Source organism: Deinococcus betulae (assembly GCF_020166395.1).
Classification (GTDB): Bacteria; Deinococcota; Deinococci; order Deinococcales; family Deinococcaceae; genus Deinococcus; species Deinococcus betulae.
In genome coordinates this window covers 1-56,664 of record NZ_JAIQXU010000025.1, presented here as the reverse complement: position 1 = coordinate 56,664, position 56,664 = coordinate 1, and the positions used below count along the sequence as shown (strand labels likewise).

At 65.8% G+C, this 56,664-nt stretch carries 48 protein-coding genes (1 of these 48 only partly in view); 18 read left to right on the top strand and 30 right to left on the bottom strand.

The features are described 5' to 3' along the window. On the top strand, positions 1–629 hold the 3' portion of the coding sequence (locus tag K7W42_RS16985; protein ID WP_224576055.1) for an amidohydrolase family protein. The gene continues 547 nt to the left of window position 1, outside the view; 629 of the gene's 1,176 nt are visible here — the last part of the coding sequence; its start codon lies beyond the left edge, outside the window; its stop codon occupies positions 627–629. Here K7W42_RS16985 and K7W42_RS16980 read toward each other — a convergent pair. Further along, positions 616–1,074, bottom strand: a complete 459-nt coding sequence (locus tag K7W42_RS16980; RefSeq protein ID WP_224576054.1) for a hypothetical protein — start codon at positions 1,072–1,074, stop codon at positions 616–618. The two genes, K7W42_RS16985 and K7W42_RS16980, sit on opposite strands and share 14 nt — an antisense overlap. 162 nt (positions 1,075–1,236) lie before the next feature. On the opposite strand from K7W42_RS16980, the gene secA reads away from it, so the two are divergent. Together secA and K7W42_RS16970 are read left to right on the top strand one after the other, a co-directional pair. Beyond that, positions 1,237–3,846: a preprotein translocase subunit SecA gene (secA, locus tag K7W42_RS16975; RefSeq protein WP_224576053.1), complete on the top strand. Its 2,610-nt coding sequence runs from the start codon at positions 1,237–1,239 to the stop codon at positions 3,844–3,846. A 280-nt stretch (positions 3,847–4,126) separates the two neighbouring features. Beyond that, positions 4,127–5,047: a DUF389 domain-containing protein gene (locus tag K7W42_RS16970; RefSeq protein ID WP_224576052.1), complete on the top strand. Its 921-nt coding sequence runs from the start codon at positions 4,127–4,129 to the stop codon at positions 5,045–5,047. Positions 5,048–5,346: 299 nt separating this feature from the next. Here K7W42_RS16970 and K7W42_RS16965 read toward each other — a convergent pair whose 3' ends face one another. The 3 genes from K7W42_RS16965 to K7W42_RS16955 all read right to left on the bottom strand — a co-directional run bounded on the left by K7W42_RS16965 (position 5,347) and on the right by K7W42_RS16955 (position 7,006). Beyond that, the gene (locus tag K7W42_RS16965) at positions 5,347–6,360 is read right to left on the bottom strand and encodes an SDR family oxidoreductase (protein WP_224576051.1); all 1,014 of its coding nucleotides are present in this window, start codon (positions 6,358–6,360) and stop codon (positions 5,347–5,349) included. A 262-nt stretch (positions 6,361–6,622) separates the two neighbouring features. Beyond that, positions 6,623–6,841, bottom strand: a complete 219-nt coding sequence (locus K7W42_RS16960) for a hypothetical protein (protein WP_224576050.1) — start codon at positions 6,839–6,841, stop codon at positions 6,623–6,625. A gap of 18 nt (positions 6,842–6,859) precedes the next feature. Continuing rightward, a complete protein-coding gene (locus K7W42_RS16955) occupies positions 6,860–7,006 on the bottom strand; it encodes a hypothetical protein (protein ID WP_224576049.1) in 147 nt (48 codons plus the stop codon). A 498-nt stretch (positions 7,007–7,504) separates the two neighbouring features. Here K7W42_RS16955 and K7W42_RS16950 point away from each other — a divergent pair, with 498 nt between their 5' ends. Both K7W42_RS16950 and polA read left to right on the top strand, forming a co-directional pair. Next, positions 7,505–7,642, top strand: a complete 138-nt coding sequence (locus K7W42_RS16950) for a hypothetical protein (RefSeq protein ID WP_157459290.1) — start codon at positions 7,505–7,507, stop codon at positions 7,640–7,642. A gap of 247 nt (positions 7,643–7,889) precedes the next feature. Beyond that, on the top strand, positions 7,890–10,661 hold the full coding sequence (polA, locus tag K7W42_RS16945; RefSeq protein ID WP_224576047.1) for a DNA polymerase I: 2,772 nt from the start codon (positions 7,890–7,892) through the stop codon (positions 10,659–10,661). A gap of 195 nt (positions 10,662–10,856) precedes the next feature. On the opposite strand, the gene K7W42_RS16940 is transcribed toward polA, so the two are convergent. From K7W42_RS16940 to K7W42_RS16910, 7 genes are all read right to left on the bottom strand, one after another. After that, positions 10,857–11,126, bottom strand: coding sequence for a thioredoxin (locus tag K7W42_RS16940; RefSeq protein WP_224576045.1), 270 nt, complete (start codon positions 11,124–11,126; stop codon positions 10,857–10,859). Continuing rightward, complete coding sequence (locus K7W42_RS16935; protein WP_224576043.1) at positions 11,116–12,111, bottom strand: ribonucleotide-diphosphate reductase subunit beta; 996 nt, start codon at positions 12,109–12,111, stop codon at positions 11,116–11,118. Before K7W42_RS16935 ends, K7W42_RS16940 begins: the two co-directional genes overlap by 11 nt. 69 nt (positions 12,112–12,180) lie before the next feature. Next, entirely contained in the window at positions 12,181–14,268 is a 2,088-nt protein-coding gene (gene nrdE, locus K7W42_RS16930; RefSeq protein ID WP_224576040.1) for a class 1b ribonucleoside-diphosphate reductase subunit alpha, read from the bottom strand. Next, on the bottom strand, positions 14,247–14,663 hold the full coding sequence (nrdI, locus tag K7W42_RS16925) for a class Ib ribonucleoside-diphosphate reductase assembly flavoprotein NrdI (protein ID WP_224576038.1): 417 nt from the start codon (positions 14,661–14,663) through the stop codon (positions 14,247–14,249). Before nrdI ends, nrdE begins: the two co-directional genes overlap by 22 nt. After that, entirely contained in the window at positions 14,647–15,096 is a 450-nt protein-coding gene (locus tag K7W42_RS16920) for an acyl-CoA thioesterase (RefSeq protein WP_224576035.1), read from the bottom strand. Before K7W42_RS16920 ends, nrdI begins: the two co-directional genes overlap by 17 nt. Before the next feature lie 389 nt (positions 15,097–15,485). After that, on the bottom strand, positions 15,486–15,815 hold the full coding sequence (locus tag K7W42_RS16915; RefSeq protein WP_224576032.1) for a cyclic-di-AMP receptor: 330 nt from the start codon (positions 15,813–15,815) through the stop codon (positions 15,486–15,488). A gap of 330 nt (positions 15,816–16,145) precedes the next feature. Then, positions 16,146–16,658: a transcription initiation factor IIE subunit alpha family protein gene (locus K7W42_RS16910; RefSeq protein WP_157459283.1), complete on the bottom strand. Its 513-nt coding sequence runs from the start codon at positions 16,656–16,658 to the stop codon at positions 16,146–16,148. A gap of 416 nt (positions 16,659–17,074) precedes the next feature. Here K7W42_RS16910 and K7W42_RS16905 point away from each other — a divergent pair, with 416 nt between their 5' ends. The 3 genes from K7W42_RS16905 (at position 17,075) to K7W42_RS16895 (ending at position 20,260) form a co-directional block, all read left to right on the top strand. Next, positions 17,075–17,809 (top strand): ABC transporter ATP-binding protein, encoded by a 735-nt coding sequence (locus K7W42_RS16905; RefSeq protein ID WP_224576029.1) that lies wholly within the window; start codon positions 17,075–17,077, stop codon positions 17,807–17,809. Then, entirely contained in the window at positions 17,799–19,079 is a 1,281-nt protein-coding gene (locus tag K7W42_RS16900) for an ABC transporter permease subunit (RefSeq protein ID WP_224576027.1), read from the top strand. The genes K7W42_RS16905 and K7W42_RS16900 overlap by 11 nt, the downstream gene beginning before the upstream one ends. Before the next feature lie 323 nt (positions 19,080–19,402). Further along, on the top strand, positions 19,403–20,260 hold the full coding sequence (locus K7W42_RS16895) for a metallophosphoesterase family protein (protein ID WP_224576024.1): 858 nt from the start codon (positions 19,403–19,405) through the stop codon (positions 20,258–20,260). A 28-nt stretch (positions 20,261–20,288) separates the two neighbouring features. Here the strand turns inward: K7W42_RS16895 and K7W42_RS16890 are convergent, their stop codons facing one another. Together K7W42_RS16890 and K7W42_RS16885 are read right to left on the bottom strand one after the other, a co-directional pair. After that, positions 20,289–22,058, bottom strand: coding sequence for a fasciclin domain-containing protein (locus tag K7W42_RS16890; protein WP_224576023.1), 1,770 nt, complete (start codon positions 22,056–22,058; stop codon positions 20,289–20,291). Between the two features lie 188 nt (positions 22,059–22,246). Then, positions 22,247–25,480, bottom strand: a complete 3,234-nt coding sequence (locus tag K7W42_RS16885) for an FtsK/SpoIIIE family DNA translocase (protein WP_224576021.1) — start codon at positions 25,478–25,480, stop codon at positions 22,247–22,249. A gap of 83 nt (positions 25,481–25,563) precedes the next feature. On the opposite strand from K7W42_RS16885, the gene K7W42_RS16880 reads away from it, so the two are divergent. Further along, the gene (locus K7W42_RS16880; RefSeq protein ID WP_224576020.1) at positions 25,564–25,956 is read left to right on the top strand and encodes a M67 family metallopeptidase; all 393 of its coding nucleotides are present in this window, start codon (positions 25,564–25,566) and stop codon (positions 25,954–25,956) included. 48 nt (positions 25,957–26,004) lie between these two features. On the opposite strand, the gene K7W42_RS16875 is transcribed toward K7W42_RS16880, so the two are convergent. The 3 genes from K7W42_RS16875 to pulA all read right to left on the bottom strand — a co-directional run bounded on the left by K7W42_RS16875 (position 26,005) and on the right by pulA (position 31,478). Then, the gene (locus K7W42_RS16875; protein ID WP_224576019.1) at positions 26,005–26,955 is read right to left on the bottom strand and encodes a nucleoside hydrolase; all 951 of its coding nucleotides are present in this window, start codon (positions 26,953–26,955) and stop codon (positions 26,005–26,007) included. A 210-nt stretch (positions 26,956–27,165) separates the two neighbouring features. Beyond that, positions 27,166–27,693, bottom strand: a complete 528-nt coding sequence (locus tag K7W42_RS16870; RefSeq protein ID WP_224576017.1) for a dihydrofolate reductase family protein — start codon at positions 27,691–27,693, stop codon at positions 27,166–27,168. 83 nt (positions 27,694–27,776) lie between these two features. Then, on the bottom strand, positions 27,777–31,478 hold the full coding sequence (pulA, locus tag K7W42_RS16865) for a pullulanase-type alpha-1,6-glucosidase (RefSeq protein ID WP_224576016.1): 3,702 nt from the start codon (positions 31,476–31,478) through the stop codon (positions 27,777–27,779). Between the two features lie 708 nt (positions 31,479–32,186). On the opposite strand from pulA, the gene K7W42_RS16860 reads away from it, so the two are divergent. Then, entirely contained in the window at positions 32,187–32,390 is a 204-nt protein-coding gene (locus K7W42_RS16860) for a hypothetical protein (protein WP_157459275.1), read from the top strand. A gap of 66 nt (positions 32,391–32,456) precedes the next feature. On the opposite strand, the gene galK is transcribed toward K7W42_RS16860, so the two are convergent. The 9 genes from galK to K7W42_RS16815 all read right to left on the bottom strand — a co-directional run bounded on the left by galK (position 32,457) and on the right by K7W42_RS16815 (position 42,925). Beyond that, positions 32,457–33,500: a galactokinase gene (gene galK / locus K7W42_RS16855; RefSeq protein WP_224576014.1), complete on the bottom strand. Its 1,044-nt coding sequence runs from the start codon at positions 33,498–33,500 to the stop codon at positions 32,457–32,459. Between the two features lie 127 nt (positions 33,501–33,627). Next, positions 33,628–34,746: a galactose-1-phosphate uridylyltransferase gene (gene galT / locus K7W42_RS16850; RefSeq protein ID WP_224576013.1), complete on the bottom strand. Its 1,119-nt coding sequence runs from the start codon at positions 34,744–34,746 to the stop codon at positions 33,628–33,630. Continuing rightward, a complete protein-coding gene (locus K7W42_RS16845) occupies positions 34,739–36,226 on the bottom strand; it encodes a glycoside hydrolase family 36 protein (protein WP_224576012.1) in 1,488 nt (495 codons plus the stop codon). Before K7W42_RS16845 ends, galT begins: the two co-directional genes overlap by 8 nt. Further along, positions 36,219–38,246, bottom strand: coding sequence for a beta-galactosidase (locus K7W42_RS16840; RefSeq protein ID WP_224576010.1), 2,028 nt, complete (start codon positions 38,244–38,246; stop codon positions 36,219–36,221). The genes K7W42_RS16845 and K7W42_RS16840 overlap by 8 nt, the downstream gene beginning before the upstream one ends. A gap of 82 nt (positions 38,247–38,328) precedes the next feature. After that, positions 38,329–39,177 carry a carbohydrate ABC transporter permease gene (locus K7W42_RS16835; protein ID WP_224576008.1) on the bottom strand — a complete coding sequence of 283 codons (849 nt, stop codon included), beginning with the start codon at positions 39,175–39,177 and terminating at the stop codon, positions 38,329–38,331. Beyond that, positions 39,174–40,037, bottom strand: coding sequence for a carbohydrate ABC transporter permease (locus K7W42_RS16830; protein ID WP_224576007.1), 864 nt, complete (start codon positions 40,035–40,037; stop codon positions 39,174–39,176). Before K7W42_RS16830 ends, K7W42_RS16835 begins: the two co-directional genes overlap by 4 nt. A 105-nt stretch (positions 40,038–40,142) precedes the next feature. Further along, a complete protein-coding gene (locus tag K7W42_RS16825) occupies positions 40,143–41,450 on the bottom strand; it encodes an extracellular solute-binding protein (RefSeq protein ID WP_224576005.1) in 1,308 nt (435 codons plus the stop codon). 47 nt (positions 41,451–41,497) lie between these two features. After that, positions 41,498–42,256: a DeoR/GlpR family DNA-binding transcription regulator gene (locus tag K7W42_RS16820; protein ID WP_157459268.1), complete on the bottom strand. Its 759-nt coding sequence runs from the start codon at positions 42,254–42,256 to the stop codon at positions 41,498–41,500. Between the two features lie 327 nt (positions 42,257–42,583). Next, positions 42,584–42,925, bottom strand: coding sequence for an FKBP-type peptidyl-prolyl cis-trans isomerase (locus K7W42_RS16815; RefSeq protein ID WP_157459267.1), 342 nt, complete (start codon positions 42,923–42,925; stop codon positions 42,584–42,586). A 114-nt stretch (positions 42,926–43,039) separates the two neighbouring features. On the opposite strand from K7W42_RS16815, the gene lepB reads away from it, so the two are divergent. The 3 genes from lepB to K7W42_RS16800 all read left to right on the top strand — a co-directional run bounded on the left by lepB (position 43,040) and on the right by K7W42_RS16800 (position 45,053). Continuing rightward, positions 43,040–43,612, top strand: coding sequence for a signal peptidase I (gene lepB, locus K7W42_RS16810; protein ID WP_224576003.1), 573 nt, complete (start codon positions 43,040–43,042; stop codon positions 43,610–43,612). A 43-nt stretch (positions 43,613–43,655) separates the two neighbouring features. Beyond that, a complete protein-coding gene (locus tag K7W42_RS16805) occupies positions 43,656–44,174 on the top strand; it encodes a hypothetical protein (RefSeq protein WP_224576000.1) in 519 nt (172 codons plus the stop codon). A 168-nt stretch (positions 44,175–44,342) separates the two neighbouring features. Next, the gene (locus tag K7W42_RS16800; protein ID WP_224575999.1) at positions 44,343–45,053 is read left to right on the top strand and encodes a DUF2259 domain-containing protein; all 711 of its coding nucleotides are present in this window, start codon (positions 44,343–44,345) and stop codon (positions 45,051–45,053) included. 293 nt (positions 45,054–45,346) lie between these two features. On the opposite strand, the gene K7W42_RS16795 is transcribed toward K7W42_RS16800, so the two are convergent. The 3 genes from K7W42_RS16795 to K7W42_RS16785 all read right to left on the bottom strand — a co-directional run bounded on the left by K7W42_RS16795 (position 45,347) and on the right by K7W42_RS16785 (position 48,934). Continuing rightward, positions 45,347–46,981 (bottom strand): VOC family protein, encoded by a 1,635-nt coding sequence (locus tag K7W42_RS16795; protein WP_224575998.1) that lies wholly within the window; start codon positions 46,979–46,981, stop codon positions 45,347–45,349. Positions 46,982–47,047: 66 nt separating this feature from the next. Continuing rightward, complete coding sequence (locus tag K7W42_RS16790; protein WP_224575997.1) at positions 47,048–47,539, bottom strand: MarR family winged helix-turn-helix transcriptional regulator; 492 nt, start codon at positions 47,537–47,539, stop codon at positions 47,048–47,050. A gap of 117 nt (positions 47,540–47,656) precedes the next feature. Next, the gene (locus K7W42_RS16785) at positions 47,657–48,934 is read right to left on the bottom strand and encodes an aspartate aminotransferase type Ic (protein WP_224575996.1); all 1,278 of its coding nucleotides are present in this window, start codon (positions 48,932–48,934) and stop codon (positions 47,657–47,659) included. A 176-nt stretch (positions 48,935–49,110) separates the two neighbouring features. On the opposite strand from K7W42_RS16785, the gene K7W42_RS16780 reads away from it, so the two are divergent. Next, the gene (locus K7W42_RS16780; protein ID WP_157459263.1) at positions 49,111–49,659 is read left to right on the top strand and encodes a LabA-like NYN domain-containing protein; all 549 of its coding nucleotides are present in this window, start codon (positions 49,111–49,113) and stop codon (positions 49,657–49,659) included. 5 nt (positions 49,660–49,664) lie between these two features. Then, positions 49,665–50,741 (top strand): tRNA preQ1(34) S-adenosylmethionine ribosyltransferase-isomerase QueA, encoded by a 1,077-nt coding sequence (queA, locus tag K7W42_RS16775; protein ID WP_224575995.1) that lies wholly within the window; start codon positions 49,665–49,667, stop codon positions 50,739–50,741. A 52-nt stretch (positions 50,742–50,793) separates the two neighbouring features. Here the strand turns inward: queA and K7W42_RS16770 are convergent, their stop codons facing one another. Then, on the bottom strand, positions 50,794–51,759 hold the full coding sequence (locus K7W42_RS16770; protein WP_224575994.1) for a GNAT family N-acetyltransferase: 966 nt from the start codon (positions 51,757–51,759) through the stop codon (positions 50,794–50,796). Positions 51,760–52,084: 325 nt separating this feature from the next. Between K7W42_RS16770 and K7W42_RS16765 the strand changes: the two genes are divergently transcribed. From K7W42_RS16765 to K7W42_RS16755, 3 genes are all read left to right on the top strand, one after another. Beyond that, positions 52,085–54,148, top strand: coding sequence for a M3 family metallopeptidase (locus K7W42_RS16765; protein ID WP_224575993.1), 2,064 nt, complete (start codon positions 52,085–52,087; stop codon positions 54,146–54,148). A gap of 107 nt (positions 54,149–54,255) precedes the next feature. After that, positions 54,256–54,753 (top strand): CAP domain-containing protein, encoded by a 498-nt coding sequence (locus K7W42_RS16760; protein WP_224575992.1) that lies wholly within the window; start codon positions 54,256–54,258, stop codon positions 54,751–54,753. A gap of 472 nt (positions 54,754–55,225) precedes the next feature. After that, entirely contained in the window at positions 55,226–55,924 is a 699-nt protein-coding gene (locus K7W42_RS16755; protein ID WP_157459260.1) for a CoA transferase subunit A, read from the top strand. A gap of 513 nt (positions 55,925–56,437) precedes the next feature. Here K7W42_RS16755 and K7W42_RS16750 read toward each other — a convergent pair. After that, the coding region (locus K7W42_RS16750) for a hypothetical protein (protein WP_224575991.1) at positions 56,438–56,664 on the bottom strand (227 nt) is incomplete at its 5' end.

The following is a 56,664-nucleotide window of genomic DNA, read 5'->3' as shown; positions in this document are numbered from 1 at the left end:
CGCCTCACACGCCCTTTACGGTCAGTCACCGCCTGATGCGCCTGGTGACCGACTACGCGGCGGGCGAGGGCCTGCCCCTACAAATCCACGTTGCCGAACATCCTGCCGAAGGAGAACTCTTTGAAACCGGCGGCGGCCCACTCTGGGAACACCGCCTCCCGGCTTACTACCCCGCCGACTTTGCCGAGATCATCGGCCGTGCCCCCGAACTAGGCCTGACGCCAGTGCGGTATCTGGACGAACTGGGCGTGCTGGCCGCCCGGCCGACCCTGGTGCACATGGTCAACGTCACGTCAGACGATATTGCCCGTGTGGCCCGCGCGGGCAGCCCAGTCGTGACCTGCCCGCGCAGCAACTATCACCTGGGCTGCGGCACCTTTCCCTGGACCGCGTTTGCCGTCGCCGGGGTCGAGGTGGCCCTGGGCACCGATTCTGTGGCCAGCGGCGAAACGCTGGATGTCCGTGATGAGGTCCAGTTTGCCCAGACTATTTACCCCACCCTTGATCCTCGCCTGATAGTGCGGGCAGCGGTCAAGGGTGGGCACCGGGTGCTGGGCACCTCCACCCCCGTCCTGCGGCGAGGAGAAGCCTGGCACGAAAGCTCTATCTGGTCGGTCAGGGCTGGCTGAGGGTGGCCTGGCAGCTGCCAGTGGCCGTGTTGCCTCCCTGCTTCAGCGTTAGGCGGCCCGCGTAGGGCAGGCTCAGCAGCGTGTCGATGGTACAGACGTAGCGCTCGCCCTGCTCGCCAATCCATTCAAAGTTCAGGGTGCGGCGGTCATTGTTGTAGGTGGCCACGCCAAAGCCCGCTTGAGCCCGCGCAAAGGCGTCGGCCTGGTCGCGCCCACCCACGCTGGCGGTGCTGCCCGCCACCTCCACGAGGTCGCGCACATTGATGGTGGTCGTCACGGTCCGGCCGCTGACAGGGCCGCTGACCGTCCACGTCTGGCCCACCGTCAGCGGGCCGGCGCTGCGGGGCACTGGGCCGTCCTGACTCGCCAGCATGGACGTTAAGGGCGCGCAGGACGCGAGCAGGGGCAATAGGGCAAGAGAAAACAGCAGGCCGGGCTTGATCATGGGCGCAGCATAGGGTGACTCTATGAGCGTGATACCCATCACCTTCACCGGGGCCAGAGCGGCTGTTCATGGTCCCTGAGCCCTGGCGGCTCAAGTTGCTTATGCGCCCCTCACTGAAATCGCAGCCGCGTGGCCAGGCCAGGCGCGTTATACTCGCTTGTCATGTTCCGTGTCCTGAACAAAATGTTTGATAACAACCAGCGCGACGTGGCGCAGATCGTCAAGGCGATTGTGCAGCCCGTGAGTGCCCTGGAAGAAGAGACCATGAAAGTGGACGACCTCGCCGCAGCGTTTATGGACCTGCGCCGCCGTGTTCAGGAAGGCGGCGAGTCCCTGGACGACGTGGTGGTGCCGGCCTTCGCGCTGATCCGCGAGGCGGGGCGCCGCTCGATTGGCAAGCGCCACTACGACGTGCAGCTGATTGGGGGCTACGCGCTGCACAAGGGCCGCATCGCCGAGATGCGCACCGGCGAGGGCAAGACGTTGGTGGCCACCCTGGCGCTGGCGCTGAACGCCCTGGAAGGCCGGGGCTGCCACCTCGTGACCGTCAACGATTACCTGGCGCGCGTGGGCATGGAAGAAATGGGCCTGCTGTACCGCACCCTGGGCCTGACGGTGGGCCTGGCCAGCCGCGAACTACAGCCCGCTCAGAAGCAGGCCGCCTACGCTTGCGACATCACCTACGTCACCAACAGCGAACTGGGCTTCGATTACCTGCGCGACAACATGGCCCAGAGCCGCGAGGCGCTGTCACTGCGCGCCGACCATCCCCTGAACTTCGCCATCGTGGACGAGGTGGACTCGATTCTGATTGATGAGGCCCGCACGCCGCTGATCATCTCGGGCGCCGCCGAGAAGGCCACCGACCTGTATTACGTCTACGCCAAGCTGATTCGCCGCCTGCAAAAAGGAGAGCCTGCCGAGCCCGGCGTGCGCCCCGAACCTACGGGCGACTACACCATTGACGAGAAGGGCAAGCAGGTGCACCTCACGGAAGGCGGCATCGGCAAAATCGAGCGCCTGCTGTCTCTGAGTGACCTCTACAGCCCCGAGAACATGGACAAGGCCCACATGATTACCCAGGCCATCCGCGCCCGCGAGCTGTACCAGCGCGAGAAGGACTACATCGTGAACGCCGAGGGCGAGGTCATCATTATCGACGAGTTCACGGGCCGCTCGATGCCGGGGCGCCGCTACGGTGAGGGGCTGCACCAGGCCATCGAAGCCAAAGAGGGCGTCAAGATCGAGAACGAGAACCAGACGCTCGCCACGATTACCTACCAGAACTTCTTCCGCCTGTACAACAAGTTTTCGGGCATGACCGGCACCGCCAAGACCGAGGAAAAAGAGTTCCTGGATATCTACGGCAGCGACGTGCTGGTGATTCCCACCAACAAGAACATCCTGCGGAAGGACTCTGACGACCTGGTGTACCGCAGCCGCCTGGGCAAGTACAACGCGGTGGTGCAGGAAGTGATCGAGATGCACGCCACTGGCCGCCCGGTCCTGATTGGCACCGCCAGCATCGTGACCAGCGAGCAGCTGAGCGACCTGCTGAAAGCAGCCGGGGTGCAGCACAGCGTGCTGAACGCCAAATTTGAGGCTCAGGAAGCCAGCATTGTGGCGCAGGCCGGCCGCAGCACCACCGTGACTATCGCCACCAACATGGCCGGGCGCGGCACCGACATCATGCTGGGGGGCAACGCCGAATTTATCATTGGCGAGGCCATCGAGCAGAACTTTGGGATCAGCCGCTTTGCGCCCGAGGCCGAGAACTTCATCAAGGCTGTCAGCCGCCAGGACGAGGGCGCCGTGGCGCTTGCCATGCAGATTCCCGAAATGACCGAGGACTTTGCCCGCCAGGCTGTGCAGCTTCAGGCCGACATCCTGACCGACCGGCAGAAGGTGCGCGACCTCGGTGGCTTGCACATCATCGGCACCGAGCGCCACGAGTCGCGCCGCATTGACAACCAGTTGCGCGGGCGCGCTGGGCGTCAGGGCGACCCAGGCAGCAGCCGCTTTTACGTGTCGTTTGAAGACGACCTGATGCGCCTCTTTGCCAACGACCGCGTGGTGGCCATGATGGACCGCCTGGGCATGGATGACAGCGCGCCCATTGAGGCCAAGATGGTCACGGGGGCCATCGAAAAAGCGCAGGCCCGCGTGGAAGACCGGAACTTCAGCACCCGCAAGCAACTGCTGGAGTTTGACAACGTGATGAGCAAGCAGCGCGACACGGTCTACGCCCAGCGCCGCGAGGTGCTGCTGGGGCCAGACGCCGACGTGGAAGAGAGCACCGAGGGCATGATTGCCGACTTCGTGGACATGCAGCTGGCCACGCATCTGCCGGTGGAGCAGGCCGCTGAGACCTGGGATATCGAGGGCCTCCGCTCGGGCGTGGTGGACGCGGTGCCGCCCCTGGAAGACTTTGACTTTGAAGCCTTGCGGGCCCTGAGTCCCGCCGAAGCCCAGGACACCCTGCTGCAGGCTGTGGCCGACGCCTTTGACACCCGGAAAGAAGAACTCAGCCCCACGATGCTTAACAGCCTCAGCCGCTACGTGCTGCTGCAGGTTGTGGACCAGCACTGGAAAGAGCACCTGCACGGCATGGACGTCCTGCGCCAGGGGATTGGGCTGCGCGGCTACGGCCAGCGCGACCCCTTCACCGAATACAAGTTTGAAGCCACCAATATGTTCAATGAGATGATTGACAGCCTGAAGGCAGACGTGACGAAGTTTGTCTTTAGAATGCAGTTTGGCCAGACCGGCTAAGACGCTTTCGCTTTTCAACACTCTGAGGGCGCTCACTGAGTTGTGGGCGCCTTTTTTGCTTGGCGTCGCGGGGTCTTTCACTGTTGAAGGCTCACGTCAAAGGCTTAATAAGAGTGCCGGTCAGCTAAAGGACAGAACGAGATCTGGGGAGGCCATTACCAGGTGAATGCCATCTTCTGTAGCTGCTGGTCTGGCATACAGCCCCTCAATATCGAAACATAAAAGGCGCTTCAGGTGAGCAGAGGCTGGCTGGCCAGAGGGGTGCGTAGCGTGACGACACATGCACCGCACCATGACCATCACGGTTCCGGCTGACCGGACCCACGAACTGAGCCGCCGCCTGGCCGAGATGGACGCGGTGGTGAGCCTGACCCTGAGCCGGGGCGCCTCTCTCAAGCCGCCGGGTGACGTGTTTACCGCGCATGTGCTGAACCGCGGCGCCGACGCCGTTCTGAAACAGGTTGAGGAACTGTGTCCCCATTTTTCCGCCACCACCAGTGAACTCAGTGCAATTCTTGACCCTCAGGCGCATGACGAGGTGCTGGCCGATGTCGATGAAGCCCTGTGGGAAGAGATTGCCGCCGGCCTGCGGCATCAGATTCGCGTGACCTCCAACTTTATGGCGTTGATGGCGCTGGGCGGTCTGCTCTCGACCATTGGCATGGTGTCTGGCGGCACGCCGCAGGTGCTGGCCTTTGTGGCTGCCTCGATTGTCGCGCCAGGGTTTGAACCCTTCGCCAAGGTGGCGCTGGGCCTCGTGGTGCGCCAGCCCAAAGCACTGACCATGAGCCTGTGGTCAGCGGCTGTGGGGTACGCCGTATTTATTGCCGTGGCGGGCCTGAGTTTCTGGGGACTGCGGTTACTTGGGGTGGTCGAAGTCACTGACTTTACGGGCAACCCGGAATTGGCCCGCCTGGCGAACCCGACAGCCGTTGAGGTGCTGTTCTCGGCTTGCGGCGCGCTGGCCGGCGCAGTGGTGATGGCGGCGTACCGAGAGCGGGTGATTGCCGGGGCGCTCGTGGCCCTGGTCCTGATGCCAGCCGCCGCCACGGTCGGTATGGCCCTGAGCCTGGCCCGTTGGGACCTGGCGTGGGAAGGGCTGGAGCGGCTGGGCCTGGACGCTCTGCTGGTGGTGGGGCTGTGTGCGCTGGTCTTTGGGTTAAAGCAGCGTTTTGTGCATCGCCGTCGCCCGCTGCTGTAGAGGTCGGCTAGGGCAGCCTGGGCTGGGACGTGGCTTTTCTTTCGAGAGAAGGTTCCTTCCCGCTCAGGTCTGGCTGTTGCAAGGGTCCTTCATCCTTGAGCGGTTCACCCATAGAGCCGAGACGAGACCGGCCCTCTGTTGCATGGCCGGTCCCATCTTCATTGAGGACAAGCAGTCGTCTTCGCAGGTTCAGAGGATAGGGGGCAAGGGGAGGCTGAGTGCCTCTGGCTTATTTCGTGGGGTTGGCCACCCTAGTCACGGAGCAGCTACGCCGATGAGCAGAGGGGCGCCCCTTCAGCTCAAGCGCGGTGTCTGATACTCCGAACGGCCACAGCGGCCAGTCCCAGTCCCAGCAGACCCAGCCCAATTAGGCGTGAGTGCGCCGCTGCCTCGGTATACAGACTGATCTTTTGCACCATGCCCGGGTAGTCCCCACGTTCACGCAAGTTCTCGGTGGCGTGCCGCAAGATACTGGCGTTGGGCGGCAGCGCCGGCTCGTCGGTCTGCATGCCGGGAATCACGGTGGCGGCCATGCCGCGCTCGGTCAGGCCTGGCGCGAAGGTGCCCAGTGCCGCCATACCTTTGCCGCCGCCCCCCACGTACAGTTCGCGCGTAGGCGTGCTGGCGGCGTGCAGGACGGCGCGCGCCACGGTTTCTGGTGCATACACCGGCGGCACGTGCTTGGGCTTGACCGGCAGATCATTCTGGGCGTTCAGGGGAAACGGCGTGTCAATAGGCCCCGGCTTAATCAGAGTGACCACCACTGGCGCCCCGTCGTGTTCCAGTTCCATGCGCAGGGCGTCGGTAAAGGCCTTGACCGCGTGTTTGGTGGCGGCGTACCAGCCTTGCAGCGGAATAGCCTGTTCTGACACCACACTGCCCATGTTGATCAGGACGCCGCCGTGTGCTTTGAGCTGCCGCAGCGCTATGCGAGAGCCGTGCACCACACCCCACAGATTTATGTCAAACAGGCGGCGCATGTCGTCTTCCTGGGCGTCTTCCAGTTTGCCGTACATGCCTACGCCGGCATTGTTTACCCAGGTGTCAAAGCCGCCATAGGTCTCTATAGCCTGCTGCGCTACACGCTGAACATCGGCCTCCTGGCTGACATCCGCCACCACCGCCACCGCCTGCCCGCCGCCGCGGCGAATCTCCTCGACCAGGGTGTGAAGGGCTTCTGTGCTGCGCGCGGCCAGGACCAGCCGCACGCCACGGCGCGCCGCCTCACGGGCTGTGCTCAGGCCAATGCCGCTGGACGCGCCTGTAATGACCATGACCTGCTCGTTCAGAGGTTTGGGCTGGAAGGAGGACATGACCCAGTATGTGTGGGGGCGCCGGGCTGTTGACGGGTGAATGGGGTATCGCTCAAGCCCACCTACAGGCCGCCTGAAGATGGGCCCCCGAACCTAGTGGCTGGGTGAGAAGAGGGCCTCCAGAAGCGAGGCAGGAGCTGTCAATGCTCTCGGCCAGGCGCCTTGCCTAGCGGCAGAGGTACGGCCTACGATCTCAGCCAGGAGGCGATCTGTTCAGCTCTACACCGCGATCTGAAGACCCACAGTCTTGCTGCGCGCCGTGTTAAGACGGCCGGAAGTAGCACACGTCCGTCTTGCCGTCCTTGGTCTTGATGCAGTCCATATATTCTTCGTCTTCCAGAGGCTTGCCTTTCAAAATGCTGAAGAAGGTGGCGTCTCGGCGGTAAGTCAGGGCGACCTTGCCGTCCAGTGTCGGCGGCAGGTCAGGACGACTGTTCGGGAATTCAATGGCGTGGTCGCGTGTTCCGAAGGTCAGGCTCATGTACTGGGCGCCGGCACCTTACCCCGTGCCGATCACGCAGGGAGCGCGCTGCGTCACCTTGCCGCTGACAAACACATAGCAGATGCCCAATTGGTCTGGATAAGGCCGGGCCTGAACAGTGGCCACCAGAGTCAGCAAGGTCAGTGTGGCAACAAACACTTTCATCGGGCACTCCTTGGGAGGAAAGGCTTGGAACAGGTGAGTTGCCCCCCTACCTTAGCGGCGCTGGCTTGATAGGGGTGACAAGGGTTGCCTAATGCACGGGTAAGGGATGGAAGGCCAAAGGTGGCTCAGAACCGACTCTTTCTAGAGAGGGCGAAGATTGAGCCTGCGTTTAATTCCCCTCCCCTTGGAGTTATTGGCCAGACACTCTGCTGATAAAAAAGAGCTTCATGCGCTATTTTGAATGCTTCAATAACTAAAGCAGACATACGCAATCCTGAGGCCGGGCTCACGTTGGGTGCCTAGGCTACAGATACCCACAATTCAAACCGACCGGGTGAAGTCGGTGAAGGGCCACCCCGCCCCGTGCGGGGTCTTTTCTGGCTGTCGGCCGAACATGGGCGTTCTCTCAGGGTTGACTTGAGATGCGGTCAAGAAGCTGTAACTGCCTCTTGAGGGTCGCGTCATGGAGCCTGAGCAGAAGGCTCGCACACTAAGCCTATGAATCTTCTGCTGTTCATGGCGGCCCTGACCATCCTGGTCATGCTGATTGCCTTTATGGCGCTGACGCATGAAGACCGCGCCCTGATGCGCGAGCAGGAAGACCTTCCACTGCGCGGCCTGCAGGCCGGTGATTAAAACTCCTGTCCCACCACGCACGCCGCCCTGGCCTCACCCTCGGCGGCGTTTGCATGGAACAGCCTGAAAGACACGTTTTTTCCTGGTGCTTGGCAAGGCAACTGACCAGTATCTCGTGCATCGTGTACAACATTCAGCTCACGCCGAGGTCCTAGGTCGTCTTGGGGAAAAGCGTCGGTATTCACTAAAGCTCCATGCCGTACTGCACGCGGCCCACGCCTATTACGCTCACAGTAGAATGGTCGGTATGACTGCCGCTGCTCCCGACACGCTGGTGCTGATTGACGGGCACGCTCTGGCGTTCCGCTCGTATTTCGCGCTGCCGCCCCTGTCCAACAGTGGGGGCGAAATGACCAACGCCATCGTGGGGTTCTTGCGCCTGACATTGCGGCTGGCCCGGCAGAAAAGCAATCAGGTGGTCGTGGTGTTCGACCCGCCCGTCAAGACGTTCCGCCACGAGCAGTTTGATGGGTATAAATCTGGCCGTGCCCAGACACCTGCTGACTTGCCGGGGCAGATTAACCGCATCCGGGAACTGGTGGACGCCATTGGTCTGCCGCGTCTGGAAGAGCCGGGCTATGAGGCCGATGACGTGATTGCCTCGCTGACCCGCAAGGCCGAGGGCACCGGGATGCAGGTGCGCATTGTGACGAGCGACCGCGACGCCTATCAGCTGCTGGACGACCACGTCAAGGTGATTACCAACGACTTCAAGCTGATTGGCCCGGCCGAGGTGCTGGAAAAATACGGCGTGACCGTGGCGCAGTGGGTGGACTACCGCGCCCTGACAGGCGACGCCAGCGACAACATTCCCGGCGCCAAAGGCATTGGCCCCAAGACGGCGTCCAAGCTGCTTCAGGAGTACGGCACCCTGGAGGGCATCTATGCCGCCGCCAAAGCGGGGACCCTGAAGCCTGACGGCACCCGCCAGAAGCTATTGGACTCTGAGGAAGCCGTGCAGTTCAGTCATCAGCTCTCGTGTATGGTCACCACTCTGCCCCTGGATGTCGAACTGGGCGCAGGCCGCCTGCCCGGCGATCCAGCGCGGCTGGAAGAACTCCTGAGCGAGCTGGAACTGCATTCGGTGCGCCGTGACCTACTGGCCCTGGACGGCCGCGAGGCGGCGCTGCCCGACAGCGTGCACGACGCCCAGCACCGCGCCGCCCCGGCGGAGGGAACGCCCGCAGAGGAGAGCGCCGCGCCGGCGGTGCAGGTGACCCAGGCCGAGTGGCGTACCCCACGCGGCGGCGTGGTGTGGGGCTACGTGCTGTCGCGTGAAGACGACCTGACGGCCGCCCTGGTGGGCGCCGCCACCTATGAGCAGGCGCACGGGCAGGCCACCGTGCGCGTGGCCCCCACCCAGGAGCCAGCCGAATGGGGACAGACGGAGGCCGCCGCGCCACCAACCGGCCTGTTTGACGACCCAGACACGGCGCCGGTCCCCCTGACCAAAGCCCAACAGAAGGCGGCCGACAAAATCCAGAAAGACGCCGAAAAGGCGGCGGCCAAGCTGCGCCAGCAGTTCCCGGCCACTGTGGACGAGGCTGAGTTCGTGGGTCAGCGCCGCGTGACGGCCGCTGGGGCCAAAGCGCTGGCCACCCACCTGAGTGTGCGGGGCCTTCAGGTAGAGCCGGGAGACGACCCGCAACTCATGGCCTACCTGCTGGACCCCGCCAACACCACCATGAGCGCGGTGTGCAGCCGCTACCTGAATGTCCCCTGGCCCGACGACGCGGCCGGACGCGCGGCTCTGACGGCGCAGCTGCTGGACCTGCTGCCCCCACAGTTGGACGCGGCGCGGCGCGAGCTTTACAACGGGATGGAAGTGCCCATGTCCAGTGTGCTGGCGCAGATGGAAGTGCGCGGCGTGCGGCTGGATGCCGACTATCTGCGTGGGCTGTCGGCGTCGACCGGGGCGCGTCTGGCCACCCTGGAGGCGCAGATTCATTCGTTGGCTGGGCGCGAGTTCCAGATTCGCAGCCGGGACCAGCTGGAAGCGGTGCTCTACGACGAACTGGGGCTGGCGAGTGGGAAGAAAACCAAGCTGACCGGCAAGCGCTCCACCGCCGTCGCTACCCTGGAGCCACTGCGCGAGGAACACCCCATCATTCCGGCCCTGCTGGAATACCGCGAGCTAGAAAAGCTGCGCGGCACCTACCTGGACCCGCTGCCCAGTCTGGTGAACCCCAGGACCGGGCGCCTCCACACTACTTTTGCGCAGGGCGCCGTGGCCACGGGCCGCCTGAGCAGCCTGAACCCCAACCTGCAGAACATCCCCATTCGCAGCGAAACCGGGCGCGAGATTCGCAAGGGCTTTATCGCTGATCCTGGCTACTGCCTGATCAGCGCCGATTACTCGCAAATCGAGCTGCGGCTGCTGGCCCACATCGCCGATGACCCCCTGATGCAGCAGGCGTTTCAGGAAGGGGCTGACATTCACCGCCGCACCGCCTCGCAGGTGCTGGGGCTGGATGAGGCAACCGTCACGCCCAATCAGCGCCGCGCCGCCAAGACCGTGAACTTTGGCGTGCTATACGGCATGAGCGCCCACCGTCTGAGCAACGACCTGGGCATTCCCTACGCCGACGCTGCCGGCTTTATCGAGACGTACTTTGCGACCTATCCCGGCATTCGCGGCTACATTGACCGCACGCTGGAGTTTGGCCGCCAGCAAGGCTACGTGGAAACGCTGTATGGCCGCCGCCGCTACGTCCCGGAATTGACCGCCACCAACCGCACGCTGCGCGAGGCGGGCGAGCGGCTGGCGTACAACATGCCCATTCAGGGGACGGCCGCCGACATCATCAAACTTGCCATGATTCGTCTGGAACAGAAGCTAGAGGGAACGGGCGCCCGCCTGCTGCTGCAGGTGCACGACGAACTGCTGCTGGAAGCGCCGGGGGGCAAGGCCGAACAGATTGCCGACCTCGTGAAGACCATCATGGAGGGGGCCGTGCAGCTGAAGGTGCCGCTGGCGGTGGAAGTCGGCGTGGGCCCCAACTGGTACGACACGAAATAGGGAAGTGGGGCGTGGGGAGTAGGAAGTGGGAACGGCAGCCGAACGCTGTTCCCACTTTTTTATACGGCCTCCGATTAAATCGGGCATTCCGCTCGATTTAATCCGAGCGGAGCGAGCAGGAGAAGATATGAATTCTGCAATATGGAGGTGCAGATGGTGCCCTCCCGGTTGTGCCGTAATAAAGTGAAATCCTTATCAGCCCTGCTGTAGAAATGCCTTCACAGCGCCCAGCCCGCCGGTGTCCAGCAGGAGTTTTCCACTGGGGCGGTGAAGCAGGGCCGGCGTGCGGCTGAGGTGATACGTCTCCGCCAGGGTCTCAAACTGTTCGGGCTGCTCCTGCCGGTGCACGACCTCAATCTGGTCGTCAAAGGCGCCGCGCAGGGGCAGGGCCAGCATCCGCTTGAGGGTTTCGCATTGGGGACAGGCCGCCTGGGTGAAGAGGACGAAGGGCGGCTCAGTGGACACCGGCAACCTCCTGCGGCCACAGTTCGGCAAAGTCCTCGTCCTGCAAGGGCTCGACGTTCAGCTTGGCGTAGCTGCTGCCCTTGGCACTGAAGAAGTCGTGGGTGGTGCCGCGCGAGCGAATGCCGTTCAGGACCACGGGATTGACATCCTCGTCCTTAAAACGGCGCGGGAGGGCGAGGTTGTCGGCCAGCACGTTGAAATTAAAGCGGATAAAGCGGCCCACATCGCCGGTCAGACCAACGCCACCATAGAGGACTTCGGTGTAAGCCAGTTCGTTGGCATACAGGGTGTCTAGCGCCGCCTCGTACCAGGCCACCGCCTCGGCCTGCTGGGCGTCGGTCAGGACGGCAAAGCGTTCCTGAGCCAGCAGCGCCACGTAGACGCCGTGCACCGCTTCGTCCAAAATAATCAGGTTAAAAATCTCGCCTGCCGACACCATGCGGCCCTGCCCAGCCAACAGCAGCGGATAGTAGAAGCCGCTGTAAAACAGCGCCGTTTCCAGCATGCAGGACACGACCATCTTGCGCCATAGCCCAAAGTCGCTCTCATCAGGGTCGGCAAACACATCCTGAATGAAAGCGATCTTGAATTGCAGCTGCGGCTGCGCTTCCACCCAGGTGAACACCGCGCGCTCCTCCAAGGTTGTTAGGAACGTCTTATTCATCAGGCTGTAGGAGCGGGCGTGAATATCTTCCATCATTCCCTGAAACTGCAGCGTGGCCTTGCGGATGTGGCCCGGCACCAGCCCCCGCAGGGCCGGCATCCCCACTTCGCCCTGCAAGGTGTCCAGCGCGTTCAGGCCCGCCGAAGCGTGCATGTAGGTCCAGCGCTCGGTGTCGCTGAGCGCCTTCCACGCCAGGGCGTCGTTGCTCAGCGGGATTTCCTCGGGAAACCACAGCTGAGAGGTGTATTTCTCGTAGAACGTCACCGAAAAACTGTCTTCGGGTTCGCTCCAGTTGGTGGCGGTAAAGGGGGTGCGGGACATGCGGGGCCTCTGGGGATGTGGATTGTAGGTGGCGAAGGGTAGAAAGTGGCGTGCCTCTGAGCCGCCGTCTTACACCGCGCAGTTCAGGCAGTCTTCGATGCTGACTTTCTTCAGGCGGGTGTAGTACAGGGTTTTCAGGCCGCGCGCATAGGCATACAGGTAATAGCGCTGAAGGCTCCGGGTGGTGGCGTTACTGGGCACGAACAGCGTGCAGGAAATCCCCTGATCCACATGCTTTTGGGCCGTTGCCACGGTGTCCAGCACGCGGCGCTGGTCCATGTCGTAGGCTTCCTCGTAAAACCATTCGGTGCGTTCATCCAGGTGCGGCATGGGGTAGACCGTGCGGGCCTTGTTGCTGGTGCGCGTTTCTACCCGTTCGGTAATCGGCATGATGCTGGCCGAGGCGTGCGAGACGTAGCTGATGGACCCAGTGGGCGCAACCGCCATGACAAAGGAGTGCGCCAGGCCGTGCGTCTGGATCTCAGCCACAAGCGCCTGCCAGTCCTCGCGAGTGGGCAGGTGGTGCCCTTCAAACAGGGCCGCTACCTCAGGCGTGCGCGGCAGGAAGTCCTGCGTCAGATACTGGGCAAAGTGCTCGCCACTCTGATAGCGGCTCCCCTCAAAGCCCCGGAACACGAAGCCGGTGTCGCGGGCCAGTTCCATGCTGGCGCGGCGGGCATGGTAGTGCACCGCCGCAAAGTACACGTCCACGAATTCCAGCGCCTCGGGGCTGCCGTAAATCAGTTCGTTCTTCGCCAGGAAGGAATGCAGGCCCATGGCGCCCAGGCCGATGCTCCGCATCTCCTCGTTGGCGCGCTTGACGGCAGGGACCTCGTGAATGCTAGTGGAGCGCGCCACGTTGTCCAGCAGCTTGACGGCGGCGTGCACCACGCGGCCCAGGTCACCGCTCCCCAGACTCTGCTCAATAACCAGCGAGGCGAGGTTGCAGCTTACGTCCAGGCCCACCTCGTCGCGGTGCTCCTGCCCGTAAGCGTGGAAGGTGCTGGGGAGTGTGGGCTGCAAAATCTCGGAGCAGAGGTTGCTCATCTTGATGCTGCCCACGTTGGGGATGGGGTTGACGCGGTTGGCATTGCCTTCGAACAGCAGGTACGGATAGCCGCTCTCGCCCTGCGTAATCGCAATTTCTTCTAGGATGCGCCGCGCCGACACGCGCTTTTTGCGGATGGCCGGGTTGGCGGCCAATGCCTCGTACTCGCGCGTCCAGTCAATAGAAGTAAATTCGCGCCCAGTCTCCTGATACAGCGAGTGTGGGTAGAACTGGTAGATGTCCTCGCCCGCACGGGCCTTCTTCATGAAGATGTCCGGCACCGTGGCGCCCACCGACAGGGTCTTGAGACGCGCGTCCTCGTCGGTGGCAATCTTTTTGGCACTCAGAGTATCTAGAAAGTCGGCGTGCATGACTGAGAGGTAGATGGCGCCAGCGCCGGGACGCTGGCCGGCCTGGTCGGCGTAGCGCAGCATGTTGTCCAGCATCTTCGCCACGCCCATCACGCCCTTGGTCACGTTCTGAATACCGCGCAGCGACTCGCCGCGCGCCCGCAGGTTGCTGACTTCCACGCCAATGCCGCCGCCGCCCTTGCTCAGCTCGGCCACAAAGGAGAGCGTCTTGGTAATCGAGTCCAGATTGTCGGTGCAGTCCTGCAGCAAAAAGCAGCTCACCAGGCGTCCCGTGTTCGCCTTGCCCGAATTCATCAGGGTGGGTGTAGCAGGCGTAAAGGTCTGGCGCACCAGATGCTCCACCAGTTCCAGGGCGTCCTGGGCAGTTTCACTGCGGGCCAGGGCGGTCACACTCAGGCGGTCCTCGTAGCGCTCCAGCCAGGCCTTTCGGTCGGGCGTCATGGTGGCGTACTCAGAGTAGAACTTGTAAGCGCCCATAAAAGACCGGAAGCGGAAGTTCAGGCTCTCGGCGCGGGTAAAAACCGCTTCCACCTCGGCCGGCGTGTAACGCGCAAAAACTTCTGGGTCCCACACGCCCCGCGTGATCAGGGCCTCAATCTTGGCGGCCAGGCTGGGAAAGGTCAGGGTGTTGGGGCCGACCTTTTGTTCCAGGTAGGCGCTCAGGGCCGCCTGGTCGTGGCTGGTGTCGGCGGCCGTGCCGGACAGCACGCGGTTGTTCAGTTCAATCCAGGGGTCCATGTGGGTGTCCTTTGGGGGTGGGGGAGGGGCGCCGCAGCGGCGCGCAGCCAGGTCAGCACCTGCTCGCGGTCGGCGGCAGTGCCGCTCTTGTTGATCTGGGCGACCAGCGGTACTCGATATTCGGCGGCGATCAGGGCGCCGGCCCGGGCAAAATTGGCGCCCCAGTGGTAACTGCCGCTGGAGACCACGCCGCACAGGCCACTGCTGTGGCGTCGCAGAAACGCCTGTGTGCTGGCGGGCACCTCTCCCTGTCCGAAGGTGTAGGTCAGCAGCAGATAGGGCTCCTGCGGCCTGGCCTCCTGCACCCCCTGCACAGTCAGGCCGCCGGCCGCCTGCGCCACGGCCTGCGCGAAGCGGCGCACGTTGCCCGTCAGCGAATCAACGACCAGCTGCATGGGCGGCCTCCTGAGTGGTCAGGGGTGGTACGGCCACCGGCTGCCCGGCGTCGTCCAGGGCTACCAGCGTAAAAGTGCCGGTGCAGGCCAGTTCACGTCCCTCGCTGTACATGTCTTCCCGGAACAGGTTGACCAGCACAGTCATACTGGTGCGCCCCGTGCGCGTGACCTGCGCCACCAGTTCCACCAGCGACCCCTGCGGAATGGCGTGGCGAAACTCCATAGCGTCCAGGTGACGGGTGACCACCTTACGCCGGCAGTAACGGGTGGCGGCGATAAACGCTGCCGAGTCCATCAGGGCCAGGGCTTCTCCGCCAAACAGGGTGCCGTGGTGGTTGGTATCGCCGGGAAAAACGACGTGGGTAACGCGGGTTTCGCCCGTAAAGGGGCGGGAGAGGGAAGCCAGAGTAGACAGAACGACCTCGTACGGCACAGGGCAGGGACGCGGCCCCTGTGACGCAGGGCCGAACGTAAAGGGACACAGGGCGCCTCAGAACAGAGGGCAGGGAAGACCAGTGTGTGATGGACTGTTCAGAGCAGGGACCGCCTTGTGCCCCTGACGCGGGGGCCGGTAAAGAGGGCGAGGTCTCCGCGAGGCGAGCGTTCGGACTGAAACCGTGGCGCGACCGTGCCGGACTGAAGACCCCAGCTGGGGGCGTGACCGGACTTCCCTCGAGTTCCTGCGGAGTGTTGCCACCTGGCAACTGTGACGAGAGTCTACATCTTGTATCTTCCCCGGTCAAACCGGGTGTCTGAGTACAAGATCTGGACCAAAGAAGAGGGCCGCCCCACGACAGAAGGCGGCCCGGCACGCCCAGTAGCTTACACCTTTACAAATTCCTGCACGCCCATCACGAACATCACGGCGCCGCCCACCGGCACCTCGACCGGGTCATTAACCAAGCCTTCGTTCTGCTCACCCATCGGCACGCTGGGGGCCACCAGACGGGTGCGGGTGCGGCAGGTCCGCTGCACATGCCGCTTGAGTTCGTCCAGGCGCGCGTCGTCCACGCCAATCATCAGGGTGGTGTTGCCTTCCCGCAGAAAGCCGCCGGTGCTGGCCAGTTTCGTGACCTCAAAGGCGTTTTGCGACAGCACACGCACCAGCGCGGTGGCGTCGGCATCCTGAATCACAGCCAGCACAAGCTTCATGCCCCGCAGAATACCAGACGGTTTCTCAGTCGCCCGTCAGGTGCCGGTCAGCCAGTAGAGAGAGGCGTGAGCGGGCTGAGTCTCAGCTTACTTGAGCTGAAAGTGTCTTCAGATCTACCGTTGACCCAGACGAAGGATGTTCGGGCAGGAAGCAGGTAGGCGTGGCCGTGAGCTGGCTCATAGAGGTATTCCAGACATCAGGTTCTGTCAGCAGCGGCCACTGCAGCAACTGAGCAACTCCGCAACGTGCCATAAGAAGACCGGTTAGAACCGTGCTCATCCCAGCCAACAAAAAACCCCCGCCGGAGCAGGGGTCAGCAGACAGGCAGCTTAAGCGACGTTCTTCTTGCGGCCAGTGGCGACCTTCTCGGGGGCTGCGCCTTCCTGACCCAGCGCCTGCGTTTCTTTCAGGCGGAAGATCACCAGGCTGCCCACAAAGGTGCAGGTGATCATGCCGTGGGCGTTCAGCAGGCTCAGGGCCGCCATCACGTCTTCACGGGTCATGCGCAGCTGATCGCTCATGTACAGGGCGCTGTCGGCGCGGCCTTCCAGGTAATCGCGCACCTTCTTGGCGTCGTTCGTCAGGGGCGTGGCCGGCACGTCGGCCAGGCCAGGGTCAGCTAGGCCGTAGACCGCGCGGGTGCCGGTGCCGGGGAGACGGCGCACGCGGCCCTGGTCGAGCAGGCTGGCCAGCGCGGCGCGCAGGTGCGACAGGGCCAGACTGGTGGTCTTGGCCAGTTCGGTCTCAACCCATTCGGGTTTACTTTCCAGGGCGCGCAGCACCAGCTTCTCGTTGGCGCGGCGGGTTTCTTGCAGGTCTTCCAGGGTAGGGGGGTTAAACATGAACAGCCTCCGGATGTGCTGCGCCCCCGCAGAGGGCGCGCAGAAAAAGCGCGGGGTGATGAAGTCGTTTCGGCCCAGAGCCCAGGGAGGACTTCAGAGCAGAGAACCAATGAAACTGGAAAAAATGGACGGCGTCCAACGAAAGCCAGCGGGATGCGCCTGGCAGCGCAACTTTCCTATTGTTACAGATTTTCTCTCATCTTGCATGAGGCGCGGGGGACTTGCTTTTCAAGGCCGTCCTATGAAGCGGAACGAGGCACTGAGAGACTTCTAGACGGCGTCAGCGGGCTCACACCGTTCTCATCTAAAAGATGGTTTGGAATCGCGTTGCACGGTCCTCAACCAACGGTGCAACTTTCACGGTTCGCATCCCGTAGCCTCTTGACACGGCACACCACTGCCTTGCCAGGAGGCCCATGCTCAATATTCAGACCGTTACCAAAAGCTACGGCACATTCAAGGCGCTGCGCGGCGTCTCTCTGCAGGCGCAGGGCGGCGAGGTCTTTGGGCTGCTGGGCCCCAACGGGGCTGGCAAAACCACGCTGTTGCGAATCCTGGCCACCCTGCTGCGGCCCGACAGCGGCGCCGTGACGCTGGCCGGCCACGATATTCAGGCGGACCCCGAAGCGGTCAGGCGCTCGGTTGGCGTGGTGAACGGCGGCATGGGCCTCCCTGCGCGCCTCACCGGGCGCGAGGTGCTGCGCTCGTTTGCCGTGCTGTACGGCCTGAGCCGTGCCCAGGCCGACGCGCGCATCGCCGAATTGGATGACCGGCTGGAACTGGGCCGCACGCTGGACACCCGCGCCGGGGACTACTCCACCGGCATGAAGCAGAAGGTGGTCATTGCCCGCGCTGTGCTCCATGACCCGCCCGTGCTGGTGCTGGACGAGGCGGCCAGTGGCCTGGATATCTTTGCGCGGCGCACCCTGCTGGACTTCGTGCAGGCCACCCGTGCGCCGGGGCGACTGACGGTGTATTCCACCCACGTCATGAGTGAGGTTGAGGAGGTCTGTGACCGCGTGGCCATTCTGCATGAGGGCGCCCTGGTGACCGTGGGCCGACAGGCAGACATTCTGGCGGCGACGGGCGAACGCAGCCTGGAGCGCGCCTTCTTTGCGCTGGTGCGGCCAGAGGTGAGCCGTGCGCGCTAAGGCAGCCTCGGGGAAGGGGCTCCGCCCGGCGCTCGTGTGGCAAGTGGCAGCCCGCGACCTGCTGGCGACTCTGCGCGACCGCCGCACCCTGAATGCCACCATCTTTATGCCCCTGCTGCTTATTCCGCTGCTGACGCTGGGCCTGCCCCTCCTGATGGGCAGCTTGCTGGGCGGGCAGCAGCAAGAGCGGCAGACTGTCGGGGTGAGTGGGCCTTTGCCAGCGGCGTTGCGCGCGGCCCTGGAGCGGGACGAGACGCTGCCAGGGGGCGTGGTGGTGCGGGCTGGCGTGAAGTTGCAGACCGTGTCTGACGCTCTGAAAGCCGTGCAGGACGGCACGGTGGACGCCGCCGTGCGCGCCGATGGGCCGCTGCCCCAGCGGGCGGGCGACGGCACCGGCACCCTGGAACTGTATGCCAAGCTGGGGAACCTGCGTGCCCAGGCCGGCGCTTACAGCAAGGTGTCCGACGTGGTGGAAGGTTACAACCGCACGCTGGCCGTCGAGCGCCTGGGGACGCTGGGGCTGGACGAGACCGCTCTGGCCCCCATCACCCTGAAACCGGTGGACGCCAGCACCACGCAGGAGCAGCGCAGCGGCCAGCTGGCCTTCCTGATTCCCATGCTGATGGTGCAGTTCATTCTGTCTGGGGCGATGGCTACTGCCCTGGACGCCACCGCCGGGGAAAAGGAGCGCGGCACTCTGGAAAGTCTGCTGGTCTCGCCTGTGCGCCGCGCCGAGGTGGTCGCTGGGAAGTTGCTGGCCACGACCCTCACAGCCCTGACCAGTGCGGCGTTTAGCGTGGTGGGCTTCCTGGTCAGTAGCTTGGCCATGCGCGCCTGGCTGAGTGGGCAGCCGGACAGCGTGGTGCCGATGGTGCAGGCGCTGGGCGGGCAGCTGAGCCTGAGCCTGGGCAGCGTGCTGGCGCTGCTGGGGGTGGCTGCCAGTGCGGCCCTGGTGGTCAGTGCTCTGCTGATGGCGCTGGGCATCTACGCCCGCTCATTCAAGGAGGCCCAGACCTACGCAGCGCCCATCACCCTGCTGCTGGTGCTGCCGGCCATCCTCCTGCAATTTGCCGATTTTTTGCAGGTGGGGCTGGGGGTGTACGCCATTCCGGTCATTGGCGGTCAGGTGGCCATTCTGGAGATGGTGCGCGGCGCCCCTCAATCTCTGCATGTCCTGCTGGCTATAGCAGCCAACGTAGTGGGCGCCGCTCTACTGTCCGGCGTGGCTCTGCGGTCCTTTGGCCGCGAGGAAGTCATTTTCCGCAATTGACGCAGGGAGCGGTTGGGGGTAAGGCGGGGCACCGGCGGTGAGAGTCGCGGGTGCCCTGCCTCTTTGACTGGTTGAGTGAGCCTTCTGTGGGTCGAGGTTTGAACCTCTAGAACTGTCTATCGTCGCTCCTACGGCTCGTTAGAGAAATCACAGCAGAACCCTCCACCACTCTAGGCGAACGGAATGAGTCGCTGGAAGGGACAGTGGCAGCGGTGGAATTGAGGGAGAGGTTTTGACCCCTCAATGGAAGTGGCAGCCGCTGTCACACCTCCCTGAATCTGCCCCTGAGTCTACCAATAGCCTTGCCCTACAATGCGGCCCGGATGAGGGTGGCGGTTCTGGCGGATATTCACGGCAATGCCGATGCCCTGAAGGCCGTGCTGGCCGATGCCTCAGCGCAGGGCGCCGAGCGGCTGCTGGTCAACGGCGATGTGGTCAACCGTGGCCCCGACTCGGTGCAGGTGATGCAGACCCTGCTGGCGCGCCCGGATGTGCAGTTCACGCTGGGCAATCACGACGACCTGCTGCGCCTGTGGCAGGCGCGCAGCACAGCGCTACCGGCTGAGTGGTTGTCTGACCCCTTCTGGGGAGCCACCGACTGGAGTGCCCAGCAACTGGCCCAGGCTGGCCTGCTGGACATCCCAGCCATCTGGCCCATGACCCTGACGCTGGACGAACCAGGGGCCGGGCGGGTGCTGGTGGCCCACGGCACCGCCGACCACTACCGCGAAAGCCTGAGCGAGCACACTGCGCCGGAACGGGTGCGTGCCCTCAGTCGGGATGCGGCCGGCGGCCCTTACGACGTGCTGGTAGGCTCACATATTCACCGGCCGGTTCACACAGTGGTGGCAGAGACGCTGGTGCTGAATACCGGTGCAGTAGGGGCCCCGGCCAATGGCGACCCACGCGCCCAGTACCTGCTGCTGACGGCCACGGCGGGAGGCTGGGTGCCTCAGTTCCGGGCGGTGTCCTACGACCGCGCCAGGGTGCTGCGCCGCTTTGACACCTCTGGCCTGCTGCGCACCGGGCTCAGCGCCGAGATTTTCCGCGAGGAGGTGCGGACAGCCCGCAGCCTCTACACGCCCTACTGGCTGTGGACAGAAGAAACAGGGACGCCCCGGACTCCCGCCAGTTGGGCGCAGTTTCTGAGTGACAGAACCACAAAAACGGCCCCGCCTTGAAGGGCAGGGCCGCAGGACCAGTGAGGGTTTAGCGGAGGGTCGGGGGCAGCAGAACCGTGTCGATGGGGTAGACCACGCTGTTGCCTGCGTCGGCGCGGGTGCTGACCAGACCGCCGGTCACGGTGTCGCCGCTGCGGACGCCCACGCGCACGTTGCCGCCTTCTATCATCAGGTCCAGGCTGCTGCCTTCCACCGAGCGCAGCTGGAGCACATTCAGGGCGTCATCCACCACGCGGCCCGTGACCACATGGAATTGAAGCACTTGCGTCAGCTTGGCGGGGTCGGCCAGCAGGGCGTCCAGGGTCGCCTGGGGCACCTTGGCAAAGGCGTCGTTGGTGGGGGCGAAGACGGTCACGTCGCTGGCGGTCAGGCTGGTGACCAGGTTGGCGCGCTGCAGCAGGCTCAGCAGGGTGCTGAACTGGGGCTGCGACAGCACTTCGGTCAGGTTGTTGCCCGACTGCGCCGAGGCCAGGCTCAGGGGGGCCACGGTGGTGGTCGTCGTGGTTGCCGTGGTCGTGGTGGTCGTCGTCGTGGTGGCGGCCGTGTCCGTGGTGGTCGTGGTGTCTACGGTCGTTTCACCAGTAGGCGCCTGCGGCAGCACCAGGTCGGGGGGCAGCAGCACCACATTGATGGGGTAGATAAAGCCGTTGCTGGCTTCCAGGGGGCTGGCCGTGACCATCCCGGTGTTCACCATCTGCGAGCTGCCGTCCAGGCGCAGGTCGAGGCTGGCGCCCTGCTCGCTGCGCAACTGTCCGCCCTGCTCCAGCTGCTCGCCGGTCAGGCGGCCGCTGACCACGTGGTACAGCAAGACGGCTTTCAGGGTTGCGGGGTCGCTGGCAATCAGGGCCAGGGTGTCGGCGTCCACGGCCTCGAAGGCCTCGTTGGTCGGTGCAAAGACGGTGTACTCGTTGTTGATGAGTACGTCGGTCAGTTCGGCATCGCTGAGCAGATCGCGCAGGGTGCTAAAGCGCTCGTCCGTCGAAATCGCGTCGTACAGCGTGTTGCCGTCCACCACCGTCGCTGTGGTGTCGGTCGTGGCTGTGGTGTCCGTGGTGGTCTCGGTCGTAGCGGCCGTGTCGGTCGTCGTGGCCGTATCGGTGGTCGTCGTGGTGGTCGTGGTCACCGTCGCGCCGGTCACAGGCAGGGCCGGAATGCGGGTGATGTCGGTGGCGGCCGGGGCGGTGCTGGGCGCTGGGGTGGTGACTGTGGCAGCTGGCGCGGGGGCTGGTGCTGGGGTCGTGGCGGCCGGTGCCGGTGCCGGCGCGGGAGCAGGCGCCGGAGCAGTAGCCATGTCCATCGCGGGCATCAGGACGGTGTCAATAACGTGCACCACACCGTTACAGGCAGCCACATCGGCGCGGGTCACGGTGGCGTTGTCAATCATAACCTTGTTGCCCATCATGCTGACCAGGAAGCTGGAGCCCTGCAGGGTGCGGCCCGAGGACATGCCCATCACTTGCTTGGCCGTGACTTTGCCGGGCACCACGTGGTACAGCAGGATGCTGCGCAGCATGGCGGCGTCGTTCAGGGCCATCGCCAGCGTGTCGCTGGGCAGCTTGGCAAAAGCGGCGTTGGTGGGGGCAAAGACCGTGTACTGGCCGCCCCTCAGCGTCTGGCTCAGGCCAGCGGCTTCGACCGCCGTGGCCAGGGTGCTGAAGTTGGGGTCGCTCATGACAATCTGAGCGATGGTCTTGCAGGGCGCGGCGGCAGGCTGGGCCACAGGCGCGCCAGCGCCACCGGCAAGGGCGGGCGTGACAAGCATCAGGCCAAGCGTAATAAAGCTGGTTTGCTTCTTCATGGAGTTCACCTCGGGGGGAAATTTGAACTGCTAATCCGGCCCCTAATGTTCACCAAGTCGCCCCCAAAAGCAACTTTAGGAAGCTTTCAAACAAGGGACATAAATGAAAAAGGCGGCCCTGTTATGCCGCCTCTCATAGAGGGCTAATGACCTAAAGGTTTTGTTGAGATTTGTACGTGCCCCTTCGTTCAGCGGCCGAAATATTCGGGTAACTCGGCCTCGCTAATCAGAACGTCACGCGGCTTGCTGCCCTGATGCTTGCTGACAATTTTCATGGCTTCCAGCAGGTCCATGAGCTTACCGGCGCGGGCATGCCCCACCGACAGGCGGCGTTGCAGGCGGCTGACGCTGCCCTGGCCCTCTTCAATGCAAATCTGGGCGGCCTGACGCAGTAGGGGGTCGGAAAAGTCCATGTTGCTGCCGCCGGTGCTGGGCCCACTGGCTTCCACGCCGCCTTCAAAGTCGGAGCCGTAGGCCTCGACAAAGGCGTCTTCGAAGACCTGACGGCGCAACTCGTCGGCAATGCGCGCGGACTCCACCTCACTGATGTAAGGCCCCTGCAGGCGCACCGGCTTGATGAGGCCCGGCTGGTAAAACAGCATGTCGCCCATACCGGTCAGGCGCTCGGCGCCCAGGGCGTCCAGAATGGTGCGGCTGTCGTGGCTGCTGCTCACCGCAAAGGCGATGCGCGCCGGCACGTTGACTTTAATTAAGCTGGTCAGGATATCCACGCTGGGGCGCTGGGTCGCCAGGACCAGGTGCATGCCGGTGGCGCGCGCCATCTGGGCCAGGCGCATGATGGCGCTTTCCACCTCTTTAGGGCTGGTGATCATCAGGTCGGCCAGCTCGTCGATGATGATGACCAGATGCGGGAGCTCGGGTTCGCCCACCTGGCGCATCTTGGCGTTGAACTGCTCCAGGTTCTTGGCGCCCACCTGCGACATCATCTTGTAGCGGCGCTCCATGTGGGCCACAGCGCCCAGCAGCACGCCCGCCGCGTCCACGGGGTTGGTAACCACGCCGCGCACCAGATGGGGAATACCGTCGTAGGGCGTGAGCTCCACCATCTTGGGGTCAATCATCAGGAAGCGCAGCTCGGTGGGCAGGTACTTGAACAGCAGTGACGTAATCAGGGTGTTGACACACACCGACTTGCCCGAGCCGGTACTGCCCGCCACCAGCAGGTGCGGCATCTTGGCCAGGTCGCCCACCATCAGTTCGCCGTCAATGCTCTTGCCCAGGATGATGGGCAGCTTGGCGCGGGTGCTCTTGAAACTGGGGGCCGCCGCCGCCTGGTGAAAGGTCACGGGTTCGCGCTCGGCGTTGGGCACCTCCAGGCCAATCACGCTTTTGCCGGGCACCGGAGCCTCCACGCGCACGCCGCCGACGGCCAAGGCGCGAGCCAGGTCGTTGCTCAGGCCTGCAATGCGGCTGATTTTCTCGCCGGGGGCCGGCTCGATTTCGTAGCGGGTGACAGTGGGCCCTCGGGCGTAGTCCACCACGCGCGCCTGAAGATTGAAGTGCCGCAAGGTCTCGTCAATTAGGCCAGCCCGCTGCCGGGCAGAGACTTCCAGCGCCGCCAGGTTGAGTGCCGCCGCCGGCAGAGGGTCCAGCAGGGCCTCGTCCGGCCGGGCCAGGGGAAGGGCACCTTGAACGGGGCGCGGCGCATTGGCTTCGCCGGTAAAGAGGGGCAACTGGGTGGTGGGCCGGGGCGCGGCGACCTTCTCGGGGGCCGGGCTTTCCCAGGGGGTGCTGGCGGCCGGGGGCGTAGAGCTGGCTGGCGGAGCGCTGGTCGGTGGCCCGAACGGCAGGTCGTCGTCGTCCCAGTCGCCAAAAGGGTCCAGACCGTTCAGGAGGGGGTCGGGCTGGGCCTGGGGGGCCGGGGTGGGCACAGGACGGGTGACCGGTGGGGGAAGGGTGACCGTCGCCGCGTGCGGTGGGGGGCTGACCGCTGGCAGCGGGTCGGGGGCCAGCGCACTAAAGCTGGGCGCCTCCTCTAGCTCTGGCGCGGCAGTTCGGCCCGGCGGAGACCAGAGGGGCGCGGCGCCCGCTGCCTCTACGCTGCCCGCTTCAAACCCGGTGAAGTCGAAATCCAGTGTGGGCAGCGCCGCTGGCATCCCCATGGCGTCCACCCGCCGGCGGGCGTCCTCCTGGGCCTGGGCCAGAACGGCGCGCCAGCCGGCGGGGTCAAGCAAGGTGCCCTCGGGGTCCTTGTCCAGGGCACCTTCCAGCTGGGCGGCAACCTCGGTGGGGGCGCGGTCAAAGGCCGCCACCAGATCAGGCCAGCCGACATACGCAGCGGCGCGGCCCCGCCATGCCGTGAACTCGTGACTCAGGGCCGTCCAGTCCTCGGTGCGGGTGCGGTGGGCTGGCCATTCGCGGGCCAGGCCCGCCGCGTCGGCCCTGGCCAGACCTTTTTCGGCGGCCTTGCGGTCGCGTTCGAGGCGGCCTGCGCGCACAGCCAGGCGCTGGATGTCAGCCACCAGCGCGCGGCGGTAGCGTTCCAGGGCGCCGCAGGCCAGGGTGCTGGGCAGCTCGGCGCTCAGGTCATGCCGCCCGGCGCGCAGTTCGTTGGCAGTCGCCTCGGCCTGCGCGCCCGCCTCGGGCGCCTCGGCGGCCACCAGGTCACGCAGGTCGCGCGCCGCGTCACCGACAAAGGTGGTCAGCACCTCCTGCCAGCCGGTCAGGGTGCGGTCCATGTTCTTCAGCCCCGCCTCGTCCAGGGCGCGCACCTCGCGCTGGGCGTCCCTGACCTCTGCCTGAAGATCACGCAGAGGCCGGGCTTCGGGGTAGAGGCGGCGCAGGCCCTCCAGTTCGCGGGTGAGGGCCGCCAGCCCCTGCCGCGCGCCGGTGCGGGCGCGCGCCGATTCGCGGCCGTCCTGCCTCGCCTCGATAACGCCCTGTACCTGCGCCGCGCCGCCCCCCAGCAGCACACTAGCCCAGCGGAAAAATCCCTTGAGCAGCGTCAGCGGGGCCAGCCGCAGCATGATCTCGGCGCCGAGCGTCAGGGTCACGAGAGGCAGCAGCACTGACAGCAGATTGACCGCCCGGTACAGAGGCGCCATGACCTGCGCGGCCAGCGCGCCGGCCTGCCCGGGCGCAAAGACCTCGTGTAGCGCCAGTAAAGAAGCCACCACGACAGCGCCGCCCAGCACCCGGCGGGTCAGGTTGCCCAGGTCGCGGCCCAGGAAGATCAGGGTGCCGTAAGCCACGGGCACAGTGGGCAGCAGCCACGCGGCCCAGCCCAGAAAGGTGAGCAGCAGCCCGCGCGCCTGCCCCATAAACTGCGCGGACGCCGCTTCGTCCTGCGGCAGATACACCGTGACACCCAGAAAAATGCCCAGCGCAAACAGCACCAGGCCCAGCGCCTCTCCATCGAACCGACTGACCGGAGCGGCCCTTTTTGAACGAGCCTTCGCCATAGCGGGCAGTGTACCCCAAAGCGGGGCGCGCAATTGCCCGCCAGCACGGCGTTCCCGGCCCCTGACTGACCTAGAATGCCGGCGTGAGCCTCCTGCTGCCCCCAGCCCTGTACCGCGAGCTGTGGCGCCACGCCCGGCAGGAAGCCCCGCGCGAGTGCGTGGGCGCCCTGGGCGGCGTGCGCCTCCACGGAGGCTGGGAAGCCCGCACCCTCTACCCGCTGCCCAACATTGACCCGCAGCCCGAGCGGGCGTATCTGGCCGATCCCGGTCACCTGCTGCGTGCGCTGCGCGCCATGGACGCCGAGGGCCTGGAACTCGTGGGGCTCTATCACAGCCATCCGCGCGGCCCGGCGCGGCCCAGCCTGAGTGACCAAGCGCTGGCCGCCTATCCCGTGCCCTACCTGATTGCCGATGTGGCGGGGGGGACCCTGCGGGCGTACCGGCTGCCGGGTGGGGAAGAGGTGGAGATTGGGTAGCGGGCAGCGGTGCGCGGCAACAACGGCCCACCGCGCACTGCCCTCTGCTTAGGGCAGCCGCCCGATGCGCTCCAGCAACAGCTCGAAAAACTCGTCATCCCGCACGCCCACCGCCACCTGGGCATTGGCGGGCTGGCCGGTCACGCCGTACAGGTCGCAGACGGTGCGGCCCAGGTTCAGGCCCTCTTCGGTCTCGACCTGCACGTTCATGGGACGCCAGGTCAGCAGGTCAGGGCGCAAAGCGGCGGCGACTGCCAGCGGGTCGTGGAGGGCGCCGCCGCTGAGGCCGTAGCGGCGCCGGTACACCGCCGCGTAAAAGGTCAGCAGCTCGGCGCACACGGCCCCGGCCTGGTTGCCCAGGGCGCGCAGGGCCGCCACCCGCTCTGGGGTGGCGATGCACTGCATGGTCACGTTCAGGCCCACCATCTTCAGAGGCACGCCCGCTTCAAAGACGATCTGCGCGGCGTGGGGGTCGGCCAGGGCATTGAATTCCGCGGCGGGGGTGCGGTTGCCCTGCGCGGTGCCTCCGCCCATCCACACGATTTCACGGAGAAGGGGCGCGATGTCCGGGGCCAGGCGCAGCGCCAGGGCTACATTGGTCAGGGGGCCGGTGGGAATAAGGGTGACCTTGCCGGGCCGCTCGCGTACCGTGCGGATGATGAACAGGGCGGCATGTTCCGCTTCGGGGTCACGCCCCGGCTCAGGCAGGTGCTTGGCGGGGAGGCCGGTGTCGCCGTGAACCGCTGCGGCGCTCAGTGGTGGGCGCACCAGGGGGCGGTCGGCGCCAGCGTAGACGGGCACCTTCTGCCCCGCCTCACCGGCCAGGGCCAGCGTCACCCCAGCGTTGCGGGTGGTCAGCGGCAGGGCCACATTGCCGTGCACAGTGGTCACGCCCAGCACGGTCAGGTCTTCGGGACTGGCCAGCGCCAGCAGCCAGGCCACGGCGTCGTCCAGGCCAGGGTCGCCGTCCAGAATCACGGGCATGGGAGAGTGGATCATGGCTGGCAGCATAAAAGAAAGCTCGCCCCGGCGTGGGTGGCCGGGGCGGGAGGTCCGGTGGGTCAAAAGGGTCGCTCGGCGAAGTGGCCGATTGAGGGATGGAGAGTGCGCAGGAGAAAAGAACGGGGCGATGCTGAGTAAATGAAGGAATTGGGCGGCTGTCATGACCAACTCCAGCCAGGGCCATAGGGTTCACGTCTGGCCTTTCCTTTAGTCGCGCAGCGGTTCGTACACCAGGAGCATTACGCCTGCGCCGAGCGGCCTGGAGTCGCGGAGTTGCAGCGGTGAGAACAGGCGCTTGCCCTTGCCCAGCACCAACGGATAGACCATCAGGCGAAGTTCGTCCACCAGCCCGTGCCGCAGGAGGGTCTGAACGAGGTCGGCGCTGCCGTAGGTCAGGAGGTCGGCGCCGACCTGACGCTTCAGCCTCTTCACGGCGCTGACCACGTCTCCAGTTAACGCGGTGGCATTCCACTCCAGGGAGGCCAGGGTGGTTGTGGCGACAAACTTGGGCAGGCGGTTCATGCGGTCGCCAAACGCCCCGGTCTCCGCCGCCGCTGGCCAGTAAGTGGCGAAGCCCTCGTAGGTCACGCGGCCCAGCAGCAAGACGCCCGCGTCAAAGAGTTCGTCGCGTTTGAACTGACCAATGGCCGGGCTGGAAAAGCCGGTTTGCCAGGGCGTCGGCTCTTCCATCACGCCGTCGAGGGTCAGAAACTCGGTGACAATCAGCTTGCGCATCTGGGCTCCTTGTACGGGAGCTGCGCTCAGAGGGGCGGGAGTCAGCGGTCAGATGAGCCAGGCCCCCACTCCTCTGGATGTCCTTACTTCCCGACGAACACCGCCGTGGTGAGGGCCGGCACCGTCACGCTATTGCCGCTGGCCTTGCTGGTTTTGACCGTCGCGTCGGTGCTGGCCGCCAACACCGGATGCAGGCTCAGGTTCAGGCCCGAGAGCGCGGCGTCTTTCAGGGTCACGCTCTGGCCGCTGGTATTGAAGACCACGACGACAGTGCGGTACGGGTTGGTGGCATTCACGGCCCCGCTGAGTTTCATAACGATCACGCCGGGCGTCTGGCTCGGCCCCACGTTCAGGAAGCTCAGGCCCTGCCCCACCTGCGCCGCCGTGTCCATGCGGAACAGGGTGCTGGAGTAGCGCACGCGCAGCATCTCGCGGTAGTGATCAAAGGCGCGTCCGATCTCGGCGGCGCCCGGTTTTAGGGCCGCGTTGCCCAGCAGCGGGCGGTACAGGTCCCAGTTCGCTGCATTCTTTTCGGCGGGCGGCAGGCCCTTGCCAAAGCCGTTCGAGGCGCGGGTGAAGTCCAGGGTGTTGAACCAGTCGCCCGAGTTGTAGCTGTCGGTGTCAAAGCTCTTGGAACGCAGAATCTCGTCGCCGGCATAGGAAAACGGCAGGCCCTGGCCCAGCAGCACCACGCTGTTGGCCAGATTCTGCATGCGGGTGCGCTGGGCCGGGGTGGCATTCGCCGGGGCTTTCAGCAGCACCGCGTCGTACAGCGTCTGGTTGTCGTGGGCGCTGACGTAGGTGATGGCCTCGCGCGGGCTGGCCGCGTAGCCGGCGGGGGCGTCGCCGTACTTCAGGCCCGCCCCGGTGACGACCTGGCCCGCCGCGTTCGTCAGGCGGTAGTCGCGCAGGTTGCCCGTCAGACCCAGGCGCACCAGGTCGGCCAGGGCCAGGGCTTTGGCCTGGTCGGCGCCGCCCGGTAGGCCGTTGGGCAACACGAAGGCGCCCGTGGCAAAGCCCTGCTCCTGAAGGCCCCCAAAGGGATTGCCGCCGCGCACCGCGTCGCGCAGGCGGTCATTGAAGGTGCCGACGCCCTGCCCGAACAGGTTCAGCTGCGTGGCGTTCTTGCCGCGCGCCCCGGCGGCCACCTCGCCAAAGTCCCAGCCCTCGCCGTAGAGGTAAATGGCCTTGCCGTCTACGCCGTCTTTTTGCACGGTCAGGGCGTCCAGGGCCGCGCGCGCCGCCTGCAGGTCGCTCACGAGGTGGTGGCCCATCAGGTCAAAGCGGAAACCGTCCACCTTGTAGGCGCGGGCCATCAGGACCAGCGTGTCCACCATGAGTTTGCGCATCATGGCGTGTTCAGTGGCGGTGTTGGCGCAGCATGTGGAGTTCTCTACGCCGCCGTTGACATTCAGGCGGTGGTAATAGCCGGGCACGATCTTATCCAGCACCGAGCGCTCGGCCTGCCCGCTGGCGGCCGTGTGGTTAAACACCACGTCCTGCACCACCCGCAGCCCGGCGCCGTTCAGGGCGGCCACCATGCGGCGGTATTCCAGGGTGCGCTGGTCCGGGTTCACGGCGTAGCTGCCTTCGGGGACCATGTAGTGGTAGGGGTCGTAGCCCCAGTTGTAGGGGTCAGCGTCTCTGACGGCCGCAACAGCCTTTTGTTGCTCATCACTGTTCGGCGCAAACCGGCTCAGGTCGCCGGGCGTCTTCCACTGCCCCTTGTCCTCGTTGATGGTGGCGATGTCAAAGGTGGGCAGCAGGTGAACAGCTTTCAGGCCCGCGTCGGCCAGAGCCTTCAGGTGCGTCATACCGCTGCTGGCAGCTTGTGTGAAGGCCAGGTAGGTGCCGCGCTGGGCGGCAGGCACGCTGGTGTCGGCGGCACTGAAGTCGCGCAGGTGCAGTTCGTAGAAGCTGAGGTCGGCCGCACTGCGCAGCGCGGGTTTTTTCAGGGCGTCCCAGCCCTGAGGCTTCTGGGCGGCGTCGTTCAGGTCCAGCAGGACGCTGCGGGTGCTGTTCCGCGTGAGGGCCACGGAATAGGGGTCAGTGACGAGGTTGGTTTCTATCTTGCCGGTGCTGGGCGCAAAGACCTTGACCTCAAAGCGGTAACTGCCCCCCTTCCAGCCGGCTGCACCCTTGGCGGTCCACACGCCCTGCGCGTCGCGGGTCATGGGTACAGTGGTTTCGGTGCTCGCGCCGGTCGCGCTCAGGTGCAGCTTCACGTCCTGCGCCGTGGGGGCCCACAGCCGCACGGTGGGCACGTTGCCCTGCCAGGTCACGCCCAGTGGGCCCGCAGACGCGAACAGGTCGTCCAGTGCCCAGGCGGTCTGAACGCCGGTGGCGTCCAGCACGGTGCCGTCGGGCAGCACGCTGGAGAGGGCCAGCTGACCGCGCAGCGCCTCGGGCAGGCGGGCGCGGTCCTCGGGGCGCACCCGCAGCAGGGCGTAGTTGGCGAGGTAGGGCACTTTGGCCTTCAGGGCGGCAGTCAGGCCGCCCTCTACCGCTTCCAGGGTCAGGCTGTCGCCACCGTCCACGCCGGCGGCGGTCAGTTTCAGGCTGGCGTCCTTCGCGGCGTGCAGGGTCAGAAAGGCGCCGGGCTGCACCAGTTCGGGCTTCACAGCCACCAGGTCCTGCGAGAGCATCACGGCCTGCTGCTTCATCAGGTCGCCCACCTGGCGCACGCTGGTGTCGGGGCGCGTGGTATACACCTCAGTCTTGCCGCTGACGACCCAGGCCTGATTGCCCTTCTCGCTGCTGAGCGTCATGTCGGGGCCGGGGTCTTTCTCGTCGCCCTTGTGGACGATGAAATTCAGTTTTTTCCAGTCGATCTTCATCGGCACGTCCCAGTAGGCGCCAAAGCTGTTGGTGCCGGTTTGGGCTAGTGGTTTGGTCCACTCCACGCTGGCGGTGGTGTCTTCCCAGACGTGCAGGCCCCAGCCGCCATATTGGCCGTCGGGCCGGAAGTAATTGATGCGGGCAAACCCGGCGCGCACGGGTGGGTCGCTCAGGGCGGCGGGGGCGCCGTAGGCAAAGTCAGCCTTGCCGCTGGTCACGGTCACTTCGCGCCCTTTACTCAGGTCAGCAAATAGGTCCGCGCCGGGGTCCTTGTCGTCGCCCTTATGCACGATAAAGCCCACCTTGGCGGCGCCGGCTTTCAGGGGGACGTCCCAATAGGCGCCGCCCGCGTCCACGCCGGTCTGGGCCAGCGGCTTGGCCCATTCCACCGCCGCCGTGGTGTCCTCCCAGACATGCAGCCCCCAGCCGTCGTATTTGCCGTCGGGGCGAACGTACCGCACGCGCAGGACGTTCTGAGGAATGGGAGTGCTTCCATTGGCCGCCGGCGCGGCGGGGGCCGGGGTGGTGGCAGGTGCAGCCTGCGCCACAGGCGCTTTGGTGGCGTCCACGGTCAGGGCTCCTCCCTTCGCGTGGGCCACGTTGGTGCTCCCCGATTTCAGAAATAGCTCGCGCCCCCTGCTCAGGTCAAACCAGAGGTCGGCGCCGGGGTCCTTGGTGTCGCCCTTATGCACCAGAAAGCCCACCTTCTGCGCGCCGGGTTTCAGGGGAATGTCGTAGTAGGCGCCCCAGTCGTCGCGGCCGGTCTGGGCCAGCGGTTTGTCCCAGCTGACCTGCGCCGCAGTGTCTTCCCAGACATGCAGGCCCCAGCCTGCGTAGGCGCCGTCCGTGCGCTGGTAGTGCACGCGGGCGGTGTTGGCGGGCAAAGCGTTTTGCGCCGCTGCCGTGGCAGCCAGCGCGACCGTCAGAAGGGTCGCAAGACGTTTCATGTATAGGAATTGTAGCGGTTCCACAAAGGGCAGAGACGCCTGTAAAGCCGAATCGAGAAAGGCGAAGGGCCGTCCCTGAGGCTCTGGTAACCAAGAGCAAAGACTCCTGTGTCACTGGATCAAGAAAGGCGAGGAGCCGCCCCTCAGCCTGAAGCCACCAAGCCTCAGCCTGGCGACAGGCAGGCCTGTGAAGCACGGGTTCGCCGCAGACCGAGTCGCCGGAGCTGACGCATCAAAGCAAACGAGGGGCCGCCCCTAAGCTCCTGACCCATCACTCGGGCGGATGCCGTCTATTTCTGCACGACCTGGGATGGCGCTGGGGGTTCCCCGCCTTGAGCGCTTTAGAAGTCCGATTCCCGGAAATCTGTCTCCCTCTCCGCTTTCAGTCGGCCAAAACATCTTTCGGAGGCGGCTGGAGTGCGTATCAAGCAGCCATCAACCTTGGAGCGTGATTCCTGGCATCTGCTGGACCGGCGCCCTCACTACTGGCGCGGCCCCAGGTTTCAATGTGTGACAAGCGGAGGCTTGAGAAAGCATGTTTGACACGCCGCCCTATTTCACTGCCCCCAGCTCTCCCACAACGCAAGGGGAAAATGCCGTGTATGTCGGTCTTTTCAGCCGCATGCCTTGAAACTGTTCAGCGTGTTGCTCAAGTCCTCTTGACGCGGGGCACACGTCCCTGCGCCCGCGCCTGCCTACCCTGCCTCCATGACTGGACACCGCAGCGACGAAACTAACGACCGTCCGCAGGAACACCACAGTGACGCCGAAAGCCTGCGCCACATTCCCCATCACGACAGCGGCGTGGTGCAGGACAGCCCCGGGAATCCCGATATCGGCGTGCAGCACGGGGAACCCAACCGCCAGAAAGACCCCCAGCGCGACACCAACACCAACGACGGCGAAATCTGAACACCGGTAGACAGAGGGCGGCCCTGATGAATCTTTCTCAGGGCCGCCCTCTGTGCTGTAGCCAGCTTATGGAACGACTTGCCGGCCTTCCGGGCCGTACCCGGCCAGCACCTCGGCGGCAACGGCGGTGGCCTGACCCGCCTGCACCAGCGCCACCACCGCCCCGCCAAAGCCCGCGCCGGTCAGGCGGGCGCCGTACACCGCCGGGTGGGCCTGCAGCCGTCTCACCAGTTCGTCCAGCCGTGGGTGCGACACCGCGTAGTCATCCCGCAGGCTGGCGTGGCTGGCGTTCATCAGGGTGCCGAAGCGGGCGGCGTCCACGCCTTCTTCCAGTGCGGCCAGCACGCGGGCGTTCTCGGTGACGACATGTCTGGCCCGTTCCAGAAGCGGTGAGGGGAGACCCGTCAGCGCTTCCACCTCTGTAATGTCCCGCAGTTCGGGGACGCCCAGAAGCCGGGCGGCTTCCTCGACCTGGGCGCGGCGCTCGTTGTAGCCGCTGCCCGCCAGGGTGCGGGGCACGCCGCTGTCCAGCACCAGCACCTCGGCGCCGGCCGGAAGGGGCCGCAGCTGGCGCTCCAGGCTGCGGGTGTCTAGCAGCAGCAGGGTGTGCGTGTCGGCCACGCTGCTGGCCATCTGGTCCATGATGCCGCACTGCACGCCCACAAACTCGTGTTCGGCGCGCTGGGCCACCAGGGCAATGTGCTCGTCGTTGGCCTTCAGGTCCCCCAGGCGCCGCAGCGCCCGCAGCACCGCCACCTCCAGCGCCGCGCTGCTGCTCAGGCCCGCGCCCATCGGCACGTCCGAGGTGACGTGCACGTTCAGGCCGCCCGAGGCGCCGCCCAGCGCCAGCGCCCCAGCCACGTAGCGCGCAAACGGGGCCTGGGCGTTTGCTGCGACCGGGAACGCCGCCCACTCGTCCAGGTCGGCGGCGTAAACGCGGTGTTCGTCAGTGCCGTTGCGCCCCAGGGCCACGGTGGCCTGCTGGGGAATGGCCGTGGGCAGCACGAAGCCGCCCTGGTAATCGGTGTGCTCGCCCAGCAGGTTCACGCGGCCCGGCGCGCTGGCAACCACGTCGGGTGCCTGGTGGAAAACATCAGCAAAGGCTTTCATACAGCCTCCGATTCAGCCATTGGCAAACGACTGAATCCGAACGGAGCGAGAAGGAGAACAACAGGTTCCGGGCGTGGAGTTGGCAAAACGGCGACCTTCTTTGTTAACACAAGAGGCGAAATGCGTATCACAGGCCCTCTCCAGCGCTGGGGCTGACCGCGCGCAGTTCGGCGGCGGCGACCTCGGGCAATTTGTCGTTGGCAAACTCGCCCGCGCCCTGCTCGGTGCCCGCCAGGTATTTCATGCGACCGGGGGCGCGCAGATAGGGATACAGCTCGATGTGCAGCGGGAACTCGGGGTGGGGACCGTCCAGCGGCGCCTGATGTACCGTCAGCAGGTAGGGCATGCGCACGCCAAACAGGCCGTCCAGGCGCAGCAAGGCGTCTTTGAGCACCCGCGCCAGGCTGGCCCGCTCGGCGCCGCTCAGGTCCGACAGCAGCCCCACCGGGCGGGCGGGCAGCACCCAGGTTTCATAGGAATAGCGCGCAAAGGGCGGCACCACACTAAGGGCCAGGCCGTCGTCCCGCACCAGCCGCTCGCCGCTCTGGCGCTCGTCGGCCACAAAATCGGCCAGCCAGGGCCGGCCGTGCTGGGCGCGGTAGGCGCCGGTCTGGGCCAGCATCCGCGCCTGCACGGGCGGAATATGGTCGTAGGCATAGATCTGGCCGTGGGGGTGGTGCAGGGTCACCCCGACCTCGACCCCCCGGTTTTCAAAGGCCAGCACGCTCTGAATCTGGCCGGTGGCCGCCAGGCGTGCCGTGCGGTCTGCCCACACCGACAGCAGCAGGGTCACCTGTTCGTCCCGGAGGTCACACAGGCGGCCCTGAGCACTTTGGCTGAACACCACGACCTCACAGGCCCCTACCCCGGCGCGGGTGCCGGCCGGGCCAGCAGGCGGCTCGGGGGCCGTCAGGGTCAGGCTGGGAAACCGGTTTTCAAAGACGGCGATGTCGTAGTCACCTTGCGGCAGCTCGGTGGGGTGCTGGGGGTCCGTGGTGGGCGCCAGCGGGTTGTATTCGGGGGGCGGCAGGAAGGTGCGGCCCATGCGGTGCGCCGCGTACATGACCCACTCGCCGCGCAGCGGGTGCCAGCGCAGGGCCGGGCGGGCGTCGACCGGCTCAGGGCTGGGGCTGGGGATGGCCCCCCGCACGCGCACCGGGGCCAGGCCGTACAGGGTCAGGGGGCGGCCGTCCGGCTTGACACAGTCGGCGGCGTAGAGGGCAGTGGGCGGCGCGGGGTCAGCCATGATGGCCTTTACGGTAGCTGTGCGCGGCCAGGCCGCCGAGCCGCATGTCTGTTAGGTTAAAAGTGCCGCGCGAAAAATGGGTCACGGCCCCGCCAAAACTCTGGGTCAGGGCCGCTGGCCGGTCCGGCGTGCTGATGGTGAGGCAGCGGCGCAGCAGGGCCAGGCCCTCGTCGTCCAGCAGGGCAATCGGGTCGCTGCTGGCGCGCAGGCCTCCGATCACGTCCAGCATGCCGGCCACCGCTTCCCGCTCCTCGTGGTTCAGCAGGCTCAGTTCGCGGCGGCAGATGGCCACGTCAGGGTCCGGCTGATACCAGGGGTGCTGATACCAGCGCGACAGGGCGGTGTGCAGGGCGTTGCGGGCGCTGGGGCCGGTGGCGTCGCCCAGCCACACGCGCCGGGACTCCTCATCCCAGAAGGGCGCCACGTCGGGCCCGGTGCGCATGGCGTCCACCAGCCCGATGCTCTGGGCCAGCGGCGCCCCGCAGCCCAGCAGGAAGGCGTCCTGTCCGGCCCCGTCGCGCAGGGCTTGCAGGCCCTGCCGGTACGCCTGGGCGCGGCCCACCTGCGGGTTGTGACGCACGCCGGGCAGCGCCGCGCCATACAGAAAGTCCAGCTTGAGGTAGGTGTAGCCCCAGCCGCGCACCGTGGCCGCCAGATCGCGCAGCCAGGCCAGCACCTCGGGGTGCGTGGTGTCCAGGGCGTAATACGCCCCGCCCCAGTTGTGGCCGACAGGCAGCGGCTGGCCGTCCTCGCCGCGCAGCATCCAGTCGGGGTGCTCGGCAAAGAGGCGAGAGGACGGCGCGGCCAGAAAAGGCGCCAGCCACAGCCCCGGCGTAAACCCCAGGTCGCCCAGCGGGCCAGGCAGGTCGCGGGCGTGGCCGCCAAAGTGGGCGCTGGGCTCTGTCCAGTCGCCCAGGTCGGCCTGAAAGCCGTCGTCCAGCTGAAAGACCTCGAAGGGCAGGCCCAGGTCGCGGGCCCGCCGGGCATTGTCCAGCATGGCGTCCAGCGTCACGGCGCGGTAATACGAGTACCACGAGCACCACACGCGCAGCGGCGCAGGTGTGCGGGCATGCATGGCGCGGCCCAGCCGGACTGCCTGCGCCTCCAGGGTAGCGGTGACATCTGAGGTTTCTTCCCATAGCACAGGCACGTCCGGCCCTTCCAGGGTGCAGGTCACCGTCACCTGGTCGCCGCTGGCGCGCGCTTCCCAGCCCACAAAGGTCTGCGTGGCGTCGCCGGCCCCGCCCACCCAGCCGCTGCCGTCCGGGCGCACCAGCGCCAGCACGGTGTGACTGCGCCACACGCCCGCCTGCCCGCTGGGCAGAAAGCCGGGGTCGTGGCCCTGTTCGTGGCGCCAGCGCATCAGGGGCACGGCCTGCGTGTCTTGCAGGGGGCGCAGTTCAGCCTCACTCCACGACTGAAAGCCGCTGACCAGCACGCGCATTTCAGCGGGGTTGACGTTCAGGGTCCATTCAGGCATGAGGGGCCTCCGGCTGCACTGCGAAGCTGACGGGCGGCAGAGTCTGGCCGTTCCACTCGGCGGGCTCTGGGTTCCAGTTCTGCACGAGGACCTGACCAGCGCGGCGGCTGAGGCGCACGCCGTCAGGCAGGGGCGTCACCGGGAGTCCTGCGCCAGTCAGCACACCGGTCAGTACAGCGCGAATCAGGGTGTCACTGTGCGCGCCGATGACGGTCACGTTGTCCTGACGGATCACGGCGGCCTGGCCGTCCAGGGGACCGCCCTGGTAGGTGGCCAGCGCCTGTGCGCCGTTCAGGCGGTAACTTTCGGCCCAGGTGTGGGCGCTGTGGGCGCCAATGCTGCCGCCTACATCCTGCGCCAGCCCTGGCCGCAGCGAGTCGTAATTCAGCAGGCTGGCCCCCACCAGGCCGGCCAGCGGGCCAAATTGTCCCTCCTCCCAGGTGCCGCCGCCCGGCGTGCGAAAGGCGGTGCGGGGGCCGCAGACCAGCGCCGTGCCCCCGGCGGCCGCCTGCGCCCAGCGCCCGGCGCGCGCCCCGTCCACCAGCGTGATGGCCGGCGCCACGGCCACCGCGTAGCCGCTCAGGTCGGCGTCGGCGTGCACCACGTCCACGTCAAGGCCCAGTGACCGCAGCGCCGCGTAATACGTGACGGTCTGTGCCCAGTAGCTCAGGCCCGCCGCGTGCGGCTGCGCGTCGTACAGCCACAGGCTCTCGTAGTCGTGCAGCAGGGCCACGCGCGCGGGCACTGGGCCCAGCGGCAACTGTGCCGTGTCCAGCGCCGCCACCTCGGCGTGGCCGGGGCTGGGCGTCTCGTCGTGGCGCAGCAGCCCCGAGTGCATGACCTCCTGTGCCATCGTGGCCGCCCGCCAGCGGAAATAACTGACCACGTCGGCGCCGTGCGCCCAGGCCTGCGCCGTCCACAGCGCCACGGCCCCCGGCGCGGGCAGCGGGTTGTGGGGCGCCCAGTTCACGGGCCCGCACTGCTGCTCCATGACCCAGAAACCCGGTTGTGGGCTGTGGGGTGTGGGCTGTGGGGTCTGCGCTGTTCCTCCTTTCCACTTCCCACTCCCCACTACCCCCCGGTACAGGTCATGGTTAAACCCCACCAGGTCCGGGTGGCCAGTGCGGGCAAAGCGGGTTTTAACGTCCTCGGCCATGCCGGGGGGCGCAAAGAACTCCAGCATGCCGGTGGGGTAGTTGTCCCAGCTGGCAAAGTCCAGGCCGGTGGCCACCTCGTAGTGGTCAAAGCCGGTTTCAAAGATCATGAAGTTGTGGGTCAAAAAACGGCCTGGAGACAGCTCGCGCAGGATGGTCAGCTGCTCGGCCTGGAACTCGGCAATCAGGCCCGAGGCAAAGCGGGCGTAGTCCAGCACATGCGAGGGATTGGGTTCCGTCACGGTCAGGATGGGCGGCTTGATCTGTGCCCAGTCGCTGTACTCCATGCTCCAGAAGACATTGCCCCAGGCGTCATTCAGGGCGTCCAGGGTGCCGTATTTCGCGGCCAGCCAGGCCGGAAAGCGCTCGGCGCTGGCGCCTCCATACGAGCGGCCTGTGGCGTGGCAGCCAAATTCGTTGTCGGTCTGCCAGCCAGCCACCGCCGGGTGCTGCCCGTACCGCTCGGCCATCGCCCGCGTGATGCGGCGCGAGTGGTCGCGGTACACGGGCGAGGCAAAGTCGTAGTGCCGGCGCGAGCCGAACTCGCGCACGCGGCCCTGGGCGTCGTGGGCCAGCAGCTCAGGGTGGGCCCGCACCAGCCACGCGGGCGGGGTGGCGGTCGGGGTACACAGCACGACCTTCAGGTCCTGGGCGGCGTAGGTTTCGACGGCCTCGTCCAGCCAGGTCCAGGTGTACTCGCCGGGGCGCGGCTCCAGGCGGCTCCAGGCAAACTCGGCCAGGCGCACGTAGCTCAGGCCCAGGGCGCGCTGCTGCGCGGCATACGGCGCCCAGCGGTCTTGCGGCACATGTTCGGGATAGTCACAACTGCCAAGAAGCAGGTGGGCAGGCAGGTCAGCAGGGGTCATGCAGGGTCATCCTTGAAAAAGAGAGTGGGGACGTGGTGCTCGAAAGAGGGGACGAGGGGTGGCCACAGGCTGCGCACCCGTGTTAGCCCTTCACCGCGCCGCTCGCCAGCCCGCCCTGCCAGTAGCGGCCCAGGGTCAGGAAGGCAGCCACCAAGGGCAGAATGCTGACAAGTGCGCCCAGTACGATGACGGTGTACAGCGGTTCCTGTCCGCTGGAACTGCTGGTCTGGTTCCAGACGCTCAGGCCCAGAGTCAGCGGAAACAGCTCGTCGTTGCTGACCGCCACCAGCGGCAGAAAGAAGTTGTTCCAGGCGCCCACAAACGAGAACAGCCCCACCGTCACCAGCCCGCCCTGCACCAGCGGTAGCCCCAGGCGCTGAAAGATGGTCCATTCGCCTGCGCCATCAATGCGCGCGGCCTCGGTCAGTTCCCTGGGAAAGCCGGCGTCCCAGAACAGGCGCATCAGGTACAGGCCAAAGGGATTGACGAGGCCCGGCAGAATCACCGCCCAGTAGGTGTTCAGCAGGCCCAGCTTCTGCATCATCAGAAAGAGGGGCAGCACCAGCGCCGTGCCCGGCACCATGATGGTGGCCAGAATCAGGGCGAACAGGGCGTTCTTGCCCCGGAAGTCGTAGGCCGAAAAGGCGTAGCCTGCCAGCGCACTGACCAGCACGCTGCCCAGCGCCGTGGCCCCGGCGTAGACAAACGAGTTGAGCAGCCAGCGCCGGAAGATGCCGTCCTGGCGGGTGAGCAGCGTCTGCACGTTCTCGGCCAGGTGGCTGGGGCTGGCAAACCACAGACCAAAGGTCGAAAACAGCTGCCCGTTGTCCTTGAACATGGTCACGATGACCCACCACAGCGGCAGCAGCGCGTACACGGCAAACAGGGTCAGCGCCAGCAGTTGCAGCGGGGTAAAGCGGTCCCGCGTCACAGCTCACCCCCACGCCGGGTAAAGCGCAGAAACACGGCGCTCAGCAGCAGCGTGAAGGCGGCCAGCACCATCGCCAGGGTGGCCGCGTAGCCAAAGTTGCCGTCTCGGCTGGCCACCAGATACAGGTAAGTGTTCGGGGTGATGTTGTCCGGCACGTAGCCCAGCGGCCGAATCACGAAAGGCTCGCTGAAAATCTGCATGGTGCCGATAATCGAAAAAATCAGCACCAGCAGCAGGCTGGGCCTCAGGAGGGGCAGCTTGATAAAGCGCGTCAGGTTCCAGCCGTCGGCGCCGTCAATGCGCGCGGCCTCGTACAGGTCGCCGGGAATGTTTTGCAGCGCGGCGTACAGGGTAATCATGTTGTAGCCCGTCCAGGTCCAGGTGACGATGTTGGCAATGCTCCACAGCACCACGTCGCTGCCCAGAAAGTCAAAGGAGCGCCCAGTCAGCTGGTTCAGCGGCGACAGGTTCTTGGAATACAGGTAGCCCCACAGCAGGCCCGCAATAACGCTGGGGATGGTGTAGGGCAGGTAAAACGCGGTGCGGAACAGCGCCTGGAGGCGTCCCCGGCTGGCGTCCAGCATCAGGGCCAGGGCGGTGGCCAGCACCATCATCAGCGGAATCTGCACCAGCCCGAACTTCAGAATGTTCCACAGGCTGGTCAGAAATTCGCTGTCCTGAAAGGCGCGGGCGTAGTTGGTCAGGCCGCCGAACACGTCGCGGGCCGGGCCAAAGCCCACGCGCTTCTTGATAAACAGGCTTAGATACCCGGCGTACAGCACCGGCGCCACGTAAAAGGCGGCAAACAGCACCAGAAAAGGACTCAGGAACAGCCACGGCACCGCGCGCGGCGGTTTCATGGGCGTCCCGGTGGAGCAGCGTCAGTCATAGGCACCCTCTCTTCAGGCGGCAGGGGGGCAAAGCGCAACCCACGCGCCCTGCGCCCCCAAAGCCGCTCACCCGCTTTACCGAACGTCGTAGCCCTGTTTCTTGGCCTCGGCCAGCGTCTCGCGCTGCCAGGCGTCCAGAGCCTGGTCGGGCGTCAGGCGGCCCTTGAGCATCAGGTCCATCTGCTTATTAAAGTTGTCGTTGGCGTACGGGAACCACGGCGCCCACTGGAAGTTCACGTTCACGCCCCGGCTGGCGCGGGCATAGACCGTGCTGATGTCCTGGCCGCCAAAGAACTTGCTGGGGTTCTTGGTCTTGTCTTTCAGAACGGCCAGGTCCAGCCCTGCGTCGCTGGCGGGAAACAGGCCGCCGTTAATCCAGTTGTTCGAGATGGCGTTTTGCGAGAGGTTCAGCCACAGGCTAAACAGCATGGCGGCGTCCTTGTTCTTGCTCTGGGCAGTCACCACGTTCGAGCTGCCGCCCCAGTTGCCAGACTTGACGGCTGTGCCCGCCGTCCACTGCGGCAGGTTGGCCGCGCGCCACTGGCCGGCGCCCTTGTCCTTCAGGCTGCCCGCGTAGCCGCCCGGTCCCCAGGCCGCTTCCATGTTCGACACGACCTGGCCGGCCCCGGCCGCGTTCCAGTAGTCGCTGGTAAAGGCGTTCAGGGTGCCGACATGGCCTTTTTTAATCATGCCGTACCAGTAGTTCAGGACCTTCTTGGCCCCAGGGTTGTTGAGGGTCTGCACCCAGCGGTCGCCGTCGCGCTTGAAAAACTGCGCGCCGTCGGCCCAGGCCAGCGCCATGAACCACGGGGCAAAGGTGGCGTAGAAGTTGCCCATCTTCACCTTTCCGCCGCTCTTGGTGTAAACGGTGGCGGCGGCCTTTTCGTACTCGGCCCAGGTTTTGGGCGCGCTCAGGCCGTATTTTTTCATCAGGTCGTCGCGGTAGACCATCGCAAAGGGGCCGGTGTCCTGCGGAATGGCGAACACAGCCTTGCCGTCGGGGCTGACCTGGCCCCAGGTCCAGGGCACAAAGTATTTCTTGTAGTTGCCGGCGCCCAGCGTACTCAGGTCGGCCAGACCGCCCGTATCCACAAAGGCCGGCAGAAAGCCGTACTCAATCTGTGCCACGTCCGGGGCGCCGGTGCCGGCTTTCAGGGTGGTCAGCAGCTTGGTGTAGGTCTGAGGACCGCCGCCCAGGTTGGTCACCTTGACGTCAATGGTGGGGTAGGCCTTTTCAAAGGCCGTTACGGTCTTGTCCAGACCCGGCACCCACGACCAGACCTCCAGCGTCACCTTGCCAGCAGGCGCTTTGGGAAAGGCGGGGTCGGCGGCCAGGGCGGTGCCGGCCAGCAGGGCCAGGGTCGTCAGCAGAGCTTTTTTCATACATCCTCCAGGAGGTGAGTCGGGCGGGGGGTGAGGGGAACGAATGCTCAGACGAGGTGCAGATTGGGAATGGCCCGGTGCAGGGCTTCGGGTGGCTCGGGGCCACGCCGGTTGGTCACGAGGGCCGAGACGCGCCCGGTGGGCGCCACATGCGCGCGGCTGACCTGAAAGAGCTTGCTGTGGTCGGCCACCACGATGACCTCGCGGGCCTGCGCCACCATGACGCGCTTGACCTCGGCTTCCTCGTGGTTGGCGTTGGTGACGCCGTGTTCGGGATGAACGCCGTTGCAGCCCAGAAACAGGCGGTCGGCGTGAATGTGTTTCAGGACGTCCAGCGCGTAGGGGCTGACCAGCGAGTGTTGCAGGGGCCGCAGCGTGCCGCCTGTGACAATGACCCGCACGCCGCTGAGGCGCTCCAGTTCCAGGGCAATGTTCAGCCCGTTGGTCACGATGGTCACGCCCTGCAAGGTGGGGGAGAGCGCGCGGGCGACCTCGGTGGTGGTGCTGCCCACGTCCAGAAAGACCGTTTCACCGTCGCGCACCAGGGCGGCGGCGGCGCGGCCAATGCGGCGCTTGGCCGCCGTGTGTTCGTGGCGGGTCTGTTCCAGCGGGGACTCGCGCCGTACGTCCAGTGGCAGGCGCACGCTGCCGCGTGTGCGGCGCACCTGCCCGGCGTCGGCCAGCACCTTCAGGTCGCTGCGCACCGTGACCTCTGAAACGCCCAGGAGTTTCGAAAGTTCCGTAACTGGTAATTCTCCATGCTGTTGGACCAGCGATAAAATCTCGCTTCGGCGCGACTCAATCAAGGCAAACCCCTGAAAAGTAGATTTCGTTACTTACGAATCTTACGGTCAAATGAAAGCGGCCGTCAAGCACTGATGCTGGAAGCCCTTCCAAGAGGTTGGAGGACTGGGGAACAGTCAAGGCAGGCCAGCTGGTCTGAGACCACTGATGCAGTGGCCGAAAAATGCCCGTTCAGACGGATGTTGTGGAATAAGGACGGGGGCGGTTGCTCACTCGGGGGCCGGGGGTGTTTTCACGTTGTTGCAGGCCAGCTGCCTCTCTGGCTGCCCGCTGACCAGAAAAAAGCCGAAGAGCTTTCAGGCTCTCCGGCTGGGCTCAGGGGTTTTCTTTCAGCGTACGTCCACCAGTTCCACGTCGAACAGCAGGGTGGCGCCGCCAGGAATGACGCCGGGCACGCCTGCGTCGCCGTAACCCAGATGGGCCGGCACGGTCAGGCGGGCCTTGTCGCCAACCCGCAACTGCGCGATGCCCTGGTCCCAGCCCTGAATGACGTAGCCCACACCTAGCGGAAACTCGATGGGTTCGCCGCGGTCACGGCTGCTGTCAAACTTCTGGCCGTTTTCCAGGGTGCCGGTGTAGTGCACGCGCACCATCTTGCCCGCCTGTGCGGGTGTGCCCGTGCCTTCTTCGTACTTCTCGACCTTCAAGCCGCCTGTTGCGTCCGCCGTCATGCGGGTCAGGGTAACTGCTGGGCTGGCCAGCCGTCATCCCAGTGTCCCGCCTTCTGAAGTGACCATGAAGACATCAGGTGCCAGGACGGGGCGGGTGCGCTAGCCTGGGCAGCTGTGACGGCGCGCTCTTCCTCTTCGTCCTGGCGCGCGTGGGTGCTGGGCGGCCTGCTGCCGGTTTACCTGCTGACCACTTTTGGCCTGACGGTGGCGCGGGTAGACGGCGACTCGATGCAGCCCACCCTGACCAGTGGGGACGCCCTGCTGCTGCTGAAATACCCGCGCTGGCTGCGCGCCTGGGGCCTGGGCGGGCCGTACCCCCGGCGCGGTGACTTGGTGGTGTTCAAGGCGCCAGCTGATAGCGGCTACGCTTACGAGACGGCCTACGGCCTGCGCTGGCGCCCCTATAACATCAAGCGGGTGCTGGGACTGCCCGGCGATACGGTGGCGGTCGAGGACGGCCGGGTGGTGGTCAATGGCCGTGTGCTGGCCGAAAGCTACGCCAGCGAGGGGTTCGTGCAGGACCAGCCAGCGGCGCAGGTCCCCTCAGGCAAGCTGTGGGTCATGGGCGATAACCGCCGCCTGGGGGAGAGTCTGGACAGCCGCGCCTACGGGGTTGTGTCGCTGCGCGACGTGGCTGGCCCGGCCAACCTGCGGCTGTGGCCCGCGCCCGGTCTGCTGCCCCGCTGATCAGCTCCAGCCGCACTCACCTTCGGCTGCTACGGTGCCCAGCATGATGGTTGCCTCTGCTCAAGTCGCCCGCCGCCTGACCCTGTTGGCCCTGCTGACCGCCCCTGCCGCCCACGCCCTGGTGCCGCTGAACGAACCCAAACTGCCCTTTGCTGTCAGTCTGCCGAAAGGCTGGCTGGGGGCGGATTTTCAGGACGGTACGCTGGGGGTCAGTCTGGTCTCGGCCAAGGCGCCGCCCGCCACCATGATACGGCTCCTGTACACGCCAAAAAACGGCGCAGCTCCGACCCCAGCTGGCGAATTTCAGAAGTTCGAGGCTGGCATCAAGGGCACCGGGGCCACCCCCAAGCAAGTCAGCAGCCGCGTCATCGGGTACGGCGGGGTCAGCGGCGTGGAGCGGCAGTACACCGTGACCCATCCCCAGGGCCAGCTGAGCATGCGCGTGTGGTACGGCGTGGGCGCCAAGAACCTCTATTCCTTTCAGCTGACCGACAGCCCGGCGCGGTTTGCCCAGGCCAGCGCCCTGTTCAGCAAGGTGCTGGCGAGCGTGAAGTTCAAGTAAGGGGGCCGGAAGCCCTACCATTGGGGTCGCCCTGGTGTTACCTACCTGAATTCGGCGGTCTGTAGCACAGGCGAGAGGATGCCGAGAGGCTGGCCGTTTCATGAGGCTTGAGAGCAGGTCCTGAAAAGAAGGTGGCACTCTGCGGCCTGCCTGCGGTACGGTGCCCCCATGCGCCGACCTCTGATTGCCCTGCTCACCATCAGCGCGTTGTGGGCCAGTGCGGCCCAGGCGAATGAACGTCTGCCTGTCACGCACATTCAGTTTTCAGCCACAGGAGAGCGGGTGGCCACGGTGGTGAGCGGCGAGCGCGATGGCAGCGGCTTTGGCTACGCCGCCCTGAACGTGCTCTCTACGGGCAGTGGGCAGACCCTGGCCACCCGCATGAAGACCGGCGAAGACCAGTCAGCGCCGCAGGTGCGTCAGGCGCTGCTGAATGAGGCCGCAACCCAGACCCTGCTGCGCGGCGCCGGCCTGACGCTGGGGAAAGCCAGTGTGCCCCGCTACACCCGAGCGTATGCCACGCCTTACCCGCGTTGGCAGGATGGGCTGCGGCCCGGCGCCAGTCAGGTTACGCCGGTCAAGCTCTGGAGCCGCGCCGTGCCCGTCAGCTTGAAGGTGGTCCCGCTGCGCGCCCAGTCCTGCGCCTATCCCGACTTCATTTTCCCTGGCGAGCGCCCGGCTGGCTTCGAGTTGCGCATCAACGGCCAGCTCATCTACCAGGACACCCTGTCTTCGCCGGGGCGCAACTGCGCGGTGCGCTACAGCCTGGAACGGGTGGACGTGCAGGGTAACCGCGTGCTGGTCACGCTGCGCGCCTATTCGATGGGTTTCGAGGGCCCAGACGCAGTGGCCGTCTTCGTGGCCGCAACTCTGAAATAATGGTTGGGAAAGATTCGGTTTTATGGCTGGCTGCTGACGCTTTCGCCGTAGACCCTACAACCCTTAAGGGGTGATCCCAAGGCCGTTCTGGGGCAACCGTTCCCTCAGGCGGCGGAACAGCGTGGGTCTCGACCGATGAGGAGAGGACGCTTTCTCGCTCACTGAAAAGCGGATAACCTCCGACAAAGCAAGGAGATGGGTCTCCAACCCTTTCCAGGTCTGAGGTCCGAGGTAGCGCTCAGAAGCCATCGCGCTTGGCCTTTTATGTCCCCTTCCCGTCAGCACGCTTCGGCCTAGACCTGAGCCGCCACCTGCTGCATCAGGGCGCGGGCCGCGTTCAACTCGTCCGTATTGATGCTGTGGCCTAGGCCCGGAATGACCTGGGCGTCCACCGCCGCGCCGCGCGCGCGCAGGTGCTCGGCGCTGGCAGTAAAGCGGGCTAGGGGAATGTGCCCGTCGACCGGGTCTACCCCCATCACCACCGGCAGGCCCCGCAAGTCGCCCGTTTGGTCCAGCGTAATGAGGCCGCCGCTGAAGGCCACCACGCCGCCCAGCTTGGCCCCTGTGCGGCTGGCGTATTCCAGTGCCAGGCACGCCCCCTGGCTAAAGCCGGCCACCACCACCCGCTCTGGGGGAATGCCCTGCCCGGCCAGGTGCGCCATCAGGCCATCTACAGTCGCCAGCGCCTGATCCAGATGGGGCTGGTTCTGCGCGACGGGGGCCAGAAACGACAGGGGATACCAGGTGTTGCCCGGCGCCTGCGGGGCCAGGTAGGCAAAGGCGCTCAGATTCAGCTCGCGTTCCAGACTCAGGATGTCCTGCGCTGTGCCGCCCCGGCCGTGCAGCAGGAGGACCGCCACCCGCGCGTCGGCCACCGGGCGGCCAGCAGTCAGCACCTTGACGCTGGGCGTGATGGGCTCGGGCGCCGGGGCGGTGTCCAGGGTGCGCGTGCCCAGGTTCACGCTGTACTCCGGGCTGTGCAGACGCGGCAGCTGCGCTTCAATCTGTGGGCGCTGAGCTTCAAACCAGGCGGGCAGTTTCAGCGCGTGGCCCAGCGCCTCGACTGGCTCGTCGCTGGCAAAGCCGGGCGCGTCGGTGGCAATCTCGAACAGCACGCCATTCGGTTCGCGGAAATAGATGGAATGGAAATACTGGCGGTCCTGCACCGGGGTGGGTCGGTAGCCGGCGGCGCTCAGGGCGTCCAGGTACGCGGCCTGTTCGGCGTCGTCACGGGTGCGCAGCGCCACATGATGAACGCTGCCGGCGCCAAACTGCCCGCGTGCCAGCCCAGGGCGCTCGATCACATCCACATACAGCCCGACGCCCGCGCCGCTGCCCCGAAACCGGGTGCGGGGGCCGTCGGTGTCCTGCTCGATGCCCACCTCGGTCAGGCCCAGCTGGCCTACCAGGAGGTCGCGCACCGGGGCCACGTCGCGCACCCAGGCCGTCACCCCATGAAAGCCGCGCAGGGCAAAGTCGGCCGGCACAGGCGACTGCGGCCAGGGCTGCACCGGGGTGCCGTTCTCAAACACCAGTTCGGTCCAGGTGCCGTCGGGGTCGTCAAAAGTCAGGGTGGAGTGGCCAAAGCGGGTGCCCGCGCGCAGGTTCAGGCCTGCGTCGGCAAGCCGCGCCTCCCAGTAGGGCTGTGAAGAGGCGGGGGCGCTGTAGGCCACCGCCACCACCTCGCCGTGGCCGCGCACGCCCCGGCGCGCTCCCGGCCAGGGAAAATGCGTCATGATCGTGCCCGGCTGCCCAGTGTGGTCGCCGTAATACAGGTGATAGGTGCCGGGGTCGTCAAAGTTGACCGTCACCTTGACCAGCCGCTGCCCCAGCACCCTGGTGTAAAAATCCACGTTGCGCTGCGGGTCGCTCGCCATGATGGTGACGTGATGCAGGCCCTGAACCGGCGAGAGGTTAGACGTGGTCATGGCTCTATATTACTTAACATTAAACGATTTGGGAAGGTGCCGCTTGGCTGCCGCGTACGTTCCTCGTCAGCGGGTGGAGGCCAGCCCCCGACCCTCACGGCTACCCTGACCTTGCAGGGCCAGGCCCAGCTGCCGGGTCAGGCGGGTCAGCTGCGCCAGCTCCTCGGGGTTGAGGACGCCAAACACGGCCCGGATGCCTTCGACATGGGCCGGTAGGATGCGTTCAATCAATGCTTGCCCCTGCGGCGTCAGCGACACCCGCATGATGCGGCGGTCGGCGGGGTCGCGGTCCCGGCGCACCAGGCCGTCGCGTTCCAGATTGTCAATCACCATCGTCAGGTTGCCGCTGGAGCGCAAAATCTTGTCGGCCAGCTGGCGCTGGCTCAGCGGCCCCAGGTGATACAGGGCTTCAATGACGCCAAACTGGCTGACCGTCAGGCCGTGGTCGGCCAGGTGCCGGTTGGCGCTGACCTCGACGGCGTGGGACGCGCGCCACAGTTTGACGTAGGCGTCGAGCGCCGCGCGTTCGTCGGGAGAGCCAGCGTACCGGTTGGGCATGGGGCCTATCCTCCGGGTGGGTGTGCGTGAAGTCAAGACGAACGGACGGCGGCCAGCGCCAGAAAAAGGGGCGTCCAGCCTTGCGGAACGCCCCTGTTGTGTTGTAACCGATTGCGTTTAGCGCGCCCGGTGTTCCTCGGTCGCCAGGCGCACGCAGGTGGCCACGGCGCGCATGGCTTCGTAGACCTCGGCCACCGGAGGCCGGGTGGGGGCCAGGCGAATGTTGCGGTTGTGCGGGTCCTTGCCACCAGGATAGGTGGCGCCCGCCGGGGTTAGGCTGACGCCCGCCGCCTCGGCCAGAGCCACCACGCGGTCGGCCACCGGCTCGGCGGTGTCCAGGCTGATGAAATACCCGCCGCGTGGGCTGGTCCAGCGCGCGTAGCGGCCGTCCTGGCCCAGTTCCCCGGCCAGCACCTCGTCCACCGCGCGGAACTTCGGCGCAATCAGGGCGGCGTGCGCGGCCATCAGGCCGTCCAGCCCGCCGGGGTAGCCCTGCAAGAACTTGACGTGCCGCGCCTGCTCCAGCTTGTTGGGACCGATGCTCAGGGCATTGAGATACCCACTCAACCAGCGGATGTTGTCCTCACTGCTGCCCACGAAGCCCAGCCCCGCGCCCGCAAAGGTAACCTTGCTGGTGCTGGCAAACACAAAGGCGCGGTCGGGGTGCCCGGCGTCCCGGCACAGCGCCACCAGATTGACGGGCGTGTCCTGCTCGGCGGGGTCGGCCGAGAGGTGATGCACGCGGTAGGCGTCGTCGGCGAAGATGGTGAAATCGGGGGCCGCAGCGTTCAGGCCTGCCAGGTGCCGCGCTTTCTCAGCGCTGATGCTCTCGCCGCCGGGGTTGGAGTAGGTGGGCACGAACAGCACCCCCTTGACCGTGGGGTCGCCGGCCGCCAGGCGCTCGATGGCCGCCACGTCGGGGCCGTCGGGCTGCATGTCCACGGTCAGCAGCTCAAAACCCAGGGTCTGAAGCAGCAGAAAGTGGCGGTCATAGCCGGGGGTCGTGACGATCATCTTCGGGCGGCTCCCCACCCAGGGTTGGCCGCCGCGCAGGCCGTGGAGCAGGGCAAAAGTCAGCACGTAACTTTGCAGTTCCAGGCTGGCGTTGTTCCACACGACCATGTTTTCCGGTTTGAGGTCCAGGTACGCCCCAAACAGCGCCCGCGCCGAGGGCAGGCCCGCCACGCCGCCGGGGTAGTTGCGCAGGTCCAGGCCGTCCAGGTGGGTGTCTGCTGGCCCCAGCGCCACCAGCAGGTCGTTACTCAGGTCAAAGTCGGCGTCGGCGGGCTGACCGCGCTGCATGTTCAGTTTCAGGCCGCGCGCCTGCACGTCGGCGTAGGCCGCCTGGGCCTGAGCCAGAGCCGAAGAGGGGCCACTTTGCACGTCGCTCGTCATGCCTTCAGGGTAACGGCCCGGCCCACACGGCAGGTGGCCGGTGTCTACCACTGCTGTCTGCCCGCGCCCCTCGCCGGGTGTTACACTTCGGCGGGCCGCAGCGCCCTTTTTGGCTTTTGGCCCCTTTCACGTTGTCCCTTTTGCCCCTCCGCATCACCCCAACAGGAGACTGACCAATGCAGTACGTCGTTCACCGCCCCCGCGTGGGGGTCTTTATTGACACGCAAAACATCTACCACTCGGCGCGTGACCTGCTAGAGCGCACCGTCAACTTCGAGACCATCCTCAAATGCGCCACCGAAGGCCGCGAACTGGTTCACGCCATCAGCTACACCGTCGAGCGCGAGAATGAGGCCACCGCCCGGCCCTTTATCTACAAGCTCTCGGCGCTGGGTTACAAGGTGCGGCGCATGAACCTGACTCTGCACCACGTCACCGACGGCGGCAAGGCTATCTATGAGGGCAACTGGGACATGGGCATCGTGGCGGACATGGTGCGCCTGATGGACCACCTCGACATCATCGTGCTGGGCAGCGGCGACGGTGACTTTACCGACATCGTGGAGGTCCTTCAGGAGCGGGGCAAGCGCGTGGAGGTCATCGCCTTCCGCGAGCACACCGCGCAGAAGCTGGTGGACGCCGCCGACCGCTTTATCAACCTGCCGGACCTCGACGGCGCCCTGATGCCTGCCCGCGCCCCCAGAGGCGCCAAAGCCGAGGAGTAAGCCCGGTGTCTGCCGACGAGGTGCTCTCGCGCCTGCACTTTGAGTTGCCGGAAGACCGCATTGCCCAGACCGGCGCGCAGCCCCGCGACGCCAGCCGCCTGATGGTGGTTCGTGACGCCGTCACCCACCACGTCTTCCGCGACCTGCCCAGCCTGCTGCGGCCCGACGACCTGCTGGTCTTTAACGAGAGCCGCGTCATCCCCGCCCGCGTGATGGCCCGCAAGCCGGTGGACGCCGCCGGGTTTGGCGGCGGGCAGGTGGAGGTGCTGCTGCTGCGCGAGGAAGAGGCGAACCTCTGGAGCGCCTACCTGAAGCCTGCCCGCCGCGCCGGCCACGAACTGTGGCTGGGTGGCAGCGCCGCCGAAGGCGGGCACCGCGCCGAGGTGGTGGGCACGCTGGAGGACGGCGCGCGTCTGCTGCGCTTTGACCACGACATCAAACTCCACCTGGACGAGATTGGCCGCCTGCCACTGCCCCCGTACATTGCGGCTGGGGACAGTGACGACACCTGGCGCGAGCGCTACCAGACGGTGTACGCCCGCACACCGGGGAGTGTGGCAGCCCCGACTGCTGGGCTGCACTTCACGCCCGAGTTGCTGGCCCGCCTGGACGAGATGGGCGTGGAGCGCACCTTCGTGACGCTGCATGTGGGGGCTGGCACCTTCAAGCCCATTAGCGGGTCGGTGGCTGACCACGTCATGCACGCCGAACGCTACTCGGTTAGCCCAGAGGCAGCCCAGGCCATCAATGCGGCCCGCGCCCAGGGCCGGCGCGTGGTGGCGGTGGGCACCACCACCGTCCGCACCCTGGAAAGTGCCTGGAACGGTCAGGAGATGGCGGCGGGCGAGGGCGACACCCGCATCTTCATTACCCCAGGCACGCCCGTTTACGTCCCAGACCTGCTGCTGACCAATCTGCACCTCCCCGGCAGCACCCTGCTGCTGCTGGTGGCCGCCTTTGCCGGCGAGGACCGCATTCGCGCGGCTTACGGCGCAGCGCTAGAGCAGGGCTACCGCTTCTACTCGCTGGGGGACGCGATGCTGCTGGAAAACAGGCAGTGGAGAGTGGGGAGTGGGCAATAGGAGGTTAAGGCACTTCATAGGCCAAGCGTTGGCGCCGCTTCTCTTTTTCCACTTACAACTGCCCACTCCCCACTGCCCTTGTCAGCGTTATTACCGCCGCCTCCCGCACGCAGCCCAGCCGCTCATTAATCGCCAGCATGGGGCGGTTGACGGCGTGATTGCCGGTGCGCGAGTGGGTAAAGCCGCGTGCCAGGGCCGCGCGGGCCGCCGCCAGTTTGAGGGCCAGCCCCAGGCCGCGCCCGCGCCAGGGAGCCAGCACGCCTGTCAGGCCGTTGTGCAGGGTGCCGGGGCGCGCCGGAATGGTCTGCGCCAGCTGCGTCGTCCCGATCCACTGCCCGTCCGAGGCCAGAGCCACCATGAAGCCGCGCGGGTCGAGGTTGAGGGCCGCCATGCGCGTGCGCCACAGGTCATAGGGCCAGACCTGAATGGGCCGAGTGCTGGGCACCGCCGAGAGCAGCGCGTGAATCAGGGTGTAGTGGCGCTCTGGGTCGGCGTCCCAGCCCCCCAGGTCGCTCAGGGGTCGAATGGTCACGCCGCCCGACAGCGCGCGGGCTTCTTCGGCGGCGAAGGCCGCAAAGTCCAGCGTGCGCAGGTCCAGGGTGCTGAGCCACATGCGGTCAAATTCGGCCCAGCCGCGCGCCAGGAGAAACTCGCGCTCCCACCAGTCCTCCTGCACGCGGGTCACGGCGGTGTGGGCGCCGGCGCTGGCTACGGTAGAGAGGCCGTGCCTCAGGAGGGTGTTCGCCAGTGGCCCCTGGCCAGACGGGGTGGTCACGCTCACATCCAGCCAGCCGTCGTGATTGTCCAGTCGTGGCCGGCCGGTGGTCACGGCTCCCGCCAGGGTTCCATCTAAAAAGGCCCCCTCCTGCGTGTGGTGTTCGCTGGCCTCACGCCCAGCGGCCAGCCGCGCCAGGTCATCAGGCGTTACCGGGCTGTCTGGGTGCGCGGCGGTGCGGAAGGCGGCGTAGGCCCCGTCAGAAAGCGGCTGAAACTGCAGGGCGGCCAGGTCATTCGCCATACAGGAGGAAAGCATGCTGGCCCGGTGGCCGTCACCTCGCCAAGTGGCGTAAGGCCACTCCGCAAAAGGCGCCAGACCAGAAGGGAACCTGGTCCAGTCAGTTCTGCTGTGCCTGAGCCGGTCGCTTGTTCGAACCTACGACTCATGACCCCCAGGAAAGCGGTCGCTGACGAGTCCACTCGGCCAGACTTGGAGGGCCGGAGAGAAGACCAACGCCGGATTCAAGGTGCGCCGCAGGCCAGCCCCTGTCGCCTCCAGCTCCTCGTCTACGCTCCGCCATAAAGCCTACCGACTGGGCCGGACCCCCCGCCTATACTGGCCCCTGATGACACAAACCATGTCGGCTGCGACCGACGCGAGCAGCAATCCGCTGCTGAACGTCGGCTTCCGCATTCCCTTTGACCAGATTCGCCCCGACCATGCTGAGCTGGCCGTGGACGCCCTGCTGACCCAGGCGCGCGAGAAGCTAGACCACCTGGCCCGCGCGGGTGAGCGGGACTTTGCCGGTTTCATGGCGGACCTGGACACCCTGACCGAGCAACTGGACACCGCGCGCACCATCGTGGGCCACCTGGACGGCGTGGTCAGCAGCGACGAGTGGCACGCGGCCAAGATGGCGATTCTGCCCAAGGTCAGCGAGTTCTACACCAGCCTGACCCTCCATGAAGGGCTGTACGCAGCGCTGGCGGCCTTTGCCCAGACCGAGGCCGGCCGCACGCTGGACCCGGTGCGGGCCCGCCACCTGAAACTGACCCTTGAAGAGTTTCGCCGCGAGGGCGCCGAGTTGCAGGGCGAGGCCAGAGAGCGCCTGGGAGAGCTGAACACCCGCCTGGCCCAGGTGACCAGCGAGTACGGCAAGAACGTGCTGGACGCCACCGCCGCCTATGAGCTGTACGTGGGCCCCGAGCGCCTGAGCGGTCTGCCCCAGCGCGTGCTGGACGCCACGGCCCGCGACGCCGCCGAGAAGGGCAAAGAGGGCCAGCACCGCCTGACCCAACACGCGCCCACCCTGCTGCCTGTCCTGACCTACGCTGATGACCGCGAGCTGCGCCGCGAGCTGTGGCAGGCCAGTGGCACCCTGGGGGTGCAGGCGGGCCGCGATAACCGTCCGCTGATCCGCGAGATTCTGAAGCTGCGCCGGGAGAAAGCCCAGTTGCTGGGTTTCCGCGACTTTGCCGACTACGTGTTACAAGACCGCATGGCCGGGACAGGCGAGCGCGCCCTGGCTTTTGAGCGGGACCTGGAAGCCCGCACCCGCCCCGCCTTTGAGCAGGAGAAAGCAGACCTGAACGCCTTCTACCACGAGCAGATGGGTCAGGACGCCCCGGCCCTGGAAGCCTGGGACACCGCCTACTGGTCCGAAAAGGAGCAGCAGGCCAAATACAACTTCGACGAGGAGCAGCTGCGCCCTTACTTCCCCCTGGAGCAGGTGCTGTCGGGCCTCTTTGAAATCACCCGGCGCGTGTTTGGCGTGAGTGTCACGGAGGCCCAGGCGCCCGGTTGGCACCCCGAAGTGCGTTATTACGACATTCACGATGAGGCCGGGACCCATGTGGCCAGCTTCTACACCGACTGGTTCCCACGCGACAGCAAGCGCGCGGGTGCGTGGATGAACGCCTTTGTCACGGGTGGCCCGCGTGAAGATGGCGTGGCCCCCCACCTGGGACTGATGTGCGGCAACATGACGCCGCCCAGTGGTGACACGCCCGCCCTGCTGTCTATCCGCGAGGTCGAGACAGTGTTTCACGAGTTCGGTCACCTGCTGCACCACGCGCTCTCCCGTGTGGCAGTGAAGTCGCTGGCCGGCACGAATGTGGCCTGGGATTTTGTGGAGCTGCCCAGCCAGATTATGGAAAACTGGGTGATGGAGCGCGAGGCCCTGGACCTGTTTGCCCGCCATTACGAAACGGGCGAGCCGATTCCAGAAGAGCTGTTTGGCCGAATGGTCGCCGCACGCAACTACCGCGCCGCCGCCGCTGCGATGCGTCAGTATTCGTTTGGTCTGACGGACCTGGCGCTGCACGTTGAGTTTGACCCCGACAGTGACGCCGACCCCGTGCCTTACGCCCGTGACATCATGGCCCGTTTCTCGCACGCGCCGCTGCCCGAGGACTACGCCATGATTGCCTCCTTCGGTCACCTGTTCAGTAGCCCGGTCGGCTATGGCGCTGGCTACTACTCGTACAAGTGGGCCGAGGTGCTGGACGCCGACGCTTTCAGCCGCTTCGCCAAAGAGGGCATCTTTAACCGCGAGACGGGCCGCGCTTTTGTGGACAGCGTGTTGAGCCGGGGCAACAGCGCTGACCCGGCAGAGCTGTACCGCGAGTTCATGGGCCGTGACCCAGACGCCGACGCCCTGCTGCGCCGCAGCGGCCTGCTGCCCGCGTAAGACAGGCTTTAACTGGGGCCGCCAGGTGAATGCCTGGCGGCCCCGTTCTCATACATGGGAAGTTTTTCTCATGCGACCCCAGAATGCTGGGTTAAGATTCGTTCACAATGCCCAAACGCACCTCCCAGCGGACGCTGGGCGTTCTGGCGGCCCTCGTGTCGCTGGGACTGCCCGCTGCGGCCCAGTCCAGTGCCGAGAGCCAGCTTGTGGCGCGTCTCAATGACGTGCGGGGCCAGGGGGTCAGCTGTCCGGGCAGCGGCAAGCGGCCGGTGGCTGGTCGCCTGACCTACACGCCCGAACTGGCCGCCGCCGCCCGCGTGCAGGCCGGATACATGAGCAGCACCGGGCGCATCAGCCACACCGGGGCTGGGGGAAGCACGCCGCGCGTCCGGGCCGCCAGCACTGGGGTCAATGCGATCAGCGTGACCGAAATCATCTTCATGGGCGGCGGGGTCAGCCCCGAAAGTGCGATTCGTTGGTGGCTGAATTCTGCCGTGCACTGCTTCTGGATGAACGAGGCGCGCTACACCAATGTCGGCGCGGCGGTGGTGCAGGGATCACGCGGCACCGCCTACGTGATGGTCCTGAGCAGCCAGCCCCGGTAATAAGAGGCAGGCCCGAGGCAGAGGCGATTCAGCTCTCTGCCTCGGTGTGTTTGCACAACCGTTGAATTGGTGGGGCCTAACAGCGGGTGCTGTTGCAGAGATGATGGGAAGGCGCCCCTACCAAGGCTGCTCTCTCGTCGCAGCCCTTTGCTCTGCTTGCCCAGAGTTGCTAAGGACTCAACCTCTAAGTGGCTCTGGGTTCTATTTTTAGAGAGCGGCGCTGCACAGTACGCAAGCTCAGGCATGTGTAGAGACCTTGGGCCAGTACTGAGGGCTCTACGACTGTCTGCGCAGAGCTCTCTCAAACCTCCGAGGGAAAAGTCGCGTGCTCGTAGGCGACGCGCCAGACTTCGGAGAGTCGCCGCTGGCCTCTGCCTCGCAAGCTCCGAGAACAGTCTTCTTTAGGCTCGGTGCCTCCTGCCTCTACCAACCAAACGTCCGTTAGGGTTTGTCGCTTACACTGGGGCCTAGCATGAACAAGGTCTATCCCGACGCCAGGGCGGCGCTTGCCGACCTCGTGACAGATGGTCAGACAGTCGCCGTGGGCGGCTTCGGTCTGTGTGGCATTCCTGAGCAGCTGATTCTGGCGCTACGCGACAGCGGCGCGCGCGACCTGACGGCCGTCAGCAACAACGCGGGCGTAGACGGCTGGGGCCTGGGCCTGCTGCTTGAAACCCGCCAGATTCGCAAGATGATTTCCAGTTACGTGGGCGAGAACAAGGAATTCGAGCGGCAGTATCTGGCCGGCGAACTGGAACTGGAATTCACGCCTCAGGGCACCCTGGCCGAGCGGATGCGCGCGGGTGGCGCCGGGATTCCCGGCTTCTACACCAAGACGGGCGTGGGTACGGTGGTGGCCGAAGGTAAAGAGCACAAGGACTTTGACGGCCAGACCTACATTCTGGAACGCGGCATCGTGGCGGATGTCGCTCTGGTCAAGGCCTGGAAGGCTGACCGGGCGGGCAATCTCGTGTACCGCAAGACGGCACGCAACTTTAACCCGGTGGCCGCCACCTGCGGCCGGGTGACGGTGGCCGAGGTCGAGGAATTGGTCGAGGTCGGCGCCCTGGATCCCGATGAAGTGGATACCCCCGGCATTTTTGTGCAGCGCGTGGTCCTGAATGCCACGCCCGAAAAACGCATTGAGCAGCGCACGGTGCGCGCCGGGTAGAGCAGAGGTTGGGTGGGGCGGCGCGCTTTACGCAATCCAGAGAGGGAGAAGCTCTCAAGCTCTGAATGAAATGAGTGACCAGAACCGGCGTGAGTTGCTGGTCGCCCCAGGGTAGAGACTTGGCTAACAGTGTCAGGCGCGGCCGCCTCCTCTATGCCAGACAAGGCTGCTGACTCCTGATAAAGGCTTTCCTCTGCAGAGCTTCGAGGTCCGCCTCTCAATCCCGTAGAAAGCGCAGGCCATCTTCCACTTCCTGAATGCACACGCGCTGCGCCCCTGGGTAGGCCGACCAGCGTTCCTGGCGGGGCGCGTTCGTGTCGGCTGCCCAGCTCCCCGTCGTTACCTTCTGCTGGCCTGCCAGAAAGTTGACGCTGAGTGCGTCGTACAGGCCGCTGTTCCGGGCCTGGGTTGTGCGGTCATAACCTATGACCCGAAAACAACCGTCCTGAAAGCGCGCCGTGAACTGCCCTGAGCTTTCGGTCCACGAACCTGCGCTGAAAAACTCAGTCAGCCTCAGTGTGAAGCCTCCGGGTCGCAGGTCAGTCCAGCCAGTGGGTCGTCCATCGTGGCGACTTCGCAGCGCGGAATCACACGACTTTGAAAGGCGAGGCGAGAGCTGCCGCCACGCTGCCCAAACGCGGCCATCAGCAGGCGCGAGTTGGTGTTGAGCGGCCAGGCGTCCAGCGCAAAGTCTTGCGGCTTAGGCAGAATATTTTGGGGGCTATTCATGTACAGGACTA

Excerpts from the sequence above, each read along its gene's own strand:
- K7W42_RS16770 (WP_224575994.1), bottom strand. The coding sequence starts at position 51,759 with ATGGCGAATGACCTGGCCGCCCTGCAGTTTCAGCCGCTTTCTGACGGG.
- K7W42_RS16960 (WP_224576050.1), bottom strand. The coding sequence starts at position 6,841 with ATGAGCCTGACCTTCGGAACACGCGACCACGCCATTGAATTCCCGAAC.
- K7W42_RS16885 (WP_224576021.1), bottom strand. The coding sequence starts at position 25,480 with ATGGCGAAGGCTCGTTCAAAAAGGGCCGCTCCGGTCAGTCGGTTCGAT.
- K7W42_RS16860 (WP_157459275.1), top strand. The coding sequence starts at position 32,187 with ATGACTGGACACCGCAGCGACGAAACTAACGACCGTCCGCAGGAACAC.
- K7W42_RS16905 (WP_224576029.1), top strand. The coding sequence starts at position 17,075 with ATGCTCAATATTCAGACCGTTACCAAAAGCTACGGCACATTCAAGGCG.
- K7W42_RS16915 (WP_224576032.1), bottom strand. The coding sequence starts at position 15,815 with ATGAAGCTTGTGCTGGCTGTGATTCAGGATGCCGACGCCACCGCGCTG.
- K7W42_RS16825 (WP_224576005.1), bottom strand. The coding sequence starts at position 41,450 with ATGAAAAAAGCTCTGCTGACGACCCTGGCCCTGCTGGCCGGCACCGCC.
- K7W42_RS16910 (WP_157459283.1), bottom strand. The coding sequence starts at position 16,658 with ATGTTTAACCCCCCTACCCTGGAAGACCTGCAAGAAACCCGCCGCGCC.
- K7W42_RS16935 (WP_224576043.1), bottom strand. The coding sequence starts at position 12,111 with ATGTCCCGCACCCCCTTTACCGCCACCAACTGGAGCGAACCCGAAGAC.
- K7W42_RS16760 (WP_224575992.1), top strand. The coding sequence starts at position 54,256 with ATGCCCAAACGCACCTCCCAGCGGACGCTGGGCGTTCTGGCGGCCCTC.
- K7W42_RS16830 (WP_224576007.1), bottom strand. The coding sequence starts at position 40,037 with ATGAAACCGCCGCGCGCGGTGCCGTGGCTGTTCCTGAGTCCTTTTCTG.
- K7W42_RS16780 (WP_157459263.1), top strand. The coding sequence starts at position 49,111 with ATGCAGTACGTCGTTCACCGCCCCCGCGTGGGGGTCTTTATTGACACG.
- K7W42_RS16970 (WP_224576052.1), top strand. The coding sequence starts at position 4,127 with ATGCACCGCACCATGACCATCACGGTTCCGGCTGACCGGACCCACGAA.
- K7W42_RS16790 (WP_224575997.1), bottom strand. The coding sequence starts at position 47,539 with ATGCCCAACCGGTACGCTGGCTCTCCCGACGAACGCGCGGCGCTCGAC.
- K7W42_RS16785 (WP_224575996.1), bottom strand. The coding sequence starts at position 48,934 with ATGACGAGCGACGTGCAAAGTGGCCCCTCTTCGGCTCTGGCTCAGGCC.
- K7W42_RS16840 (WP_224576010.1), bottom strand. The coding sequence starts at position 38,246 with ATGACCCCTGCTGACCTGCCTGCCCACCTGCTTCTTGGCAGTTGTGAC.
- galK (WP_224576014.1), bottom strand. The coding sequence starts at position 33,500 with ATGAAAGCCTTTGCTGATGTTTTCCACCAGGCACCCGACGTGGTTGCC.
- K7W42_RS16755 (WP_157459260.1), top strand. The coding sequence starts at position 55,226 with ATGAACAAGGTCTATCCCGACGCCAGGGCGGCGCTTGCCGACCTCGTG.
- polA (WP_224576047.1), top strand. The coding sequence starts at position 7,890 with ATGACTGCCGCTGCTCCCGACACGCTGGTGCTGATTGACGGGCACGCT.
- K7W42_RS16955 (WP_224576049.1), bottom strand. The coding sequence starts at position 7,006 with ATGAAAGTGTTTGTTGCCACACTGACCTTGCTGACTCTGGTGGCCACT.
- K7W42_RS16890 (WP_224576023.1), bottom strand. The coding sequence starts at position 22,058 with ATGAAGAAGCAAACCAGCTTTATTACGCTTGGCCTGATGCTTGTCACG.
- K7W42_RS16965 (WP_224576051.1), bottom strand. The coding sequence starts at position 6,360 with ATGTCCTCCTTCCAGCCCAAACCTCTGAACGAGCAGGTCATGGTCATT.
- nrdI (WP_224576038.1), bottom strand. The coding sequence starts at position 14,663 with ATGCAGCTGGTCGTTGATTCGCTGACGGGCAACGTGCGCCGCTTCGCG.
- secA (WP_224576053.1), top strand. The coding sequence starts at position 1,237 with ATGTTCCGTGTCCTGAACAAAATGTTTGATAACAACCAGCGCGACGTG.
- K7W42_RS16895 (WP_224576024.1), top strand. The coding sequence starts at position 19,403 with ATGAGGGTGGCGGTTCTGGCGGATATTCACGGCAATGCCGATGCCCTG.
- K7W42_RS16805 (WP_224576000.1), top strand. The coding sequence starts at position 43,656 with ATGATGGTTGCCTCTGCTCAAGTCGCCCGCCGCCTGACCCTGTTGGCC.
- K7W42_RS16875 (WP_224576019.1), bottom strand. The coding sequence starts at position 26,955 with ATGATCCACTCTCCCATGCCCGTGATTCTGGACGGCGACCCTGGCCTG.
- nrdE (WP_224576040.1), bottom strand. The coding sequence starts at position 14,268 with ATGGACCCCTGGATTGAACTGAACAACCGCGTGCTGTCCGGCACGGCC.
- K7W42_RS16870 (WP_224576017.1), bottom strand. The coding sequence starts at position 27,693 with ATGCGCAAGCTGATTGTCACCGAGTTTCTGACCCTCGACGGCGTGATG.
- K7W42_RS16980 (WP_224576054.1), bottom strand. The coding sequence starts at position 1,074 with ATGATCAAGCCCGGCCTGCTGTTTTCTCTTGCCCTATTGCCCCTGCTC.
- pulA (WP_224576016.1), bottom strand. The coding sequence starts at position 31,478 with ATGAAACGTCTTGCGACCCTTCTGACGGTCGCGCTGGCTGCCACGGCA.
- K7W42_RS16765 (WP_224575993.1), top strand. The coding sequence starts at position 52,085 with ATGACACAAACCATGTCGGCTGCGACCGACGCGAGCAGCAATCCGCTG.
- K7W42_RS16795 (WP_224575998.1), bottom strand. The coding sequence starts at position 46,981 with ATGACCACGTCTAACCTCTCGCCGGTTCAGGGCCTGCATCACGTCACC.
- K7W42_RS16815 (WP_157459267.1), bottom strand. The coding sequence starts at position 42,925 with ATGACGGCGGACGCAACAGGCGGCTTGAAGGTCGAGAAGTACGAAGAA.
- K7W42_RS16800 (WP_224575999.1), top strand. The coding sequence starts at position 44,343 with ATGCGCCGACCTCTGATTGCCCTGCTCACCATCAGCGCGTTGTGGGCC.
- K7W42_RS16950 (WP_157459290.1), top strand. The coding sequence starts at position 7,505 with ATGAATCTTCTGCTGTTCATGGCGGCCCTGACCATCCTGGTCATGCTG.
- K7W42_RS16845 (WP_224576012.1), bottom strand. The coding sequence starts at position 36,226 with ATGCCTGAATGGACCCTGAACGTCAACCCCGCTGAAATGCGCGTGCTG.
- galT (WP_224576013.1), bottom strand. The coding sequence starts at position 34,746 with ATGGCTGACCCCGCGCCGCCCACTGCCCTCTACGCCGCCGACTGTGTC.